At 37.9% G+C, this 57,671-nt stretch carries 9 protein-coding genes (2 of these 9 running past the window's edge); all 9 read left to right on the forward strand.

The annotated features are described in order from the left end of the window. A protein-coding gene (locus K350_RS0119325; RefSeq protein WP_028981298.1) for an SDR family NAD(P)-dependent oxidoreductase crosses the window boundary here: on the forward strand, positions 1-10,144 show its 3' portion. It extends 4,625 nt beyond the left edge of the window; only the last 10,144 of its 14,769 coding nucleotides appear in the window; its start codon lies beyond the left edge, outside the window; it ends in the stop codon at positions 10,142-10,144. Beyond that, complete coding sequence (locus K350_RS29575) at positions 10,141-11,451, forward strand: GMC family oxidoreductase N-terminal domain-containing protein (protein WP_051313366.1); 1,311 nt, start codon at positions 10,141-10,143, stop codon at positions 11,449-11,451. Before K350_RS0119325 ends, K350_RS29575 begins: the two co-directional genes overlap by 4 nt. Before the next feature lie 84 nt (positions 11,452-11,535). Beyond that, positions 11,536-12,252: an SRPBCC family protein gene (locus K350_RS0119335; RefSeq protein ID WP_028981299.1), complete on the forward strand. Its 717-nt coding sequence runs from the start codon at positions 11,536-11,538 to the stop codon at positions 12,250-12,252. A gap of 275 nt (positions 12,253-12,527) precedes the next feature. Continuing rightward, entirely contained in the window at positions 12,528-13,460 is a 933-nt protein-coding gene (locus tag K350_RS0119340; protein ID WP_028981300.1) for a chorismate transformation FkbO/Hyg5 family protein, read from the forward strand. Between the two features lie 39 nt (positions 13,461-13,499). Further along, positions 13,500-24,263 carry an SDR family NAD(P)-dependent oxidoreductase gene (locus K350_RS29580; protein WP_051313368.1) on the forward strand — a complete coding sequence of 3,588 codons (10,764 nt, stop codon included), beginning with the start codon at positions 13,500-13,502 and terminating at the stop codon, positions 24,261-24,263. A gap of 61 nt (positions 24,264-24,324) precedes the next feature. After that, positions 24,325-30,564, forward strand: coding sequence for a polyketide synthase (locus K350_RS32755; protein WP_028981301.1), 6,240 nt, complete (start codon positions 24,325-24,327; stop codon positions 30,562-30,564). Positions 30,565-30,571: 7 nt separating this feature from the next. Beyond that, a complete protein-coding gene (locus K350_RS32430) occupies positions 30,572-46,033 on the forward strand; it encodes an SDR family NAD(P)-dependent oxidoreductase (RefSeq protein ID WP_051313370.1) in 15,462 nt (5,153 codons plus the stop codon). 33 nt (positions 46,034-46,066) lie between these two features. Next, on the forward strand, positions 46,067-52,603 hold the full coding sequence (locus K350_RS29600; RefSeq protein ID WP_028981302.1) for an SDR family NAD(P)-dependent oxidoreductase: 6,537 nt from the start codon (positions 46,067-46,069) through the stop codon (positions 52,601-52,603). A gap of 97 nt (positions 52,604-52,700) precedes the next feature. Then, a protein-coding gene (locus K350_RS0119365) for an SDR family NAD(P)-dependent oxidoreductase (protein WP_037576442.1) crosses the window boundary here: on the forward strand, positions 52,701-57,671 show its 5' portion. Its footprint extends 2,277 nt past the window's final position; only the first 4,971 of its 7,248 coding nucleotides appear in the window; its start codon is at positions 52,701-52,703; the stop codon falls past the right edge of the window.

Consider the following 57,671-nt stretch of genomic DNA (forward strand, 5'->3'; position numbering starts at 1 on the left):
TCAAAGCCAGGATCCTCAAAAACTCGCACAAATATGGGTTGATGGATTATTAAATGATTGGCAAGGTTTTCAAGGCTCAAAGACGGGAAGAAGAATATCTTTACCAACATACCCTTTTGCTGACAAGCGTCATTGGATTGGGAAGTCCAAAATTACTGCTTTACCTGTCCTATCGCAGAGTGTGAACTCTCAATTAGCTCTACCTCAAACACCTCAGACTATTATTGAAGAGGAATTCTCAAAACTTTACTATTCACACGATTGGGAAAGATCCTCTTTTGATAAAGAAAAGATATCGCATAACAAGTTAGATTCTATTTTGATTTTTGATTTTGATGAAACACTTCGTAATCTTTATCATGATCGTTTAAATAAAGCAGATTCTAGGCATGTCATATTGGTGCAACCCGGTGATTCCTATCAAGAGTTAGAAAACTTTACATATAGAATTAATCCACGAAATCCGCAGGATTACACTCAGCTTTTCAAATCTATAACTCAAAATAATCAGTCCGTTGGAAAAATTTGTTTTGCCTGGCCAATGGCTTCATTCTACTGTGAGGAAAGTTTAGATAAAACAAGCCAATACAAAGAAAACTATATAAATGAATCATTAGAGAAAGGTGTTTATTCCTTCCTTTATCTCTGTCAATCTCTTATTGAACAAAAGCCTAAAGAAAAGATCCAGCTTCTTTATGTTTATCTGGGAGCTAAAGATGTTCCTCAACCTCATAATGAGGCCATCAATGGATTTACGAGGTCGCTTCAGATAGAAAATCCAAAGCTGTATTGTAAAACACTTGAAATCCAACAAGAGAAGAACGATTTAAACAGTGTTTTAGATGCTGTTCTAGCTGAGCTTCATCCAGAGACTCAAGAGACGATGACAGTTCGCTATGTAGAAGATGATCGTTATGTGAGAAAACTTAAACAGCTCAATATTGAAGAAATTGAATCTTCACAAAGTACGGTATTAAAAGAAAATGGAGTTTATATCATCACAGGAGGTGCAGGTGGGCTAGGCTTTATTTTCGCAGAGTTTTTAGCTAAACGATTTAAAGCAAAACTAGTACTTACAGGACGATCCAAGCCATCTTCAGAAATCGAATCAAAGATTGATGAACTAAGAAAGTCAGGAGCAGAAGTTTTATATGTGTCAGCAGATATATCAAAGAGAGAAGATGTTAAGAGCCTTGTTGAAGCTGCCAAATCTCAATTTGGAGAGATTAATGGAATAATTCACGCTGCAGGTGTTTTGAGAGATTCCTTCATCAGGAATAAAAAGCATGAGGAGATGGAAGCTGTTTTTGCTCCAAAAATATTTGGAACATTATTTCTGGATGAAGAAACTAAAAATGAAAAGCTGGATTTCTTTGTCATGTTCTCTTCTCTTGCTGCTATTGGAGGGAACGCAGGACAGTGTGACTATTCTTTTGCCAATCATTTCATGGATACCTATGCTATCAGACGAAAATCGCTTGAGATAGCTGGAGAAAGAAGTGGAAGATCATTGAGCTACAATTGGTCCCTATGGGCTGATGGTGGAATGAAGATTGATGAGCAAACGGAGATTTTCTTTAAAAAGAATTTAGGGATAAAGCCATTGAGCAAAGAAGTCGGAATAGATGCATTTGTGAAAGGGCTTTCAATGAATAAGTCTCATGTTGCGGCTTTAGATGGGGTTCAAGAAAAAATAGAGCTTGCATGGGGGTTAAGAAAGAAAGAATCTTCAGTACAGCCTTTAGGTGGAGTATCTGAACAATCTTCATCCGTATCGGAAGGTCCGCGAATGAATGATGAGGAAATCTCTTCTCTCGTTTTGAAAGAATTGTCGCAAATGGTGATGGGATTTCTTAAGCTTGATGCGGAAGATATTGGTCTGGATCAAATTTTATCTGATTTAGGATTTGATTCGATTGGTATGACTGCATTTGCCAATACAATAAATGAAAAGTATCAACTTGAAATCACTCCGGTACTTTTCTTTGAATATCCATCGATCAATGAGATTACAAGGTACCTGTGCAGTGAATGCAGAAATGAAGTGTTGAGAGTTTATCAGGTCTCAAATACACCGATCGTTGCAGTTAACAGATCAATACAGCCAGCATTGGCATCAACGGATAGCCAGATGACTGAGACTTTATCCAAATCTGATTCAGGACGAAACCTTTCTAAGGTTGACCATTCTCTTGAGAGCCTTTCAAACAGCAATACATTTTCTCCAACACGTCGTTTTGTTGACATGCCTATCGCCATTGTGGGAATGAGCGGTGTCATGCCTCAATCTGATGATATGGAGGAATTCTGGCAGAATTTGTTAGAAGGTCAGGATATGGTTACTGTAATACCGAGAGATCGTTGGAATTGGGAAGAATATGATGGGGATCCTTTTAAAGAAAGTCATAAAACTTACTCCAAATGGGGAGGCTTTATGAAAGAGGTTGATAAGTTTGATCCTCTTTTCTTTGGAATTTCACCTAAGGAAGCTGAAATGATGGATCCTCAGCAAAGGATCTTTTTGGAGACTGTCTGGAAAACCATTGAACATTCTGGTCACAAGGTTTCAGAATTATCAGGTACAAGAACCGGCTTGTTTGTTGGTGCGTCCTATAGAGATTATTTAGATCTGTTTATTACTTCTGATATCGAACTTGATGGATATTCCGCAACTGGAAACACCTTATCTATTCTGGTTAATAGAATTTCCTTCCTACTCAATCTCCGTGGCCCGAGTATCTCATTGGATACGGCTTGTTCAAGCAGCTTAATTGCTATACATCGCGCAGTTGAAGCAATTCATACGGGGAGCTGTGATATGGCAATTGCAGGAGGTATCCAGACAATGTTAACTCCAGCTGCACATATGTCTTTGGCAAGCGCAGGAATGCTAAGTAGAGATGGAAAATGTAAGACCTTTGATAAGCGTGCTGATGGATATGTGAGGGGAGAAGGCTCCGGAGCTATTTTCCTTAAACCTTTAGCAATGGCTCAGGCTGACGGAGATCATATATATGCTGTTATTAAGTCAACTGTGGAAAATCATGGTGGACGTGTAACAACTCTTACTGCACCTAATCCCAATGCGCAAGCAGAATTACTGGTCGAGGCTTATGAGAAAGCGCATATTGATCCAATGACTGTTGGATACATTGAATGTCACGGCACAGGGACAAGCCTGGGTGATCCAATTGAAATTCAAGGTTTGAAGAAAGCATTTTCAGAATTATATAGAAAATATCAAAAAGGCCCTGTCGAAAAGCCGCACTGTGGTTTAGGAACAGTGAAAAGTAATATCGGCCACTTGGAAATTGCGGCTGGAATTGCAGGGGTACTAAAGGTAGTATTAGCAATACAGCATAAACAAATTCCTGCCTCACTCCACCTTGAGGAAATCAACCCTTACATTAATCTTAAAGATAGTCCTTTTTATATAGTAAATAAAGCCATGCCTTGGGAGGCTATAAAGTGCGAAGGCGGCGTTCTCCTTCCTCGCAGGGCTGGTGTTAGTTCTTTTGGATTCGGAGGCGTGAATGGACATATTGTATTAGAAGAATATATACCATCCAATCATCAATCATCGAATCAGAATGACACGTTGCAATTGATTGTTCTTTCTGCAAAAAATGATGATAGGCTTAAAGCATATGTTAAGACAATGCTAGAGTATGTCGAGAAGCAGGAAGTAAATCTTGCAGACTTTGCTTATACCTTGCAGGTGGGAAGAGATGCAATGTCCGAAAGGTTGGCGTTGGTTGTTTCAAATTTTGAAAGTTTAAAAGATAAATTCAGGAATTTTCTTCAAGGTACAAAGGGTGTAGATGGTATATTCCATGATAGCACCAATGGAAAGAAGGTTGGAACAGGTGGAATTATTAATGAAAATTCTATTCAAACCGCAGTAGAGAAACAGGATCTTATTAAGTTGGCTGAGCTTTGGGTTTCTGGAGCTGAAATTGACTGGAACTTGTTAGATAGAAAAGGAAATAGCAAGAGAGTTGGTTTGCCAACTTATCCTTTTGCAAGAGAACAATATTGGCTATCGATCCCTCAAGGTAAAATTTCTGAGGAAGATCACGGTCATCATGATTCAGCTAAAACAGCAATCCTGCATTCCTTAGTACATAGTAATGTCTCCACTTTAAGAGAGCAGAAATTCTCCACGAAATTCACTGGTAAAGAATTTTATTTTGAAGACTACATTGCAAATGCTCAAAAAATCTTGCCATGGGTTGCTTGTTTAGAAATGGCGAAAGTTGCAGGTGAGCTATCAGGTGAAACACCAGTTAAGTTTATCAGGAATATAGTTTGGGAAAATTCACTTACTATTAGTAAGGACGATAAGGATGGAAGAGAAGTGACAGTATCGCTGATTCCTAAACATAATGATGTTGAGTTTGTATTGGCTAATATTGGCAATGAAGAGCCGATTATTCATTGCAAAGGTAAACTCTCTTATTCAGGTAATATATCTGATTCACAAGTTTTGGATATTGCTGAAATTCAAGAGCGTTGTCCAGAAGAGATTCTGAAAGGAAAGGAGCTTTATTCTTTTTTAAGCAGCTCTGGCCTGAAGTTAGGGAAAAGTTTTCAAATGGTTGAAAGAGTATATGCAAACCAATCTGAGTCACTTGCCATTATTGAGTTGGGTGAGAAGCAGCTATCTCAAGCTAATCTAAATTCAATTGTACTTGATGGAGCTCTTCAGTCTGCTATTGCAGGTTTCATAAAGAAAAGTCAAAAGCAAATACCAATTGGTGTTCCATTGTCAGCCAGCGAAGTGCAGTTTTTACATCCTTTAATTGATGTGGCTTATGGATATGCTACCTGGTCAGTTGATAGTTCTGAGAACGTTCAAAGTATTCCCAAAATGAACCTTTATCTTTTAAATAAAGATGGAAAAGTTTTGGTAAGAATAAAGAATTTATCAACTAAGCCTTTAGAAGTGAGAAGTGGGACTCTTGTAGAGAAAATGTTCTTGCATAACGTGTGGAAAGAGTTATCAATTCCATTTATAAATGCAGAACGATCTTTGGGACATATTCTGGTATTTGACCAATCTGATGAGATTCGTGATGCAATGGAGCAGCGATTTAAGAACCTTATTCCAAATGGTTCTCATATCAATCAGGTTAAAATAGGTTCTTCATATAAAGAATTGGACAATAAAGCTTATGAGATAAATCCTGAGGATCCAAATGATTATCAGAGATTGTTTTATTCTCTGGCAAAGAAGGATGTATTACCAGAAAATATTGTTTACCTGTGGGCTGAAAAAGACTTTGTTTCTGAAAAGGGAAGTTTAAAAAACAGCTTGAAGAAAGGGGTATTTTCTCTTCTGTTCCTAAGTCAAGCTTTAATGCAAGTACTAAAAGAACAGAGCAGGCAACAAAAAACAAAACTACTGTATTTTTATCCATGTAGTCAGACTGATCTGCAACCGCATCATGAGGCTATTAGCGGGTTTGCAAAATGTCTGCATGTTGAGAACCCTAATTATATATATAAAACCATTGAAATAGGAAAACAAAATTTATCCAAAGAACTACACTCAGTAGATGTTTTAGATTTTATTTTACCTGAATTGAAAGACGAATCAAGTATCGAAATTCGCTATCAGGAAGGGAAACGACTTGTGAAGAAAGTTGAAGAGTTTGTTCTTGATCCTTCAAAGGAAAAGAGTTTGAAAGATAGAGGTGTTTATATTATTACAGGAGGATTAGGAGCGCTTGGATTAATTTTCGCGAAATATATCGCTGAGCAAACAAAAGCTCGCTTAGTACTGACAGGCCGTTCTGCTCTTCGATCAGAACAGAAAGAGAAGATAATGGAACTGGAATCTCTGGGCTCTGAAGTTGTATACTTTGCAACAGACATTGCTGAATATGCATCTGTTGAGCGATTGGTAAAGGATGTCAAATCTCACTACGGAGAAATTAATGGAATCATTCATTGCGCTGGTGTTTTAAGAGATTCTTTAATTCTCAACAAAACTTCGGAAGATATGGAGGCGGTATATGCCTCTAAAGTTTATGGTACTTGTCATCTGGATGAAGCTACAAAAGATGAAAGCCTTGACTTCTTTGCACTATTTTCTTCTATCACAGCAGTAGGTGGTAATGCTGGTCAAAGTGATTATGGTTATGCAAATAGCTTCATGGATAATTTTGTTAATTATCGAAATCAGTTGGTTAAGACTCAAAAGCGATTGGGCAAAACGATTACCTTCAACTGGCCTTTATGGAAAGATGGAGCAATGCAGATTGATGAGCAGAAAGAGGCTTTCCTCGAAAAGGCTAAGGGAATTAAGGTAATGGGAATTGAAACGGGGCTGGATACATTTGAAAGAGCATTGGCAAATGATTGTAGCCAGGTTCTTGTACTTGAGGGAAACTTGCAAAAAATAAGAAAATCTGTAGGCGTTCAAGGTGAAGATGTAAATGAAGATAAAGGAAAGGTTAAGTCAGAAACCACTAAGGAAGTTATTATAGAAGATGTAGTGGTGAAGGATAAAGAGTTGCTTACTATTGTCAAAAGGGATCTGTTACAATTAGTGATAAAGATCTCTGGAATAAAGAAGGAACAATTTTCATATGATGTTGATATGAGTCAATATGGTTTTGACTCAATCAGTTTGATGAAATTTTTCCGTGAAATTAGCCAGCAATATTCAATAGACTTAAGTCCCGCTGTCTTCTATGAATACCCTACTTTTAATGCTTTAAGTCAATTCCTGAGTGAAACTTATAAGCATCAGCTAAGTGAGTATTACGTTGAAGATTTGAAAAAGGCGGTATCTCATATAAAAGCAGATCCAAATTCAACTATATCTCCAACGATTAAAAAAGAAATATCAAAATCTCAAAATAGATTTGCAAGAAGATCAGGCTTTTCAAAAATGTATGATTCTGATTCATCCATTGCTATAGTGGGTATGAGTGGTGTGATGCCTCAGTCTGCTGACTTAACCGAATTTTGGGATAATATAGTTGCTGAAAGAGATTTGATTACTGAAATACCTTCTGATCGTTGGGATTGGAAAGCATTTCAAGTCAATTCTCCAAATGGAAAAAATGAAACCAGTTCAAAATGGGGTGGCTTTATGAAAGAGGTTGATAAGTTTGATCCTGCCTTTTTCGGTATTTCCACAACCGAGGCTAAGTATATGGATCCCCAGCAAAGGATCTTTTTAGAAACAGTCTGGAAAACAATTGAAGATGCGGGTCATCGTCCTTCTGAATTAGCCGGAACTAAAACTGGAGTTTTTGTGGGGGTGGGGTCAATGGATTATGCAGATGTAGTAAAAGAAAGTGAATTGGAAGTTATTGGCTATACAGCTACGGGGGTCGCACACAGTATTCTGCCAAACAGAATTTCTTATTTGCTGGATTTGCATGGGCCTAGTGAACCAGTAGATACCGCATGTTCCAGCTCCTTAGTTGCGATTCAACGTGCAGTGGATGCAATTGCAAATGGAAGTTGTGAAATGGCAATTGTGGGTGGAGTTAATGCGTTGATAAATCCTTCCTTATATGTTTCATTAGGCAGCACAGGTGTACTTTCTAATTCAGGCAGATGTAAGACCTTTGATAAAATGGCAGATGGTTATGTACGAGGAGAAGGTTCTGGAGCCATATTCCTGAAAAAATTGGATGATGCAATCCGAGATGGCAATCATGTCTATGGGATTATTAAAAGTATTGGAGTGAATCATGGTGGCCATGCAGCTTCTCTTACTGCACCAAACCCAAATGCTCAGGCAGACCTGATTGCTAGTGTTTATGATAAAGCTCAGATTGATCCTAAAACCATCAGCTATGTAGAAGTACATGGAACAGGAACACTGTTAGGTGATTCTGTTGAAGTAAATGGTTTAAAGAAAGCGTTTACTGAATTGTATAAACGCAGCAATGAAGCCCTGCCTCAGGAAGCTTATTGCGGGATAGGTACTATAAAGACAAATATTGGCCACCTTGAGACTGCAGCAGGAATTGCAGGAGTCTTTAAAGTGCTTTTAGGTATGAAGTATAAGAAGATACCTGGAAATATTCATTTTAATGAAATGAATCCTCACATTAAATTAGAGGGAAGTCCATTTTATATCGTTCCAAAAACTCAGGATTGGAAACACTTGAAGGATGAGTATGGAAATGATATTCCATTAAGAGCAGGTATCAGTTCATTCGGCTTTGGTGGTGTTAATGCACATATTGTCCTTGAAGAATATGTTCCTTCTGAAGGATTTGTTAAACATGAAAGTGTTATCGACCCTAATAGAAAATTCATAATTCCACTTTCAGCAAAGAATAAAAAGCAGCTAAAGCAAATTGCAAGTGATCTCTTAGATTTTATAGAGCGAAAGAAAGAAACAATAAATCTTAAAGATTTTGCATATACTCTACAAATAGGTAGGGAACCAATGGAAGAACGTTTAGGATTTGTTGTAGGTTCTGTAGATCAATTAGCTGAAAAACTTCAGGATTATATTGCAGATAAGCAACACATTGAGGAGACTTATCAGGGACATGCTAAAGATAATAAATTTGTTTTAGCTTTATTTGATGAAGAGATGCCTGTACTGATTGATCATTGGCTTGCTAATAATAAGGTAGCTAAGCTTCTTGACATTTGGGTCAAGGGCCAGATCTTGGATTGGGAGAAGCTCTATGAGGATGAAAAACCTAAACGTATAAGCCTTCCTACATATCCATTTGCAAGAGAAAGGTACTGGATAAACGGAGCTAAAACTTCTCGTTCCAAAACCTTTGATCTAACTAATACTAATTCTAACACCACTTCGAATCAGATAGATAAAGAGATTTTTGAATCAGTTGATAGTAATGAATTTGTGGTGCCCCTGTCCAGTGAAGGGACTGGAAACAACAAACCACAAGGAGTAACGGAAATAGTAGAATTATTTTTAAAGCAGGAAATCGGACAACAGCTTAAAGTGCCAGCTGAAAAAATTGCTACCGACCAAACCTTTATTGAATTAGGTTTGGGTTCTCTTGCTTTAATTTCTTTGATTGAGAAAACCAGTCACCTTCTACAGGAAAGTTTATCTCCAAGTGTATTTTTTGAATATAGTGATATTCCAAAGTTCTCTAAATTTTTAATAGGAGCTTATCCGGAAAAGATCATTAACATAGTTGTAGCAGGAGGCATAGAGCCAACATATACCGAAGAAAAAGAAACGGATACAATATCAACTTCATTCAATGGGGAAGAAAATAATTTTTCAGATGTAGATTCAAATACAGCAGTTCTAAATGAAATAAAGATTACCAAGGAAAAGAAGATAGCTATCCCGGAAATCCTTGTTCCTATACAGACTAAGGGAAATAATAAGCCAATCTTTGCTTCGCCCGGATCGGATGGAAATGTACTATCACTCTTACAACTGAGTAAAGCCCTCGGAGATAAACAACCCTTTTATGGTTTTCAAGCCGTGGGCCTTGATGGTAAAAAATCTCCTTCAAAAAGTATCGAGGAAATTGCCAGTCTAAATATTTCCGTCTTGCAAAGTGTACAACCCAAAGGCCCATATACTTTACTTGGTTATTCTAATGGTGGTGTTGTTGCATATGAAATGACAAAAATATTATTAGAGAAAGGTGAAAAAATTGAGTCTTTGATATTACTTGATACACCTTGTCCATTGCAGTTGTCTAGTGAATTAATTGATCCTTTTGAATGCCTTGTTAATGTATGTGCAAACCTGACAAGCTCTTTAGGAAGAACTTTAGATATTAATGTTGAAGAATTGCGTCAAGTTTCGGAAAGCACAAGAGGAGAATATGTCTATCATCTTTTAAAACGTAATGGAGTTGACTTGGTTAAAGAGCAATTCCTTACAACTTTTGATAATACTTTTATCATGTTTATGGCGAGTGAAAATTGTTGCCGAGCTTATAAACCCTCTAAATTATCTCAAGATATTGATGTATTGTTATTCAGGGCTACCGAAGGTTACATGGATAAAGGAATGCCAGATGATTATGGCTGGAATGTGTTGCTGCAAAAGCCGATTAACATATGCGAAGTAAAATCAAACCATTTTACTATAATAGATAAAGGAGCCGTTGAGGAAATTTCTAAAGAGATTAACAAAAGAAAAAATAAAAATAAGGAGAAGCTGTCATGAATAATGCAACTAAACAAAACTCATTTGATGTAATCATTATTGGGTCAGGGACCTGCGGTGCTACACTTGCAAAAGAATTAACCAAACAGGGAAAAAAGGTTTTAATTCTGGAACAAGGAGGAAACCAGGTCTTGAAAGAAACTTTTTCTGGTATTGCTCCGATTGCTAATGAAGTTCCTGTGGCAAGTAATATGAAAGCGCTAAGAGCCATCACTACCGGAGGATCTACAGCACTTTATTTTGCTGTAAGCAAGATGCCTCCTTTAGATACGTTTATGTCATTAGGAATTGATCTTTATGATGAGTTGGAAGAAGTTAAAAGGGAATTACCTCTTATAGACTTTCCTGATGAGTTATTAACTCCTCAATCAATAAGATTAAGACAAAGTATGGGAGAGTTGGGATATAATTGTAAGAAGAATCTTATAATGCTTGATAGGTCAAAATGTACTTCTGGATACTCCTATGATGCAAAATGGAAAGCTAAAGTATTTGTGGAAGAAGCAGTAAGAGCTGGAGCAACATTAACAAATCAAGCTAAGGTTACCAAAATACTTGTGGAGAATAAAGAAGCAATTGGTGTTGAGTATAAGATTAAATCCAACGTATTCAAGGCATATGGTGCAAAAATTGTGCTAGCTGCAGGTTCAATAGCTTCCCCCAAAATTTTAAGAGATAGTGGTATTCAGGATGTTGTTAATCGAGGCTTTTATTGTAAGCCAGGCTTTTTAATGTTCGGAATTGTGCCTGGATTAAAAGGAAGAGAAAGCTTTGTAGGAAGTATGGGTGCTGAGTTTGAGGATGGTGCAGAGTTGGGAGATACAAATATGTCTAGTACCTTATTCAAGATGTTGATGTTGCAAAATTTCAAATTGTTGAATCTCAATGGTCATGCTAAAACGATCTGCATGGGTGTGATGTTACATGATAGTATGAGTGGTGAACTTAAAGAAAATGGGACCTTTAATAAGAGATTGACAGATGATGAAATTAAGAAGTTTAAAAAGGGTGAAGAGGCTGCAAAGAGAATATTAAAGAATGCTGGAGCAAAAAGCATTTTTAAAGGAGGGATCAGTGCAAGTGCTCCTGGTGGGGTTATAAGAATCAATGAACATGTGGACTCTACGCTTCAAACAAAATTTAGAAACCTATATGTTTGCGATGCTTCCTTGCTTTCAGAGGATATGAAAGTAACTCCTACACTTACTCTTGTTTGTTTATCAAAGTATCTAGCTAAGCATTTATTCTCCTCAATTAAAGGTGAAAAGTCACCAAGAGAAATAGTTGAAAAAGAATTCAATCAATAAGCGGTAGCTTACAAATGTTAGAGCATTCAGTGCTTTTGATAGTTAATCATTATTTCAAGAGTTAGGAAGATAAAAACTAGTACCATGACAGAAAATAAACCGAAGAGATTTAAAAAGGTATTAAGGATCTCATCTATAGTAATATTAAGTATCACCTTCATTTCAATCATAGCACATTTTGTTTGGTTGAACACCGGCTCCAATCAATGGAAGCTGGTGAAGGAAGAGGATGGTATTAAAATTTGGAGTATGAAGACTCCCGGGAACTGCCTGTTAAAGTGTAGAGCAAATTTCCGTGTTCAATGTACAATGGCTGGTTTAGTTAAGATAATTGAAGATACTAAGTCATGGTCGGATATTGGTATGGATAGTTCAAAAATAACAGTGCTGGACCCAATAACTGCTCCGGGCTATTACAGTGCTTTTGTAGGTTTCAAACAAGATATGCCATTCCCTTTTGCAGATAGAGAGATTTTTACTTTTATGCAACGCTTTCAAAATTCACAAAGCAAAAAGGTAGAAGTAAATGTAATGGCAGCTCCGAATAAGATCCCTCCAAGTGAAGGCTATATACGTATTGAGCACATGCATAACAATTATTCGTTTACTCCATTAGCAAACGGGGAGATCGAAGTTGATTTCAAAAATGAATTTGATCTCGGAGGGTCCGTACCTTACGTTCTCAAAAATATTGGAGCAGCACCTATGCTTTATCAGATGATGGCAGACTTGAAAAGAATAATGAAAATGGAGAAGTATAAAAATGCTAAGGTGGCGTATATAAAAGAATTTGATGAATAGATAATTCTTAGTTCTTGTTATTTTTTTCACTAACTATTTTCAGCGTATCCGGTGGTTATTAATAAAACCATTCAAGAACCTCTTTGAATCCTTCTGAAAACATCTTGATAAGCATATACAAGCTGCTATTCGGGGCAAAAACTTAAATGCATTTTGATAAAAAATTTCTCGAGCGAAACTTTCAATATGACTTGTTTCAATTGATCAGCATATATGAATATCAACTGTAATTCTTTACAAAAGTTTAAAATCTTTCAATAAAAAATATTTTTAAAATGGAAACAATTAATAAGAATTTGTTTGAATTAACTCACTGTGGTGACAGCATGGTTGATGCTTTGTTTTCAGATCGTCCAGAAGACGTTAAGGAATACAAAAAGGGTAGAATCACATTTCGTAAGTCTGAAGAAGGTATTTATGGGACACTGCAACCACAAATAATTCCTGAGACAGATGGAAGTCCTAATGGGCACCAACTTGAGATAATAACGTTTTCACTGTACAAAGAAATGTTTGATTTCCTTTCTCTTTATCCTGGATTCCAGTTTGTGAGAATCTGGAATTATGTGCCATTGATTGTACAGAATATGGATCAATCGGCTCCTGATATTGAAGTCTACAGATGCTTTAATGCTGGTAGGTATAAAGCATTTCAAGAACGATATGGTGAAGATATGGAGGATTGGCAAATCCCTGCTGCATCAGCTGTTGGAGCACTCGATAATTTTCTTTCTATTGAATTTTTCGCTTCTGATGCACCTAGTTTATTTTTTGAAAATAAACTTCAGATTCCTGCCTATCAGTATTCACTGAAGTATGGGAAACTTCCTCCTGTATTCTCCAGAGGAAGTGTATGTGAGTTGAAAAATGAAACATTGCTTTTCATCTCTGGAACTGCCAGCGTTGTTAATGAAGATACTGCCTTTGCTGATAATATTGTTGCTCAGATTAAGCAAACATTTAAAAACATTCACATGCTTATCAATGGCTCAAATCTTAAAGGCTATGGATTAGATTATGAATTCGGATTTGATGATCTGATTTTCTTAAGGGTTTACTATAAGTATGAAAAAGACAAAGCACTTATTGAATCTGAGGTTAACAAAGTAGCACCAGATACTTGCAGGATATCTTATGTAAATACTGATATATGCAGAAAAGAACTAGTTCTGGAGATTGAAGGAATTTGTAGCAAAAAAACAAAGTAAAATACCCGGTAATATAAACATCAAAAAGAGGAGTTGTCCATGAAAAGAGGTGAGCTGAAAAATATTCTTGATATTCCTACCGAATCATTTTTAGAACTCTGCGAAAATCATTTCCCAGAAAAGAAACTATTCATTTTTGAAAAAGGGAATGTTGCTGCTGATTTCCTTACTGGTAAAATGTTGGCTCATAAGGCGACAATCCTTGGGAATATTTTACAAATGAAATTAGCTTCGCAAGAGAAGGCACTTGTTATTATGCCTCAAGGACTGGAATATATTTATTCCTTGCTGGCATGCTTTTATGCAAATGTGGTGGCAGTACCTATTCCTGTTTCTGATGTTTTAAGAGCGGATGAGGTAATCGATAAGGTCACTTCTATTCTGAAAGACTCTCAGGCTAAATGCATTATTACCGATGCCAATTCTCAGGAATTTCTAAAAGGTCAAGCTGAGTTCAATTCAATTGAAATATTGAATGCTCATGATCTGGCCCCAATTGATGCGGCTGATTGTCAAGAGAGGTCTCAGCTACCCAGTGATACAGCGATTTTACTTTATACTTCCGGATCTACTTCCAAGCCTAAAGGAGTGATGATAAGCCACTACAACTTAAAGGTCCGAGCTTTGGTCTCTGCCAATCAATGGCAAATGAATCATGAAAGTTGCATAGTAACATGGCTGCCACAATACCATAGCTTTGCACAGGATTTGAATATCTTCTCTCCACTGCTAAAAGGCGCAACAAGTGTTATTCAAACCCCAGGCAATTTTGTCAAGAATCCACAGGATTGGTTAATGGCAATTAGTCGCTATAAAGCTTCACACACAGGAGCTCCAAACTTTGCCTTTGATTATTGCTGTAATTCAATTGATGGTAACACTCTTAAAGGTATTTCATTGGAATCACTGCAATTTATTCTAAGCGGTGGAGAACCGATTCACACACAATCTTGCGAAAATTTTTATAATAAGTTCCAATCGCTTGGACTTAAGAAGAATGTTTTCGCACCAATATATGGCTTATCCGAAATGGGTACAGTTGTGACAAAGACACCTGGAAAGCCAATGCAGATCATTTCTTTAGATGCCGCCAGTCTTCAGCATGGAAGGGTTAAAATTTCAGATTTTAAGGATAAAGCAAAATCATTTACAAGTTGTGGTGAGATTGGTACAGAGGTCGAAATACAAATTGTACATCCAGAAAATCATATACCTTGTTCAATAGAAGAAGTTGGTGAGATTTGGATTAAATCTCCAGCTATCGGACAAGGGTATTTTAATAGAAAGAAAGAAACGGAAGATACATTTGGCGCAAGTCTGAAGGGCAATCCCAATGAAAAATTTTTACGAACCGGAGACTTAGGATTTATTAAAAATAGGCAGCTTTATATTGTTGGTCGGGAAAAAGAGGTCATCATTATTCATGGAAAGAATTATCATCCTGTTGATATTGAATGGACAATTAAAATTAACCTTCCATATCTAATTTTGCCTATCGCTGTCTTCTCTTGTGAAATAGATCAGGAAGAACGTGTAATTGTAGTTCAAGAAATTGAAAGCGAGCAAAGTGAAGCAGATTATAAAAGAATTGCAAAAGAGATCTTGAGTGCCGTTTCACACTCCCATCAGTTGAAGGTTTACGATATTGCCCTGTTGCGGAAAGGTGGCATTCCCCGCACAGGCAGTGGAAAAATTCGAAGAAAAGAATGCTGCAACGACTATGTCAATCAGCATCTTGATCTTCTTTACAAGTACAGGAAACAAAATGCAGAAACATCAATAGGAGCTCAGGAGAAAGCTTCACCTGCTAATAAGGACTTTCTGGAAACATTGAAGAAAGAGGTCTTTGCAAAAGTACTTCACAATGATATTGATAGATTGGATGAAGCTAAGTCATTTAATGAACTCGGGCTGAACTCCATTCAATACATTCAGGTGGCAAAACGGATTGAGGAGTTTTTTAATATTGAGTTCAATCCTGTTATGTTATATGAATATAAAGATTTTACTGCTTTAAGTGACTACATATTCATTCAAAAAAGAGATTTGCAGGATCCCTATACACCTCAAATTAATACAGAAGAAAACACTGAAAACGATCCTTTAAATAATGGTGATAATGAAATTGCCATAATTGGTATAAGTTGTCATTTCCCCGGAGATGCAACTGATGTAGATTCTTTTTGGAATAACTTAATGCAACAAAAGGATTGCATTAGCCCAATTTCAAATAGACCGAGTATCATTAAGGATTATGAAAAATCCCGAGGGAATGGAGAAAATTCATTGCCTAAATGGGGTGGATTTATAAAGGATGTAGATGCATTTGATGCTCCGTTTTTCCATATTTCTACATTGGAAGCTGAAAGTATGGATCCTCAGCAAAGAAAAGTACTGGAGCTTACCTGGAGCGTTATTGAAGATGGAGGATATAATCCTCGTCAAATGTCTGATAAGCAAATAGGTTTGTTTGTCGGCGTTCATACCAATGATTATGCTGAGTTGGTTTCCCGTCAACCTGGACTTATGGAGACTTATGGGGCTTTTCTTGATTCAGGGCTTCATATAAGCATGATCGCAAATCGTGTCTCTCGTCTGTTAGATTTCCATGGTCCAAGTGAAGTAATTAATACAGCTTGTTCAAGTTCTCTAGTAGCCGTGCATCACGCAGTAGAAGCTATATCAAAAGGAGAATGCAATTTAGCTATAGCAGGAGGAGTTAATCTACTTCTTGCTTCACGAGTTTATTGTGCTACAAATAAAGGCGGCATGTTATCTGATGATGGTCGCTGCAAGACTTTTGATCAGAGTGCTAATGGATTTGTTCGGGCAGAAGGTTATGGAGCAATACTGTTGAAGCCAGTCAGTCAGGCAAAGGCTGACGGGGATACAATTTATGGTGTAATCAAAGCTGCTGAAATTAATCATGATGGACAATCCAACTCTTTGCGCGCTCCGAATCTTGCAGCTCAAAAACAACTTATTAAAACTGCTTACAAGAAGTCAAATATACCAACCTGGAGTGTGGGTTATATTGAAACCCATGGAACAGGCACTGCATTAGGCGATCCGATCGAAATACAAGCCCTTAAGGATGCCTTTCAGGAATTGGGAGATAAGGAAAGTGGGGAATATTGTGCTCTTGGATCTGTTAAAACAAACATTGGGCATTGCGAATCGGCAGCAGGAATAGCAGGACTAATCAAAGTATTGTTATCCATCAGACATAAAACGATTCCAGGAGTACTTCATTTTAAACAACTCAATCCATATATAACATTACAAAACAGTCCGTTTTATGTTGCTGATAAGCATTATGAGTGGAATCGATTTAAAAATTCAGACGGTGCAGAATTGCCATTAAGAGCAGGGGTCAGCTCATTTGGCTTTGGAGGATCGAATGCGCATGTGATTATTGAGGAGTATATATCTGAGAAAACAGATGCGGCAATACTTCCAATAAATACAAATGAGCCTGTTATGATCGTATTATCTGCCAGGAATAATGAACGTTTGAAAGATCAGGCCCAAAGCTTATTGAATTGGCTGGGTAAGCAGGAAACAAGTGGTGATTTAATAAATGTCGCATATACCTTACAGACAGGTAGAGAAGCGATGGATGAACGATTAGGGATTGTAGCTCAATCAGTTCAGGAGCTTAAAGAGAAACTGCTGGAATTTATTGAAGGGAAAGAAGAAATAAAAAACCTATATCGTGGACAGGTAGCTCGTGGAAAAAATGCACTGGCTGAATTTGTGGTGGATGAGGATATAGCTGACGCTATAGAATCTTGGGTTGAGAAGAAAAAATATGGAAAGCTTTTGGACTTATGGGTGAAGGGTTTTGTTTTTGACTGGAGCAAGCTATATAGTAATGTAAATCCTCGTCGTATATCATTACCAACTTATCCATTTGCCAAAGTACGTTATTGGATAACAGAATCAAATATTCAAGAGGCTTCTTATGAAGATAAAGTAACCAGGCTTCATCCGTTAGTACATGCCAATACTTCTAGCTTAGCCGAACAGTGCTTTAGTTCAGTATTCAGCGGGGATGAATTTTTCCTTAAAGACCATAAATTAAAAATTGATGGTCAGCCCGAACAGAAAGTCTTGCCGGGAGTGGCTTATCTTGAAATGGCGCGGGTTGCGATAGAGCAATCTATGCCAAGACAATCTGAATCAACTATTATAGAGTTACGAAATACAGTATGGATACAACCTGTTATAGTGACAGCGAATAGTCAGGTCAAAATAGCCTTGTATCCAAATGTTTCTGATAATGGCTTAAGTGAAGAGATAGAATATGAAATTTATACTCAGGATGATGAGCAAAGAATAGTTCATTGTCAAGGTCAAGCTGTATTTGTGAATAGACCAGCGATAACTGAAATAAACATAGAACTTCTCAAAGGCAAGATTGGATATGATTCATTAGATGTCTCCAGGTTGTATGCGGCCTTTACCCAAATGGGTATTCTCTATGGGCCATCTCATCGGGGAATAATATCTGTTAACAAAGGAGACAATCAAGTACTTGCCCTGCTTCGTTTACCGAGTGTAGTAGAAGCAACTCAAAAAAGTTATCTGCTGCATCCAAGTTTAATGGATAGTGCATTACAAGTTTCTGTTTGCTTAGCAGAAGATCTTAATAAATTGGGTAATAATCCCCCAATGCCATTCGCATTAGAATCTATACAGATCATGTCAGCATGTCCGGCAGAAGTATTAGTTTGGGTGCGATATGCGTCAGACAGCAAGCCTGAAGATTCTGTTCGTAAATACGATGTTGACCTTTGTGATCTGAATGGAAAAGTATGCGTCAGGATGAATGGATTTTCCACACGAATTGCAGAAAGCGGGCTTGGAGGTGTTAACAAGAAACCTTTGGTTCAGCAGCAAATGGTGATAAAAGATGGTTTACAGCATTTAATACCGGTTTGGAATCCATTGTTTATTGAGGCACTTACAAAGACTATTCTTCCTGAATCTTTAGAAATACTTCTGCTAGGAGGAAATGAAGGACAGCTGAGCTGGGTGAAGAAATCCTATCCAAAAGCTCGCCTTGTGCAATTGTCTACAGGGGCATCTATTGAAATGATTAAAGCAAAACTAAAGGGAATATCTTTTGACCATTTACTTTGGATTGCACCAGATGTTACTCCTGGAAATGATCAAATTAATGAGGCTGATGTAAATATAATAGATAAGCAAGAAGATGGTGTATTAGCAGTATTCAGAATTATAAAAGCCTTATTACAGCTAGGATATGCAGAAAAGGAGCTTTATTGGACAATCATTACTGGTAAAACGCAGAAAGTCAGAGATGATGATGCAATTAGACCTACTCATGCAGGGATATTTGGACTAGTGGGCAGTTTGGCGAAAGAGTATCTCCATTGGAATATACGGTTGCTTGATTTGAAATCACTTCAAGCTGTGTCTTCTGAAGAATGTCTGTCACTACCTTGGGATAAAGAAGGAAATGGTTTTGCACACAGAAATGGGGAATGGTTTACACAGGAGTTAGCGCATTCGGGAACTGTTCCGCTAGTAAATTCTGCATACAAGCAAAGAGGTATATATGTTGTTATTGGAGGTGCAGGTGGAGTAGGAGAAGTATGGAGCAAGTTTATGATCGAACGATACCAGGCTAGAATTATCTGGATTGGAAGGCAAGAATATAATTCTTCAATAGAAGATAAAATCAGGTCATTAAGCTTGTTGGGCGATGCGCCTCTTTATGTATCTGCTGATGCCACAAAGTTTGAAGCATTAGAGGAGGCATTGGAAATGATCCTTAAAGTTCATCCAAAGATTGATGGAGTTGTCCATTCTGCAATTGTGCTGCAAGATCAGAGCATCACCCAGATGGATGAGTCCAGATTCAGATCCAGTCTATCAGCCAAAGTTGACATAAGTGTAAACATGGAAAAGGTGTTTGGTCGTCAGGATCTCGACTTTATGGTTTTCTTTTCTTCTCTGATGTCCTTTAATAAATCTGCTGGCCAATCCAATTATGCTGCAGGCTGCACATTCAAGGACAGTTATGCACTTCACATGCAACATACTCATGCCTATCCGATAAAAATTGTGAACTGGGGATATTGGGGGATGACAGGTATAGTTACGGATGAGACCTATAGGAAGCGAATGATTCAAAAGGGAATTGGATCAATTGAATCTGAGGAAGGTATGGAAGCCTTGCAAAATATGGTTGGTTCTGAAGTGAGTCAGATGGTATTACATAAAACCCTCGACACACAGGCCCTTGAAGATCTCAAAGTTTCGGAATCAGTAATCTACTATACTACATCAACAACTCTTGACTTATCAGAAGCTAGAGTGATTATAGATAAACCATCCATAAATTCTAATGGCCTGAAGTCAGGGATGTTTACAGCAGAAATGGAAGCTTTGATATCAGAAATTTTGATATCTAGTTTGGTTTCGCTGGGACTATTCAAAGGTGGAATTTCTAAAATAAGTGAGTTACCTTCAGAAAAGCGGCCTGCTCCTTTTTATGATAAATGGCTGGTGTCCACCATAGATCATTTACAACAATTAGGCTTATTAAATGCGAATTTGACTGTTAATAAAATCAAAAAGCTTGAGGAGGTTTGGGTGGAGTGGGAAAGCAAAAAATCTGGATGGATTGCTAATCCAGATCTTAAGGCTCATATAGTCTTATTGGAAGCATGCCTAAAAGCACTACCAAATATCTTGAGTGGCAAACAACCTGCGACAGACGTTATGTTCCCGAATTCTTCCATGGAATTGGTAGAAGGGATTTACAAGAAGAACATAGTTGCAGATTATTACAATCAGGTGCTGGCAGAAACACTGAGGGCATGCATTAAACAAAAGTACCAAGTAGACAAAGGGAGCAAATTCCGTATTCTTGAAATCGGGGCTGGTACAGGAGGTACAACAGCAAGATTATTACCAATGTTAAAAGAGTTTGGTGATTTTGTTGAAGAGTATTGTTACACGGATCTATCAAAGGCTTTTTTACTTCATGCGGAAGAACATTATCAACCTCAGTTTCCAGCCTTGACTACTGCATTATTTGATATTTCCAAACCTTTATCACAACAGTCGCAAACAATTCAAGCGGATCATTATGATTTGGTAATTGCTACCAATGTGTTGCATGCAACAAATAATATCAGAAAGACTTTGCGAAATGCAAAGGCAGTATTAAAAAATCATGGTGTTATTTTGCTTAATGAAATAAGCACATGGTCGCTGTTTACCCACCTTACCTTTGGATTGCTTGACGGATGGTGGTTGTATGAGGATGCAGCATTACGCTTGCCAGGTAGCCCTGCGTTGACATCAGAGAAATGGCTGGAAGTTTTGTATGGAGAAGGATTTAAATCAACATTCTTTCCAGCTGCGGATGTTCATGGATTTGGTCAGCAGATCATAGCTGCAACCAGCGATGGTGTGGTAAGACAACAGATCAATATTCAACAACCAAAACCTGTAATTATTCATAATAAACCTACCTTAGCTAACATAACAGAGGTAGTAAAAATAAAGAAAGATTCTGGCAGCCATTCTGAATCATTGAGAGATAAGTGTATTCCTTATTTTCAAAAGTTGGTTGCGGAGACTTTGAGAATGAGTCCTGGACAGATAAAACCATATCAGCCACTCTCGGAATATGGCCTCGATTCCATTTTGGTTGTTCAGCTTACTAATAAACTTCGGAAAATATTCCCTGATATTACGAGCACTTTGTTTTTTGAAGTGCAGACTGTCGATGGGTTAGTAGATTATTTTATAGAAAACAAAAAAGATATATTACTTGAAATAACTTCCAGTGCAATTAATACTGTTGAATCTCTGAAGGTATCAAAACCTGCTGGGGAGATTAATGTGCAAGAACACAAGGTTGTTGTAGAAGCAAAATCAACACAGGTATTGAGGAGAGGTCGTCAGCATTCTTTCCCGATGGCTCAGACTACAAAATTCACGCCATCGATTTTTGATGTTGCAATTGTAGGTGTAAGCGGAAGATATCCTCAATCAAAGAACCTGAATGAATTCTGGTTGAATTTATCGAAGGGATTAAACTGTATTTCTGAAATCCCTAAAGACCGTTGGAATTGGGAAGATTATTTTGATCCGGAGAAAGGAAAGCCTGGGAAAATTTATACTAAGTGGGGTGGCTTCATAAATGACATAGACAAATTTGACCCATTGTTTTTTAAAATTTCTCCCAAAGAGGCGAAACGTATGGATCCTCAGGAAAGATTATTCCTGGAAGCCGCTTACCATGCAATAGAAGATGCTGGTTATACTCCTGAGAATTTAGGTGATATTGAGAAAATCGGTGTATTTGCAGGTGTCATGAATGCAAGGTATACAGCTCAACCTTTTCATTATTCTATCGCCAACAGAGTATCATATATTTTAAATTTCCAAGGTCCTTCTTTAGCAGTAGATACCGCATGCTCAGCCTCCCTAACAGCTATTCACATGGCCTTGGAAAGCATGTATAGTGGTTTGACCACTTGTGCAATTGCAGGAGGTGTCAATCTGATTATAGATCCAGTGCATTATACAGGTCTGTCAGAAATGACCATGTTATCGACAAGCAATCAATGCAAAGCATTTGGTGATCAGGCTGATGGGTTTGTCGACTCTGAAGGTGTTGGGGTTGTTATTCTAAAACCTTTACATCAGGCAGAAAAGGATGGAGATCATATATATGGAGTCATAAAAGGAAGTGCTATCAATGCAGGTGGAAGGACAAACGGATATACAGTTCCGAATCCTAAAGCTCAGGCTGCAGTGGTCTCCAAAGCTTTGGAACGCTCCAACATGGTTGCAGAAGAGATTAGTTACATTGAAGCACATGGGACAGGCACAGCGCTGGGAGATCCTATCGAGATTTCCAGCTTAACCCGTAGTTTTAAAGAGACCACAAATAAAAATCAGTTTTGTTCTATAGGATCTGTAAAATCAAACATTGGTCATGGTGAATCAGCTGCAGGTATTGCCGGATTAACCAAGGTATTACTTCAGTTTAAGTATCAGGAACTAGTTCCTTCACTTCATTCCAATGTCCCTAATCCGGAGATTGATTTCAGTCAGACTCCGTTTAAAGTGCAGAAGAGTTTGGAGAAATGGCAGCGCCCATTACAAAATAAAAACGGAATTATCAAGGAGATACCACGTACTGCTGGAATTTCATCATTCGGAGCAGGTGGAGCAAATGCTCACCTAATAGTTCAGGAGTATATCTCATCAAAAGGAACAAGTCATTCTAATGTTTCCAATGAAAAGAATGATAAGGTCTTCATTCCTCTGTCTGCGAGGACATCAGAACAATTAAAGCAAAAGGCTTATGATTTAGCAGAGTATATTCGTGATTCTAAAAAGAACCTTCAATTAGACTCAGTGGCATATACTTTACAAATTGGAAGGGTTGATATGGATGAGAGGGTTGGATTTATGGTCTCCACTGCAGATGAATTGTTGATCAAACTTCAGGCATATCTAAATGGCGAACAGGATATTGAAAATATGTATCATGGACAAGTTAAAGGTAACAAAGATACTTTGTCCTTATTTAGCACTGATTCTGATCTAAGAGATGCAATTGATAAATGGATAGCAGGTGGAAAGTATTCAAAATTATTTGATCTATGGGTTAAAGGATTGAATCTGGATTGGAGTAAGTTTTACGGAGAAAGCAAGCCGGAGCGTATCAGTCTTCCTACCTATCCGTTTGCAAGAGAACGTTACTGGATTGATACGGAAGATACACTGCAACAGGTTACCAAGGCTGTTGCATCTGCCGTTATTCATCCTTTGTTACAGGTGAATACTTCAGATTTATTGCAGCAAAGCTACCGCTCAACTTTTAATGGTAAAGAATTTTTCTTTGAGGATTGTAAAGCAAACACTGCTGAATGTGCAGCTCAAAAAAATCTTTTGCCCTCAGTATATTTGGAAATGGCGAGGGTGGCAATAGAAAAAGCAATGCCTCATGGATTGGAATCAAGGACTATGGAACTGCATAATATAGCTTGGGGAGAACCATTTGTTGCTGCAGATAACAAAGAAGTTACTATAACATTGTTTGCAAAAGAGATGCATCAGGTTGACTTTGAAATTTACAGTCATGATAATAAAGAAGAAATCATCCACTGTCAGGGCCAAGCTATTATCCTTGCAAAGCAGACAGCACATATCCTTGGTGTAAAGCAAAGAACTAACGGATCTTCGACAATGATTCAGTTGCCTAACAGATTGGAAAATAATCTTAGCGAATATGTTTTGCATCCAATCCTGATGAATAGTGCCTTAAAAGAAGCAAATGATTTCATAAGAAGTTCTTCTAAAAATATTAATCAGACATCATGCCTTTTTGCTTTAGATTCACTTTACATACTAGGCAATTGTGATAAAGAAATGTTTGTTTGCGTCGGATATTCTCAAGACAATGCTACTGATGATACAATGATCAAACTTGATATTGACCTTTGTGATCAACAAGGTGATATATGTGTAGCTATGCGAGGCCTCACATACCAAAGAGACTTACTTAATGGATTAGAAAATGTTCAGAAGCAGATAATGTCATCATTGAATCTTCCAACTCCTAAATCAATTCAGCTAGCGTCAAAGGAAATCTCTTTCAATATTCAACAAGAAAAATTGAACAAGCAGGTACAATTAAATGAACTAGCCAGTAATTTATTAGTTGCTTTGAACGAATTAGCACCAAAGGAAATTGAGCCTGCTTCCGCAAGCAAAGCGTCAGTTACTCTTTCAGATATTTTTTAGAAAATGCTCCATGCAGGAATGCAAATAGTTTAGCTTTTGAAACTTCTTTACGAGAAAGAATATGACTTTTGAACCATCAAACCAAGATAGCAATGTAAATACACCACCTTTAGTCGACTTATCTGATTTAGGAGATGGCGTATATTCAATTAGAATAAAAGCCCCTAATAACAATACACTTTCGCGGGATTTAATAGAGCAGTTGAAAGAGCTGATTGGTTCAGTGCAAAATAAACCATCGGTTAAAGCACTAATCCTTAATGGTACGCCTGCTGGCTTTTTGACAGGTGATAGAAGAGCATATAATCTTGCCATTGAGCACAAATTATTTCAATCGATTGTGTCAATTCCATTTCCAGTTATAGCAGCAATGCAAGGGGATGCGACAGGTACAGGTTTTCTGTTTGGAGCGTTGTGTGACTTTATGATCTGCAGTACAAATGGAAACTACTATTATACAAGTTGGCAAGACGGAATATTTCCAACATTAACAGAATATCAACTATTTGAGGAACGTTTCGGAAAGCTCTTAGCGGCAGATTTTTTATATGCCTCGGAATTTTCAAAAGGGAACCAACTCAAAGGAAAAGGATGGGCATGTCCAATTCTCCCGTCTGATCAGGTTGAGGCTTATGCTCAGCAATTGGCTGCAAATCTCGCTACAAAATCTGAAGAGTCTCTTCGTCTGTTGAAGCAACATTTGTCAAGATTCATTGTCAAGAAGACTGAGGGATTGACTCTTGTTGATCCATTAGTCAATAATAGTAAACAAAAGATGGCTCAGGAGAAGATTACCTCTCCTGCTAAATATATAGAATTGGAGTACCATGGAAATGTTTTGGTCATAACAATGTGCGCTGAAGGAAAAGAATATGGCGTTAAAGCATTAGTTGCAGATTTAAGGAATATATTTAATCAGGTTAATAAGACTTCGCATTATAAATCTATTGTTCTTACTAGTGGGCATACTGATTTTATACCAGGAACAGGATCGGAGGTTGCAGTTAATGAAGTTCTGGACTTACAAAATCTTATTTTGGAAAGCTCAATTCCAATCATTGCAATCTTGAATTCAAATGCAAATGGTGTTGCATGGTTTGTAAGTTTGTTTTGTGATGCCTGCATTTATAACACAAATGCTAATTACTCTGCCAAAGGAATCTTTCAGAACGCAGAGCTTTCCAAGCAAGCAGGAATTATCTTTTCAAAGCATTTTGGTAATTATTCTGGAAAAGAAATATTAATAACTGCTAAAGATTATTCTGGCTTAGAACTACAGAAGATTGCTGGAGTTACCAGGGCTTCCAATAATGACGATACCTTAAATGCGGCTTTGCAACTTGGAGAATATTGGAGTAAGTATCCATTGGAAACCTTGACGAGGTGGAAAAAGGAGAATGCAATTGATATTCGGGAGAAGATTAAAAAGCTACCTGCATGGTCTGAACCTAAAGAGGTGGACAGTGAATTGCTTCCAGCTTCACCTTCTATAATATCTCTTAAGTCAAAGGTTATAACTGCAACAGCTCATCCTGAAGGTATACTTGTTGTGAAAATGGAAGATCGTGAAGCGAAGAATATGTTTTCCGGAGCTTTCATAGAAGGGATGAACGAAGTGTTTGAACATTTAGAAAAATCCACAACCTATAAAGCCGTCGTTCTCATTGGCTATGATAATTATTTTGCTTCGGGGGGAACAAAGGAAAATTTACTTGATATTCATGAAGGAAAATCAAAATTTACCGATAATAGAATTTTTCAAATTGCATTGACATGCAGGATACCTGTAATTGCAGCTATGCAAGGCCATGGTATTGGAGGGGGGTGGAATCTTGGAATGTTTGCTGATTTGGTTCTCTTTAGTGAGGAAAGCAAATATTTTAGTCCGTATATGAATTACGGATTTACTCCGGGAGCAGGTGCTACTTTTATTTATCCTGAGAAAATCGGATATGATCTGACAAGAGAAACTTTGCTCACTGCTCAAGAATATTCTGGCAAAGAGTTAAAGGAAAGAGGCCTTGTAATGCCTGTAGTAATGAGAGAGCAGGTATATCAGGCGAGTATGGACATAGCAAGAAATATCGCAACTAGATCCAGAAGCAGCTTAATAGCATTGAAGCAACAGTTAAACAATCATCTTTTTGCTCCACTTGAGGAAACTTATAAACTTGAACTCTCGATGCATCAGAAAACCTTTGTTGGACATGTTGATACATTAAAGCAGATTGAAGAGAATTTTATTCAAGAACAGGCTTCTCAGAATTCTCCGATTAGTGTTGCTGAAAAGACTATACCGCAAGAAATAACTATCTTATCTTTAAATGCAAACACTGCTAATCTTCATGAGGTTAGGGCTAGCATTAAAAATATCCTTGCTAATGAATTGCACATGCAAGAGCATGATATTGACGATAATACTCAGTTTGTTGACCTTGGGTTGGATTCTATCACAGGAGTTACTTTCATTCGTAAAATCAATGAAAAATATAAAACAAGGATAGATGCAATTAAAGTTTATAGCTATCCGACTTTATCAAAATTAAGTCGCTTTGTAAAAGATGAGATAGCTAAAGTGGGTGCATTACCCGATAATCCTGAAGTTCATTCAACTGCTACTAAGGCCACTCAGACTAAACCACAAGTCTTCCTAGCAACTGATGGGCCCTCAACTTCAGCTAAGTTGACCGAAATTACCTCAACTGTTAAAAGACTGCTGGCGGAAGAATTGCATATGCAAGAGCATGGAATTGACGAAAATATGCAATTCGTTGATCTGGGTCTTGACTCTATTACAGGAGTGACTTTAGTACGCAAGATCAATGATAGATTTAAAACGAAGATAGATGCGATTAAAGTCTATAGCTATCCAACGCTGACTAAGCTATGTCGCTTTGTAAAGGAGGAGGTTGAAAAGAAAGGGGCATTGCCTGGAAAGACGGAGCAAACAGTGTCAGGTCCTAATGCTCAGAACTCCCGCAATCAACAGAAGGTTAAGTTAGTTAATGATGACATATCTCCAAGACAGGATAATTTACCTGAAGTTACAGCAAGTATAAAAAGGCTTTTGTCTGGAGAGTTGCACATGCAAGAGCATGAAATAGATGAGAATGTTCAGTTTGTTGATCTTGGTCTGGACTCTATTACAGGAGTTACCTTCATTCGCAAGATCAATGAAAAGTATAAAACGAAGATAGATGCAATTAAGGTTTATAGCTATCCAACCATCTCGAAACTTGGTCGATTTGTAAAAGAGGAAGCTGAACGCATAGGTACACTGTCTAATGAGCCTATCATTAGCAAAACGACTACACCAGTTAATATTTCCCCAATTGAGAAGAATATAGAGGCTCCAAAAGTTGCAACAAGAAAGCTTGTTTCCTGGAGAAGCAATAAGCCTGCATTAAGAATTAAAGCTGAAGGAACACGTCAGTCAAATCAATTGCAGCCAATAGCGGTGATTGGGATGGCGGGTCAATTTCCTATGGCAAACAATCTCGATGAGTTTTGGCAGAATATTTCTCAGGGTAGAAACTGTATCAGTGAAATTTCTCCAAAACGCTGGGATATTGATAACTATTATCAAAAGGGTGAAGCTAAGCCCGGGAAAACAAACAGTAAATGGACTGGAGCCCTGGAAGAGTATGATCTGTTTGATCCATTGTTTTTTAATATATCTCCAACAGAAGCGGAGAGTATGGATCCTCAGCAGCGTGTTTTTTTACAAACTTGCTGGCATACGATAGAAAATGCTGGATATAATCCTCAGAAGCTTTCAGGCTCAAAATGCGGAGTATTTGTGGGCTGTGGCCAGGGAGACTATCGCTTGTTGTCAAAAGACCTGCCAATCAGCGCTATGGGTTTTACAGGTAGTGATACTTCTATTTTAGCTGGAAGAGTCTCTTACTTTTTAAACTTACAAGGTCCGAGTTTATCCCTCGAAACTGCTTGCTCTTCTTCATTGGTTGCCATTGCCAATGCCTGTGATAGCTTGACTTCAGGAAATAGCGATCTTGCTCTTGCAGGAGGTGTTTATATCATGACAGGACCTGAGGTGCATATAAAATGCGCTCAAATGGGAATGTTATCGCAGGATGGAAAGTGTCATACATTTGATCAAAGTGCAAATGGATTTGTTCCAGGGGAAGGCGTAGGAGTGGTAATGTTAAAAAGACTTGCAGATGCTGAAAGGGATCAGGATATGATCCTGGGTGTCATTCAAGGTTGGGGTGTTAATCAGGATGGTAAAACTAATGGTATCACAGCGCCTAACTCAGAATCACAAACCCGTCTTGAGCAAGAAGTATATGATAAATTTCAGATTGATCCTGAACAAATACAATTGATAGAGGCGCATGGTACAGGTACCAAATTAGGAGACCCTATTGAGGTGGATGCTTTAAAGCAGGCCTTTAATAAATACACCCAGAAAAAAGAATACTGTGCTTTAGGCTCAGTGAAAAGTAACATTGGTCATTGTTTAACCGCAGCAGGAGTAGCAAGCTTTATTAAAGTAATTCAGTCATTGAATCATAAGAAACTTCCTCCAACAATTAATTATAATAATTTGAATGAGCATATTTCTTTAAGTGATAGCCCTTTTTATGTCAATGACAGGTTGCTCGATTGGAAGGTTGGAAATGCGGAGAAGCGTCAGGCTGCAATAAGTGCCTTCGGTTTTAGCGGAACAAATGCTCATATAGTGTTAGCGGAATATTTGTCTCCAGTAGGGAATTCATCTATTTCAGTTAGATCTCAGAATGGAAATGTTATTATCCCTTTGTCGGCGAGAAATGAAGAACAACTAAAGAAAAAGGCTATTGATCTCTTGGAATTTATTCAAAAAGAGCAGTCACTTGATCTGAACAGTTTAGCTTATACTTTGCAGGTTGGAAGAGAAGAGATGGATGAGCGTTTAGGTTATATTGTAGGTTCCTTATCTGAGCTAGCTCAAAAACTCAAAGCATATATTTATAATGAAAAAAATATAGCGGGTGCTTATTTAGGAAAAGTTACTGGAAATAAGTCTGGTTTAAAAGCCATCATTCAGGATGAATCAACGAAGGAAGTCATTGTTGAAAAGTATATCGCTCAAAAGAACTTACCAGATTTACTGAACTTATGGACTAAAGGTTTGGAGTTTGATTGGAATAAATTATATGGAAATAGAAAACCACAACGTATAGCAGCTCCAGTTTATCCATTTGCCAAGGAAAGATATTGGATTGATTCTTTAGAGCAGCCACCTTTATCAACAAAAGAAGTATTGAGATTTGCTCTACACCCTTTGCTGCATAGCAATACTTCAAATTTTCGAGAACAAAGCTATACTTCAGTATTTACTGGTAACGAGTCGTTCTTAAGAGATCATCAAGTGAATGGGCAAAAGGTCCTTCCTGGGGTGGCATATCTTGAAATGGCCAGAGCGGCCATAGAAGATGCAATGCCTGTTAAATCAACATCAAGTATGTTGGAGTTGCAAAATACAGTTTGGTTACAACCAATATTGGTCGATCATGAGAAGGAAGTAACCATAGCTTTGTTTGCAAGTGAAATGAAAAGTGGTCAGCAAGAGAGAATCGACTTTGAAGTCTATACTAAAGACGGAGATCAGGAGATACTTCATTGTCAGGGTCAGGCAGTTTTTATCAAAAAAACGATTTCTGGCAAACTTGATATAGGCCATCTAAAAAAGCAAATGCAACGTGAGGTTTTAGAGTCTACAAGTATATATGAAGTATTTACGAGAATGGGATTTACTTATGGACCGGCACATCAGGGTGTATCACATATTAACATAGGGGATAAACAATTACTTGCGTATTTAAATTTGCCAACAGTGGTTGAAGTGGATCAGAATGATTATCATTTGCATCCGAGCCTGATGGATAGTGCCTTGCAATCCTCAATTGGTCTAATGACTAATCTTAAAGAAGGACTTAATAAACCAATATTGCCATTTGCTTTAGATTCTTTACAGATTATTTCATCATGTGCAAATGAGATGATTGCCTGGGTTCGCTATTCATCGGGCAGCAGCCCTGAAGATAAAATAATGAAACTTGATATAGATCTATGTGATCTGCAAGGGAATATTTGCGCCCAGTTAAAAGGATTCAAATCAAGGGTTTTAGAAAATGATAACAAATCCGACAAGAATTACAGAACAGAAAGTATAATCAACAATCAAGGGAGTTCAATTACAACTAGCAGTACTTTTGATGACTCCTATTATCAGAAGGTTATGGAAGGTATTTTAAATAATGAAGTTTCTATTGATGAAGCAGTCAATTTAGGATAGAGGTACAATGAAACAAAGACTAAAAGAGATATATGAAGACTTGTCAAAGGGCAAGCTTACACAAAAAGATGCTTTAGAGAAAATTAAAGCATTAAAGCAGGATAGTAGGAATGTGGGTGTTCTGCTTTCTACTCAAGTGTGGGAACAATGTCAGGTTATAGCAACATCTGCTTCTGATAAATCAGAATATGTTGAAAAGCATATTATTTTGTGTGAGTTAGCAAATGTTGATGTTAAGCAATTAGGAACTCTTATTCCTGATAGCAGCTTTATTTCATGGAAAGCAGCAGCTGATAAAAATATAGCCGAGAGTTATTGTGATTTTGCATTGACTTGTTTTGAGAAACTTCAGTCAATAATAAAAAGCAAACCTCAGGGCAAGGCTCTTGTCCAGATATGTATTGCTAACTCAGCTGATCAAGAATTATTTATTGGAATATCCGGATTGCTCAAAACGGCAGCTCTAGAAAATCCACAATTGTTGGGTCAGGTTATTCTTAGTGGACCTCAGACAAGTACAGAAGAACTTGCTGAACAGCTAGTCGCTTCCCAAAGCAAACCTAATGATAAGATAATTAAATATCATCAAGGTGCTAGAAGTGTTTTGAGTTGGAAGGAAATAGAGGAATTTAATGAAACTGAATCATCTGCAATTTCTTTCAAAGATCAGGGTGTCTATTTGATCACCGGTGGTTTAGGGGGATTAGGTATTCTGTTTGCAAAAGAAATCATTAAGCAAACCAGCAATGCCAAGATCATTTTAGCGGGCCGCTCAAAATTGACTTCTGATAAGAAGAAGACTTTAGAATCTTTGAAGGCAAAGAGAAAGACTGTCGAATACCGTCAATTAGATATTGCAGATATTGATCAGGTCAAGCAATTGGTTGCTATAATCAAGAATGAGTTTAAGCAACTTAATGGCATTATTCATAGTGCGGGAGTGATTGTAGATAACTTCATTCTAAAAAAGAACTCAAGAGAATTTAAGGAAGTACTTACGCCTAAAGTGCTAGGTACATACAACCTTGATCAGGCTACTAAGGAAGTTGATTTGGATTTCCTGGTTTTGTTTTCTTCAATGGCATCTGCAATAGGCAACATAGGTCAGGCAGATTATGCAACTGGTAATGGATTTATGGACCAGTTTGCGTCCTATCGGAATCAATTAACAGAATCAAAGCAGAGAATAGGGAAAACACTTTCTGTGAACTGGCCATTATGGCAAGAAGGTGGAATGGTGTTGGATCAAGCCACTCAGGATATGCTAAAGCAGACTATGGGGTTGCAGTCAATACCAAGTGAAACAGGCATGACTGCATTTTATAAATCCCTGAAATTACAATATGCTCAGACATTGATTCTAAAAGGTGATATATCAAAAATTCGGAATTCATTGTTTAATGATGTGGCAATCCATACAGAGACTTCAAAGAATATTATAGAAGAATCATCAGTTGAACCAAGTATTAATAACGGAAATCTTTTAGAAAAGACTCAGGATTTAATTAAGAAACAACTTTCAGAGTTGTTGAAAGTACCATCTCATAAGATTGATCCTACGGCTCCGCTGGAGAGATATGGTATTGATTCCATATTAGCAGTAAGCCTGACAAATCAGTTAGAAAAGACTTTTGGTGCCTTATCTAAAACGCTCTTTTTTGAGTATCAAACTATTGGTGAGCTTGCTGAATATTTCATAAATGCTCATTCGCCAAAATTATATTCCATCTTTAATACAATTGAATCAAGTCCGAAAAAAGTAATTGCTCCTTTACCAACGCCTAAGTCACAAACTCAGACAAGAGCTATATCTGGCAGACGGTTTAGTTCTCAAGCACAAGTTTCTGCTTCAGCAAATTCAATAGGCTCGGTGAATATGGAGCCTATTGCAATTATAGGTTTAAGTGGTCGTTTCCCTGAATCAATAAATATAAATGAGTATTGGAACAATCTTCGTAATGGAAAAGACTGCATCATTGAAGTCCCACAGGATCGTTGGGATTGGCGAGAATACTACAGTGAGGATCGTAACAAAAGCGGACATCACTATAGTAAGTGGGGTGGTTTTATATCAGGTGTTGATGAATTTGATCCAAGGTTTTTCAACATATCACCAAAGGAGGCAGCTACTATTGATCCGCAGGAGCGTTTGTTTTTACAGCATTGCTGGATGGCAATTGAAGACGCAGGATATACTCGTGCAAGTCTACAGATTCCTTGTGATCAGGACTTGGCCGGACAGGTGGGAGTATATGTGGGCGTGATGTATGGGGAATATCAGCTTTTTGGAGCTGAAGTCAGTGCGAAGGGGAAGCGAATGGGAATTCCGGGTAGCTATGCAAGTATTTCCAATAGAGTTTCCTATGTATTGAATTTGCATGGCCCTAGCATGACTGTCGATACCATGTGTTCTTCCTCTTTGACAGCTATTCATTTGGCCTGTCAGGATCTTAAGCTTGGAAGAACAAGTTTAGCAATTGCAGGTGGAGTAAACGTTACAGTTCATCCGAATAAATATTTGGTGCTCAGTGGAGGGCAGTTTATTTCCAGTGACGGTCATTGCCAAAGCTTTGGTGAAGGAGGAGACGGATATATTCCAGGTGAAGGAGTTGGAGCAGTTATATTAAAAAGATTATCTGAAGCTGAAAGAGACGGGGATCATATCTATGGTATCCTTAAAGGAAGTATTCTTAATCATGGTGGTAAAACAAACGGATATAGCGTTCCTAATCCTCAAGCTCAGGCAAGTGTTATAAGCAAGGCTCTAGCTGAATCAAACATCAATCCTCGTCATATAAGTTATATTGAGGCTCACGGAACCGGAACCAAATTAGGTGATCCTATTGAAATTGCTGCCTTAAGCAAATCATTTCAACAATATACCAAAGACACAGGATTTTGTTTAATCGGTTCTGCTAAATCAAATATCGGCCATTGTGAATCAGCTGCTGGCATAGCGGGCCTTGCAAAGGTTTTATTGCAAATGCAAAACAGGGAAATCGTACCTTCTTTGCATTCTGCAAAATTAAACCCTCGTATAGATTTTGAAAAGACACCTTTCGTTGTCAATCAAACATTAAAACCATGGAATCAACCTGTCATTGATGGTGTTGAGATTCCGAGAATTGCAGGAATATCTTCTTTTGGCGCTGGAGGATCAAATGCGCATATTATTATTCAGGAATATGCTTCATCTACAGAAGCAAATTATTCTACAGGCTCTGACGAAATAGGAAATGTTCTCATTGCTTTATCAGCCAGAACAGAAGAGCAGCTAAAGCAAAAAGCCAGTGACCTTTTATCTTTTGTTCAAACAACGCGACCTGAACTAGCTGCTATGGCTTATACCCTACAAGTGGGCAGAGAAGCTATGGAAGAACGTCTTGGCTTTTTAGTAAGCTCAGTTGATCAACTGATTGATAAGCTTAAGTCTTATATTAACGGTGTTCAGAATATTGAGGATACTTATCAGGGACAAGTTAAACGGAATAAAGAAGCTTTGTCTTTATTCAGCACAGATACTGATCTTCAGCAAACTGTTGGTAAATGGATATCCGAGAAAAAGCTTTCCAAACTTCTGGATTTATGGGTTAAGGGTCTTGAATTGGACTGGAACAAGCTATATGATGGCAATAAACCTAATCGCATTAGCTTACCTACCTATCCATTTGCAAAAGAGAAGTATTGGGTGGATGCTAAAGTTGATAGCCAATCTGTATCGTATATATCTAAAGCGGCTGTCCTTCATCCATTGCTGCATATAAATACTTCAAACCTCATTGAGCAGAGTTATAGTACAACATTCAATGGTAAAGAATTTTTCCTTACTGAAAATGAGTTGAATGATGGTACACTACAGAAGGTTCTTTCGCCAGCAGCATATTTTGAAATGGCAAGAGTTGCAGTAGAAAAATCTATACCTGCACTACAAGAGTCAAATGTCTTGGAAATGAAGAATGTTGTTTGGGGAGAATCCTTTGTATATGAAGAGTACAAACAAATTTCCATAGCACTTTTTGCAAAAGAGAATAATCGTGTAGATTTTGAAATCTATAGTTTGGATAAAGAGGAAGTAACTGTTCATTGCCAGGGGCAAGCAGTCTTTGTTCCAAACCAAGTAAGGCACAAACTTGATTTAGCTCAACTTAAATATCAGGATGGACAGGGAGCTAATCAATTGCTGACTGAGATCAAATTGCCAGTCAATTTGGAGGGTATCAGCAAGGAATACGTGCTGCATCCAAGTCAGATGCATAGTGCATTGCAATTGGCGGGTCGGGTAATAGGAAACGGTCAATCAGCACTTCCATTTTCATTGGAAGGTTTATCTATATTGTCTGCTTGTACGAAAGAGATGTTCGTCTGGGTTCATTACTCCCAAGCTAATCTGGCAGAAGATAAAAACACAAAACTGAATATTGATTTGTGTGATATGCAAGGAAACATATGCGTGCAGATGCGTGGGATTTCATATCAAGCAGAATCCAATAATGGAAAAGCTGAGGCTTCCAGTCAAACTGTTTCCTATTCCTCATCAAATGAGCCTAAACAAGTTCCCATTAACTATAAGGTAACAGAACCGAGAAAAATTTTCATCGGTGAGGCATTGTCTCAAACCTATGAAGAAAAGGATCTTAAAAAACCATCAGGAATTTCGATTGTAGCTTTAGATGATTTTTCTTTGGAAAAGAGTGAATCAATTTCAATAGCTAAAGCTTCAGTTTCGCTTCTGAATACTGGTTTCGATTTCTTTGAAGATGCAAAATCTCCAACTTCAATTAGCTTATTTGACTTGGGAAATGGAATCTTTTCCATTCAAATCGCAGGAGCAAACAACAATACACTTTCACCGGATTTAATAAAAGAATTAATCCAAGCACTTACTGCTGTACAAAAAGAACCTTTGGTTAAGGTTTTAATTCTGAAAGGAACGGAGCATAGTTTCTTAAGAGGCGGTAGAGCAGAATACAATTATGCCATTGAGCAAAAGTTGTTCCACGAGATAGCTTCCTTCCCATATCCTGTTATTGCAGTAATGCAGGGAGATGCGATAGGCGCTGGTTTTTTGGTTGGTGCTTTGTGCGACTTTATGATTTGTGGCACAGACAGTAACTATTATTATACAAGTACACAAGATCATATTTATCCAACAGTTGCTGAATATCGGCTTTTTGAAGAACGTTTCGGTAAGGCCAGAGCAAAGGACTTCTTGTACATTTCAAATGTTTCTACCGGAAATCAGCTTAAAGATAAAAGTTGGACATGCGCAATCCTTCCATCAGGTCAAGTAGAAGCTAATGCACAAAAATTAGCAGAAAGTTTGGCAAAGAAATCAGAAGCCTCTCTGCGACTGTTGAAGCAACACTTGTCGAGTTCTGTTCTTAAGAAGGCAGAGGTTTTAGCAATGGTTGATCCTTTAGCTGATGAGAACCAATCTGATAATTTTAATTCAAATATTACTACACCGGCTAAATATATTGAGCTGGAAAGCCATAATGGCAATGTTTTGATCATTAAAATGTGTGTTGCTGGAAATGAATATGGCTTAAAGGCGTTGGTTGCAGATTTGAGAGTTATTTTTAATCAGGTAAATAATTCTCATTACAAATCCATCGTTCTGGTGAGCGAGCATGCTGATTTTCTTCCAGGTACAGCACAAGAAGCGGCAGTTAATGATGTATTGGATTTTGAGAATCTTGTTTTGGAAAGCCAGATTCCGGTCATTGCTGTTTTAGATTCAAAGACAAACGGTGTCGCATGGTTGGTGAGTTTATTTTGTGATACATGTATATACAATTCAAATACGGTTTATTCAGCTAGCAATATATGGCAAAACAATGATCTTGCCAGACAAGCAGGAGTCCTATTCTCAGAACAATTCGAAAGTTATTCCGCGAAACAAATACTGCTAACCGGAAAAGAATACTCAGGAGTAGAATTAAAGCAGCTTTCTGGGACGATATATATATCAGAAAATGGGAATATTCTTTCGGATGCTTTGCGAATCGCTGAGCACTTGGCTGCTTTACCATTGAATACATTGTTGTCATGGAAGAAGGAAAGGGTATTAAGTATTGGGAAAAAAATTAAAAACTTGCCTGCATGGTCTGTATCTACAGACAATAAGTCTGAAGCATTATCAATTGAGCCAACTTCAATAATACTTAAGTCAAAAGTCATTTCTGCAACAGCTCATCCTGAAGGCATACTGGTAGTCAAAATGGAAGATAGGGAAGCTAAGAATATGTTTTCTGAAGCTTTCATTGAGGGCATGAATGAAGTGTTTGAGCATATTGAAAAGACTTCAACATATAAAGCAATAGTGCTCACTGGTTATGATAATTATTTTGCTTCCGGTGGTACTAAGGAAACTTTATTAGCGATTCAGGAAGGAAAAACGAAATTCACAGATAATAGAATTTATCAAATCGCAATGACCTGCAAGGTTCCTGTAATTGCAGCAATGCAAGGTCATGGCATCGGCGCTGGTTGGGCTTTGGGAATGTTTGCTGATTTTGTGCTGTTTAGTGAGGAGAGCAGGTATTTCAGTCCTTACATGAATTACGGTTTTACACCTGGAGCCGGTGCTACTTTTATATTCCCGGAAAAAATCGGTCACGATCTCGCAAGAGAAACCTTAATGACTGCTCAGGAATATGCTGGAAAAGAGTTGAAGGAGAGAAGCCCTTTTATATCTGTTTTACCAAAAGAGCAAATCGCTTCTGCTGCAATGGAGTTAGCCAGACAAATAACACATCGTTCCAGAAGCAGCTTAGTGGCTTTCAAGCAACAACAAACCCAACACCTGTATGCGTCGCTAGAGGAGGCATACAAGCGTGAGCTGGAAATGCATGAAAAAACTTTTGTTGGTCAGTTCGATACTTTAAAGCAGATAAACGATAATTTTTATCAAGGCAACGATTCTAAAATTGAAGTATCTCAAAAGGCATTGCCAACTTCAATTCAGGATAAGGTACATTCAGCATTTGCTGTTCCATCTCTGGGTAAAGATAATCTCACATCTGTTGCGACCAGCTTAAGACAGCTTCTTGCTCAGGAGTTACATCTGGATGAGCATGAGATTGATGAGAATATGCAGTTTGTTGATCTTGGGTTAGACTCTATTACAGGAGTGACATGGATAAGAAAGATCAATGAAAAATATAATACTTCAATTGAGGCTACAAAAATTTATAGCTATCCTACACTGGCACAACTAAGTCAGTATGTGAAAGAGGAAGCTGAAAATGCAGGTACTATATTTTCTGGCTCAGAAGTGGGTTTATCTGGTATTTCACTTTCTAACGTTGAACCACAAGGCAATATCTTAATTGAGGAAATTACTCATAGTTCTGATAATCTTCCTTTGGTTATAGCCAGTTTAAGAAAACTTCTTGCTCAGGAATTGCATCTTCAAGAAAATGAAATAGATGAAAATACTCAGTTTATTGATCTTGGATTGGACTCTATCACAGGTGTGACCTGGATTCGTAAGGTCAATGAGAAATATCAAACTGAAATTGAAGCAACCAAAATTTATAGTTTTCCAACGCTTAATCAACTTAGTACTTTTGTAAAGGAAGAAGCAGAAAAGCTTGGAACATTAACTAAGAAATCGGAATTAGGTATTCCTTTAAATACAATTACAAAACCTCAGTATAAACCAGCTCTTCCATCTTTTATTAAGAAGCTTGTCTCCTGGCGCAAGCATTCAGGTTCACGTCAAGCCTCATCTGTAAATTCTGTCAATTTATCACAACCTATTGCTGTAATAGGTATGTCGGGACAGTTTCCTCAGGCCAGGAATGTAGAAGAGTTCTGGCAAAATTTAGCAAATGGTAAAAACTGTATAAGTGAGATACCTCAAAAAAGATGGGATATTAACAAATATTATCAGGAAGGAAATGCTTTGCCTGGAAAGACCAATTCTAAATGGATGGGGCTTCTTGACGAATATGACTTGTTTGATCCTTTATTCTTTAACATATCTCCAACTGAAACAGAAAGCATGGATCCGCAGCAACGCTTGTTTCTGCAGGAGTGCTGGCATGCAATAGAAAACGCAGGATATAATCCTAAAAGTCTTTCAGGTACAAAATGCGGAGTCTTTGTCGGGTGTGCCAATGGTGATTATCTTCAATTATCAAAGAAGCAGCAATTGAGTGCTCAGGGTTTTACGGGCGGAGCTACTTCAATCTTAGGAGCACGTATTTCTTACTTCTTAAATCTTCAAGGTCCTTGCTTGTCTATCGATACAGCTTGCTCCTCGTCTTTGGTTGCTATTGCTTCTGCGTGCGATAGTCTGAATTCAGGGAATAGTGATCTAGCTCTTGCAGGAGGCGTTGTCGTAATGGCTACACCGGCAATGCATATCATGTGTTCTCAGACGGGGATGCTTTCTACAGACGGTAAATGTTTTTCTTTCGATCAAAGAGCAAATGGCTTTGTTCCAGGTGAAGGGGTTGGTGTTGTGATGTTAAAAAGACTGGCGGATGCAGAAAGAGACCAGGATACAATTCTTGGTGTTATAAAAGGTTGGGGAGTAAATCAGGATGGTAAAACAAATGGTATTACTGCGCCTAATTCGGAGTCGCAAACTCGCCTGGAGCAGGACGTTTATGATAAGTTTCAGATAGACCCTTCCCACATTCAGCTTATTGAGGCGCATGGGACTGGGACAAAATTAGGAGATCCTATAGAAGTTGATGCGTTAAAGGCAGCTTTTAAAAAATATACAACTAAAAAAGAATATTGTGCCATTGGTTCGGTGAAGAGCAATATTGGTCACTGTTTAACGGCAGCAGGGGTAGCAAGTTTTATAAAAGTACTTTTGTCAATAAAGAATAGACAATTGCCCCCAACAATAAATTATAATAAATTAAATGAACATATTGGATTAGATAACACGCCTTTCTATGTAAATGATCAGTTGCAGGATTGGAAGGTTTCGGATTCAGAAAGACGTCAAGCTGCAATCAGCGCATTTGGTTTTAGTGGTACCAATGCTCATATCGTTTTATCTGAATACATTTCGCAAAATACGTTTGAAACACCGGTTTCTGCTATCACTGAAAATGGAAAAATTATTATTCCTCTATCAGCCAGAACTGTTGAACAGCTTAAACAAAAGGCCATTGAACTTTTAGAGTTTATAAATAAAGGAGCTGCTATTGATCTCCTTGAAATAGCATATACTTTACAGACAGGTAGAGAAGAGATGGGTGAGCGTCTAGGCGTGATGGTAAGTTCAATAGGACAACTGGCTGAAAAACTTCAAGCTTACTTAGATGGTAAGGAGGATATTGAAGAAGTCTATCAAGGTCAGGTAAAACGAAATAAAGAAGGTCTTAGTATCATCAGCCGTGATGATGATATGAAAAGGACTATTGTTGAGCAATGGATAAATCAAAAGAAGTTATCTAAACTTCTGGATTTATGGGTCAAGGGTCTAGATATAGATTGGCAAAAACTATATGGAGATGCTAAACCAAAGCGTATTAACCTGCCTGCTTATCCTTTTGCGAAAGAAAGATATTGGATTGAGGAAATAGATTCCACGCAGGTAACAGAAAAGGTTAATTATATTACTGTCCTTCACCCCTTATTGCACAGAAACACTTCAGATCTTAGTCAGCAGTGTTACAGTTCTACATTTAATGGTGAAGAATTTTTCCTTAAAGATCATCAGGTCAATGGAGAAAATGTTCTGCCGGTAATGGCTTATGTAGAGATGGTTCGTGAGGCAATAACACTGGCTACTACAAATCAAATCGAATCTGCAGATATTGAGTTACACAACATTGTTTGGCATGAACCAATATTTGTGTTAGGAAATACGGAAGTCTCAATTGCCCTGTTTACTAGTGATAATGGGGAAATTGATTATGAGATTTATAGTACTGAAGAGGGAGAGAGAAAGATTCATTGTGAGGGAGTGGCAGTCATTATCAATAAATCATCTTCGCATAAGATTGATATAGAAGAACTAAAAAGACAAGTAGGACAGGGTAAGTTGGAAATTGATGCTCTGTATCAAACCTTTACTAATTCAGGTATTAAGTATGGTGGTACTTTTAAAGGTCTAACCGAAGTATACCAGGGAGTTGATCAGTTGTTGGTTAAGCTTATGCTACCAGACACTGCTGAAAATAATAAATTCTTTTTACATCCAGGTATAATGGAAAGTGTAGTTCAGGCTTGCATGATTCTAACTGGAGATTCTAATTGTATCGGTATGGCTCAGCCAAGTGGAACTTTATTTTCCATATCAGCAGCCACTGCGAGCGAAATGTATGCATGGATAAGATACTCCCAGGATGGTATGTTGGATGTTGACCTTATGGACTTACAAGGTAATTGTGCTGTGTTAATGCGTGGATTGGCACTGAGAAATGACACATATGATTATTCAAGGAGTTCAGGAAAATCCTCAGCCGCAATGACTGAAGACACACCAGAGGTAGTTATGATGACTCCTAAATGGGAACTTGTTACCAATTTTGCAGAAATTACTACTGCAAATCAAAACGGAGTGATTCTCGTGATTGGTGCAGATACTGGTCAGATGACCTTGATTGAAAAGATATATAGTAAATCAAAAATAGTCAACATAGAAATTGCCTCGAAAGATTCTATAGATGTCATTACAGAAAAAATAAAAGGTCAAGCCTTTAATAGGATTGTATGGATCGGTTCAAACAACCCTGTTCTAACTCTCACGGAGGAATCCATCATTGAAGATCAAAACCTTGGTGTTCTTCAGGTCTTTAGGATTGTTAAATCTTTAATGACTTTAGGCTATCAGGAAAAGAATCTGGAGTGGGATCTTATCGTATTTAACAGTCAGCTTGTGAAGCAGAACGATGTTGTGAATCCTACACACGCAGGTCTTCAAGGATTCTCAGGAAGTTTGGCTAAAGAATTCCCTCGTTGGAAAATACGTCTGATTGACTTGCAGGAATTTTCTGAAAATCCTCTTTCAGAGATGTCGACTTTGCCACAGGATACTCAAGGCGCATCTTATGCTTACAGAAACAAAGAGTGGTTCTATCAAAAACTAATGCTGATCAAAGACCTTCCACAAGAGAAGCTTAATTACCGTTCCAATGGAGTTTATGTGGTAATTGGAGGTAGCGGAGGCTTGGGTGAAGTTTGGTCGCAACATGTTATTGAAAAATGTCAAGCTCAGGTTGTCTGGATTGGCAGAAGGGAATTGAATAATGAAATTCAGGAAAAGCTGGATAGATTATCTGCATATGGGAAAAGGCCTGTCTACATTCAAGCCAATGCCAGCAATTTAAATGAACTACAGCAGGCATATAAAACAATTAAAGAGAAGTATCTTAATATAAACGGAGTTGTTCACACTGCAGTTGGGGCTTATGATGATAGTCTGAAAAAAGTAACAGAAGAAGTTTTTCAGAATATACTATCGGTTAAGGTCGATTTGACTGTAAGAATAGCACAGGTTTTCCAAAATGAACCTTTGGATTTTGTTCTGTTTTTCTCTTCTAATGCAGCATTCAAGAGAGCAGGAGGAACAAGCGGGTATTCTGCAGGATGCACTTTTAAGGACACATTCGCTCTTCAGCTTGGCAAAATATGGCCTACGGCAGTTAAGGTTATGAACTGGGGTTACTGGTCTATTGGTGCAGGAGATACTGTTTCCGATTCTTTCAAGAAAAGGTTCTTTGAAAGTGGTCAGAGACCGATAGAGCCCAATGAAGGAATGAAATCTTTGGATCAGCTTCTTTCAGGTAATTTCAATCAAATATCTATAGCCAAAATTATCCAATCAAGAAGATCAGAAATAGTAGCTGGTGATGAATGGATCTCATCTTATGAAAATACAATGCCTGATGATAATCTTCGTAGTGCTCTCATAAGGACAGAGGCGATTGAACCGCCTGCTCTATTTAAGGAGGTAAAAGTCAGGGGTGACGAAGAGATGGAGCTTCTGCTTTCGGAATTCCTGAATAGCATCATCAGCAGTACGCCGGGTATTATTCCATTTTATGATAGATGGTTGGATGCAGCTAAAAATATTCTTACGGCAAAAGGATATGTAAATGCTGGTCAAAAGAACGTGGAGCTGGATTATACAACTTACATTGGAGATTTGTGGAATAGATGGGAAAGCGCCAAGGACCAATGGAATCAGGACGAAAGTAAAAAAGCTTTATACATTCTGGTTGAAAAATGCGTGCACGCCTTACCTGAAATACTGGCTGGCAAGACAAAAGCAACTGATATCATGTTCCCGAAATCATCCCTGGAGATGGTTGAAAATGTTTACAAAAATGATAAAGTTTCTAAAGCATATAACGAGTGTCTGGCAAATGCTTTCATTGCGTCACTTCATGCTCGCTTAATTGATGATCCTAATGCAAAGATCAGGATTCTTGAAATTGGTGCAGGTACAGGTGCTACTACGGTTGGGATCCTTGAAAAACTTCGTCCATATCAGAGTCAAATTGCTGAATACTGCTACACTGACCTTTCTAAGGCCTTTTTATTCCATGCAGAAAATAATTATGCTCCTCAGGCACCTTATCTGCGCACCGCAATATTTAATGTTGAAGAGCCGATCGGAGATCAGAATATCAGCTTGGATGAATATGATTTTGTAATTGCTGCCAACGTATTACATGCTACAAAAAATATCCGAAATACATTAAGAAATACCAAAGCGGTCTTGCGCAATAATGGTATCCTTCTATTGAATGAACTTATTGAAAGGTCTCTGTATAGTCATTTAACTTTCGGTCTGCTGGAAGGCTGGTGGTTGAATGAGGATGATGCAATCCGTATTCCTGGAGCTCCCGGTCTATATGCTGAATCATGGAAAGAGGTTCTTGAAGAGGAAGGATTTGATTTAGTCGCATTTCCATCAAAAGAAGTAAACAGGTTAGGACAACAGATCATTCTTGGAGTGAGCAATGGAGTGGTAAGACAAAAACAAAAAGCTGGCTTTAATAAAGTTGTAATGAAGAAAGAGGTGAATGTTCCCAAAGCACCATCTTTTGCTAAGACAGAAATTAAACCGGTAATTAATACTATAAAATTGAATGAAGATCTGTTGCTGGAAAAAACTATTGTGTATTTAAAACAATTGATAGGGACAGTTTTAAAGATAAGCAGCAATCAAATTGATGCTTCGGAACCGCTCGAAAGTTATGGTATTGATTCAATTATAATTGGTCTGGTTAATGAGCAGCTAAAGAAAAATTTTAGTGACATAAGTAGTACATTACTATTTGAATATCAAACGATCAATGCTTTGGCAAAACATCTGATAGAAACTCAGAAGCCAACCTTGCAGAAGCAGTTTGAATTGGATCTGCAGCAACCAATCCAGGAAGCATCGATTAATGTTCAGTCATCTGTTCAATCCATTATTCAACCTTCTAAGATTAATAGCGGATCGGTATCTGGCAGATCAAGAAGTCTTCTGTCGCGAAATGCTGCGCAAACCTTTTCGAGTCTGGTGCAAGATAAAGGGCCAATCGCAGTTATAGGAATCAGCGGTCTATATCCTCAGGCTCCAACCTTGGAAAAATATTGGGAAAACCTTAAATCTGGTAAAAATAGTATAAGCGAAATTCCAAATGAACGTTGGTCTCTGGATGGGTTCTTTGAGCAGGATGAAAAGCTTGCCATAGAACAAGGAAAGAGTTATTCTAAGTGGGGTGGTTTTATAAATGAATTTTCAGAATTTGATCCTTTGTTCTTTGGTATCTCACCTAGAGATGCATTGAACATGGACCCTCAGGAAAGACTATTTTTACAAGCAGCATGGCATGCACTTGAAAATTCAGGTTATACTCGTAGTGCATTACAGAATAAATTCAAACGTAAAGTAGGTGTATTTGCAGGTGTGACAAGACCTGGATATAATCTTTATGGATCAACTCAAGCCATTAGAGAAGAGAAGTTTTATCCGCACACATCATTTGGATCAGTAGCCAATCGTTTGTCTTACTTCTTGGATATCAACGGTCCGAGTATGCCAATTGATACTATGTGTTCTTCGTCTCTGACTGCTATTCATGAAGCATGTGAACATATACACCGTGGAGATTGTGATCTTGCATTTGTTGGAGGAGTCAATGTTTATGTACATCCTTCCAGTTATGTTGATATGTCTGCACAGCATATGTTCTCTAAAGATGGTCTTTGCAAAAGCTTTGGTGAAGGTGGGAATGGCTTTGTTCCTGGTGAAGGAGTTGGAGTTGTTCTGTTAAGGCCTTTGGCAGACGCAATCAGAGATAGTGATAATATTCAAGGAGTAATTCTGGCAACAAATGTAAACCATGGAGGAAAAACAAATGGTTACACCGTTCCGAATCCTACTGCTCAGGCTGAATTAATTCGTCGTGCTATAGATAAAGCGGGAATTAATGCACGCGACATCAGTTACATTGAAGCACACGGAACCGGTACAGAACTTGGTGATCCAATAGAGATAACAGGATTAAAGCAGGCGTTTTCCAAGGATACCCAGGATACAGGTTATTGTAAGATAGGCTCTGTCAAATCCAATATAGGTCACCTGGAGGCAGCTGCTGGTATATCAGGATTCACAAAAGTTCTGCTGCAAATGAAACATCAGCAGATTGTTCCATCCTTGCATGCAGAGAAGTTGAATCCACATATTGACTTCCAGAAAACACCATTTGACGTCAATCGAAAATTGAGCGACTGGGACAGACCAGTAATTGATGGGAAGGAAAAGCCAAGAATTGCAGGTATATCTTCTTTTGGTGCCGGAGGTGCTAATGCGCATCTTATTGTTCAGGAATATATACAACCAGCAGAAACCATATCTTCTTATTTTGTGGATCAAAAGATAAATGTGATTGTCCCGTTATCCGCCAGAAATGAGGAACAACTGAAGCAAAAGGCTCATGATCTGTTGAATTTTATCCGCACATCTACTTTAGATAATATGCCTAAAAATGACCTTGTTTCAGTAGCATATACCCTTCAGGTTGCAAGGGAAGCAATGGAGCATCGACTTGGATTTGTAGTAAATTCTTTAAGTCAGTTAGCTGAAAAGCTTGAAGCTTATATTCATGGTGAACAACATGTGGAAAATATGTTACATGGTGTAGTGAAGAGAAAAAGCGAAGCAATAAATATTATCAGCGAGGATGATGATATGAAAGAAGCTGTTGATAAATGGATAAGCAGAAATAAGCTTTCCAAGCTTTTGGATCTATGGGTCAAAGGACTGGAATTGGAGTGGGATAAATTATACAGCGATGTGAAACCAAAACGTATCAGTTTGCCTGGATATCCTTTCTCCAAAGAAAGATACTGGATCGACAGCCTGGATCTGAATCCGTCGTCAGACAATAAATTGATGACAAATGCTAATTTGAAATCTATAGAGGATATCATTAACAGAATTGATAATGACTCAATAGACACCGAACAGGCTATTAAATTATTAACTAGTCTAGCTTAATTCATTAGGAACAACCATAAAAAGAGAAAGAGGATGGCTAATTTTATAGAATATGTGGTTTCGGAATTAAAGAGCAAGCGATTGTCAAAGGCAAACGCCGTAGCTCTTATTAAACAATATTCTCTTCATTCATCAACTTCAATAAAGGCACATATCCATCCTTTATTGCACGATAATACTTCTGATCTGACTCAGCAAAGCTATACTTCTGTTTTTACCGGAGAAGAATCTTTCCTGAAAGATCATGTGGTAAACGGACAAAAGGTCTTGCCAGGTGCTGCTTATCTGGAAATGATAAGAGCTGCAGTTGAGAAGGCAATGCCAGCTAAGCAAGAATCTATTCTTGAATTGCACGATGTGGTTTGGTTACAACCACTTGTGGTTAAACATCAGAAGCAGGTTACTATAGGCCTGTTCGCAAGTGATGAAGGGATCAGTAACGGTGAAGTGGATTTTGAGATCTATAGTGTAGAAAAAGATGGAGAAGGAAACCAGCAAGAAACGATCCATTGTCAGGGACAAGCCAGATTTGTCAGTATGCCCGAATCTAATAAGCTTGATAGAGAGCAGTTGAAAGAGCAAATGCTGGAAGGTAGAATAGAAGCGTCCAGTATATATTCGGTCTATAAAAAATTGGGTCTTGCGTTTGGCCCTTCACATCAGTCATTAACATTCATCTATAAAGGTGACAGGCAATTGGTTGCTGGTTTAAGTTTGCCTGCTTCAGTTAATAATACTCTTAACGATTACCAGCTCCATCCAAGCTTAATAGATGGAGCCTTGCAAACGGCGATTGGCCTAATAGCAGACTTTAACAACCTTCCAAGTGAACGCACTCAATCATTGCCTTTCGCCTTGGAATCTATTCGTGTCCATTCAGCATGTACAAAAGACATGTTTGCCTGGGTTCGTTATTCACAAGGGGGTAAGCATGATGATAAAATTACCAAAATGGATATTGATCTGTGCGATCAGGAAGGAAATGTATGCGTGCAATTGCGTGGTTTTTCCTCACGAGTGATCAGCGCGGAATCCAATAACGTTGAGCAGGGAAGTGAAAGTGAGAGTATAGGAACTATGCTTGCTGTACCGGTTTGGGATTTAGCTCAGATTCCTGGAGCGCCAATGAAAATAAATCAATTGGTGGATATTTCTCAGCACATCGTTTTTATTAACCTTGATTATATTGATGAAAAGAAAGTGGAAGCTTTGGCTCCACAAAGCAGCTGTCATAAATTCCAGGTTACTCAAGAAAATATTTCAGAAAGTTATAGTGAAATATCTCTGGCTTGTTTTGAACTGATTCAGAATGTCCTTAAGGATAAATCTTTAGATAAGGCGATGGTTCAAATCGTTATTGCAGAAAAGAAAGAAAGCCTGGATGGGAAAGTTTTCATGGGTCTTTCTGGGTTACTTAAATCTGCAGCTCAGGAGAATCCCAGGTTTACCGGTCAAATAATTCTTTCTGATTCAAAATTTACAGAAGAAGAATTAGTAAAGCAACTGCAAGAAAACAAGGCAAGGCCTCAGGACAGTATAATCAAGTATACACAAGGTTCACGTTATGTTTTAAGGCTAAAGGAAATACAAGGGACTCAGGAAGATCCATCTATTGGATTTAAAGATCACGGTGTTTACCTTATCACAGGTGGGCTAGGTGGATTGGGAGTTTTATTTACAAAAGAAATACTCAGACAGTCAAAGAATGCGAAAGTAATATTAACTGGACGTTCAGAGTTAAGTACTGAAAAGCTAGCTCTATTGGATAAGTTACCTTGTGATAAAGGTCAAGTCGTATACAAACAGCTTGATATCTCCAATCTTGATCAGGTAAGTCAACTTATTTCTTCTGTCAAAAAGGATTATAATCAACTCAATGGCATTATTCATAGTGCCGGGATGATTTCTGATAATTTTATCATAAAAAAGACAGCTAAAGAATTTAATGAAGTACTCAGTCCAAAAGTGATCGGTACATACAATTTAGATCTGGCTACAAAGGATACTGATCTGGATTTTATGGTATTGTTTTCTTCAGGTGCCTCAATTACCGGTAACAGTGGTCAGTCCGATTATGCAGTTGCGAATGGATTCATGGATCAGTTTGCAATCCTTCGTAATGAGTTGGCTGCTCAGAATAAAAGATTTGGCAGGACAATCTCCTTTAATTGGGCTCTATGGCAGGAAGGTGGAATGGGAGCTGATCAGGAAAGCCAGAAATGGATGCAAAAAAGAGGAATGTATCCAATGTCTACTGAAGCAGGAATGTGTGTATTTTATCAAGGCCTTAATTTGCAGTACAATCAGATGCTTGTTGCTCAAGGTGATCTCGAACAGCTACGCAAAAATTTAATTGCAGAAAAAACACAGCCCGAGCAGGAGTCGTCTTCAATCGTGCGTTCGGTACCGAATGTGATAGCAGCTAATAAGGATATTAAACCTCTTAAAGAACAAACAGAAGAATATCTAAAAAAGCAATTTTCAGGTTTGTTAAAGTTGCAATCGCATAAAATTGATACACAAGCTCCATTAGAGAAATACGGTATCGATTCAATTCTAGCGATGAACCTGACCAACCAGTTGGAAAAAACTTTTGGTACATTATCTAAAACTCTGTTTTTCGAATACCAGACAGTTCGTGAGTTAGCTGAATACTTTATCAAATCTCATTCAGATGTATTGAACCAACTCTTTAGATCTGATAATGTAACTATCGAGAGAATTGCTAGTGTTGTATCTGAGCAAAAAACGCAGGTTAAAGCTAAAGTTAATTCAGACAGACGTATTAACAGACAAAGTGGTGTTAATCCTCCAACAAATTCAAAGCATTCAAAGAAGACAGAACCAATTGCTATTGTTGGTTTAAGTGGCCGTTATCCGGAAGCATATAATATAGAAGAATATTGGCAAAATCTAAGCAATGGTAAAGATTGTATTATTGAGGTGCCAAAAGAGCGCTGGGACTGGAAAGAATACTATACTGAAGACAGATCAAAAGGTGGACATCATTATAGTAAGTGGGGCGGTTTCATTGAAGGAGTTGATGAATTTGATCCTCGCTTTTTTAATATTTCTCCTCGTGAAGCAGCATTAATAGATCCTCAGGAGCGCTTATTCTTGCAGCATTCATGGATGGCAATGGAAGATGCTGGTTATACCCGCGCAAGTTTGCAAATTTCTGAGGAACAGGATTTGCCAGGACAAGTTGGTGTTTATGTTGGTGTAATGTATGGTGAATACCAATTGTTCGGCGCACAGGCCAGCGCATTGGGTAATCGCATGGGAATTGGCACCAGCTATGCAAGTATTGCCAATAGGGTATCATATATTCTGAATCTGCACGGCCCAAGTATGACGGTGGATACCATGTGCTCTTCTTCTTTAACAGCAATTCATCTTGCATGTCAGGATTTGAACCAGGGACGAACTAATTTAGCAATTGCAGGTGGAGTCAATGTTAGTATTCATCCAAACAAATATCTGGTGATAAGTGCCGGACAATTCATATCCAGTGATGGCCACTGCCAAAGCTTTGGTGAAGGCGGAGATGGATACATTCCTGGAGAAGGTGTAGGTGTAGTTGTATTAAAGCGTCTATCTGAAGCGATTAAGGATGGTAATCATATTTACGGAGTTATCAAAGGCAGTACACTCAATCATGGAGGGAAGACCAATGGTTATAGCGTTCCTAATCCGCAGGCTCAGGCCAGTATGATTAGCAGGGCAATGACAGACGCTAATGTAAATGCGCGTCAGATCAGTTATATTGAAGCTCATGGTACTGGTACCAAGTTAGGAGACCCAATCGAAATTGCTGCTTTGAGCCAGGCATTTCAGAAACAGACGAATGATACAGGTTTTTGTTTGATAGGGTCAGCAAAGTCAAATATTGGTCATTGTGAATCCGCTGCTGGTATTGCAGGGCTAACTAAAGTCCTATTGCAAATGAAGCATAAACAAATAGTCCCTTCATTGCATTCCAAAGTCCTGAATCCATATATAGATTTTGCAAAAACACCTTTTATAGTTAATCAGAAATTAAAAAACTGGGAGCAACCTGTGATAGATGGTAAGCTGCAACCAAGAATTGCAGGTTTATCATCTTTTGGAGCAGGAGGATCGAATGCTCACCTTATTATTGAAGAATATGTACCTACAGCTGAAATAGTACATCAACAAATGGCAGAAGTCCTCATTCTTCTTTCAGCGAGAACTGAGGAACAGTTAAAACAAAAGATCAAAGATCTGTTGAAATTTATTATCTCGAAAGAAAATTCAGCAAATCAAATTGACCTTGTTGCTCTGGCATATACGCTGCAGATTGGAAGGGAAGCTATGGTGGAAAGGGTAGGTTTTATTGTCAACTCGATCGAGAAGCTGGCGGAAAAGCTTACAGCTTGCGTAAATGGTGTTCCTGAAATTGATGGCTTCTATCATGGACAAGCTAATCACAAGAAAGGACCTATTGCCTTACTAAGTGAGGATCCTGACTTTCAGGAAACGATAGATAAATGGGTCGCACATAAGAAACTAGCTAAATTGCTTGACTTATGGGTGAATGGTCTGGACTTGGACTGGAGTAAACTTTATAATGAAGTAAAACCACAGTTCATTAGCCTCCCTGTATATCCTTTTGCTAGAGAAAGATATTGGGTTGATTTATTGAATAATGGAAAAAAATCTTCAACAGTAAATAAGTCATCAGTTCTTCATCCTTTGGTTCATACAAACACTTCTGATTTGAGCCAGGTGAGCTTTAGTTCTGCTTTTACAGGTGAGGAGTTTTTCATAGCAGATCATCAAATGAATACCGATGATGGCTCTAAACAAAAGGTTCTGTCAGCTGCGGTATATCTGGAAATGATTCGAACAGCAGTAGAACAAGCATCACCTAATAATCAACAATCTTCTGTTTTGGAACTAAGTAATTTGATTTGGGGACAACCTTTTATTGCTAATGAGAATAAGAAAGTTACAGTGGCTTTGTTTGGAGATGAAAAAGGACAGGTTAGTTATGATGTCTTCAGCCATGAAAATGATCAGGAGGTTGTTCATTGCCAGGGAGAGGCTGTTTATTACCAAGAACAGGCCCCTGCCAGAATTGATATAATGAACCTTGTTCAGAATAGGGGATTTTCCAGATTAGAACCTGCGGGCCTTTATACATTCTTTTCTTCACTAGGCCTTCATTATGGCGCTGCATATCAAGGGATATCTTCTGTCTATAAGGGGGATAAACAACTTCTTGCACATCTGTCTTTACCGGCCTCGGTTGAAAAAAACCAGAAAGATTTTGTTTTGAATCCTAGCATAATGGAAGGTGTTTTGCAAGTATCTATTTGTTTAATTGCTGATTTTCAACAGCAGTTGAGATTCCCTCTTTTGCCATTTTCTCTAGATGCATTATGCATAACAACAGCTTGTAAGAATGAGATGTATGCTTGGGTACGTTATAATGAAGGTAACAATCCGAATGATCAGATCATCAAGTTAGATGTTGACCTCTGCGATAAACATGGTAATGTATGTGTTCAGATGAAGGGATTGTCTTTACAACAAATTAAGATTAGTGCTCCCCTGAAAGTCAATAAAGAAGTTGTTTTACCAGTAAACGTTAGTAGTTCTTCAGAAAGAGTAAAAAGTAAGCCACAGGCAATACAATTGAATGGCTCGGATGAAATAAATACGATCACATTAAAGTCTATTGTTGAAAAGCCTCAGGAAATAAAGTTAATAGATTCTCTACAAGTAAATGACAATATTGCTGATGCTTTCCTTTCCAAGCCACAAGGAATACAATTAAATAATTCTCTTGGAGCGAATAACCTCGAAGACAGTATTTCAGGCAACTCAAAATTATCACCAATTGAATTGACATTGCAACCCTTAGCTCCCTCAAAAAGAAGTGATACGGAATATACAAAAGATCAAATTCAGGAAATATTAATTTCAAGTCTGGCTGAAGCACTTTATTTAAAGCCTTCAGAAATTGATGTAGATAAATCCTTTATAGATCTTGGTCTTGATTCAATAGTAGGAGTAGAATGGATAAAGTTTATTAATAAAACTCTTGGTTTGGAAATATCTTCTACAAAGATCTATGATTATGCAACCATTAAGGAATTAGCATTATTCCTTTCTAAAGAATTAGAAAATGTACAGACTCCTGAGCAAGCAGAAGTGCTGTTACCTTTAGTGGCTGAACCTCAAAGTGAATATGTTCTTGAGGGTGTTGAGAATCTTTCACCGGGGAATGTTTCTTTGGAACAACTCACTCCGATAAATGAGCAAGGCTTAGTTTATAATAAAGAGCATATTCAGCATGTATTAATTGCAAGTTTAGCGGAAGCACTTTATTTGAAGCCCTCAGAAATAGATATCGACAAATCGTTTATTGATATGGGACTTGATTCTATAGTTGGAGTAGAATGGGTTAAGTTTATCAACAAAAAGCTTGGCCTGGATATATCCTCTACTAGGATATATGATTATGCAACTATTAAAGAGCTTGCAATATTTTTAACAAAAGAATTGAAAAGCGTTTCGGTTTCTACTCTTTCTGAAATGTAATAAACTTCAGCAGGCAGATTTTGCAGTGAACTACCAAGCATATGATTGCTGGTGAAACCAAAACAGAGTATTCCATCTTATATCGTATTCCACAACCATGTTAAATTCCATAAAAGAAAAAGAACTTTTTTATACTAAAGAGCAAATTCAGCAAGCGTTGGTTACCAGCTTGGCTGAGGCGCTTTATTTGAGTCCATCAGAAATAGATATTGATAAATCTTTTATAGATCTTGGTCTTGATTCCATAGTAGGAGTAGAATGGATAAAGTTTATTAATAAGACCTTTGGCCTTGAAATATCTTCCACAAAGATTTACGATTATGCTACTATCAAGGAACTATCCTTGTATGTATCGAAAGAACTAGAAAATGTAATAGTTGCTCCTGTTAGTACATTATCTTCTTTACCGGCCAATAGTATTTCAGATTTGAAGACATTAGCCGCTTCAGCAAATTTATATTCAAACCCCTCAAGTGACTCAATCGGACAAGGCCTTGTATATACTAATGACCATATCCAGGAAGTCTTGGTTAAAAGTTTGGCTGATGCACTGTATTTAAAACCATCAGAAGTGGATGTTAATAAGTCATTTATTGATATGGGTCTTGATTCCATAGTAGGAGTTGAATGGATTAAGTTTATTAATAAAACCTTGGGGTTGGAAGTATCTTCTACAAAGATTTATGACTATTCAACCATAAAGGAGCTTACGTTGTTTTTAGCAAAAGAGTTGGGAAATGTTTCGGTTACTTCTATAAAAGAAATTACTCTTAGCCAACCAGTAATTCAGACTCCTGTTTCTAAGGTGTCTGTCCCATTGACAAGTTCATTTCCTAATCTGACCAGGAAAGCTCGTCCTACACAAGTTGTTGAAAGTACCAATGTGGTTACTAATGATAAAATAGCTATTATAGGTATGTCAGGTAGGTATCCGCAGGCAAAGAACTTAGATCAGTATTGGGAAAATCTGGCTCAGGGTAAAAACTCTATTATTGAAGTTCCTTCCTCACGTTGGGATATCAAACAATATTATGACGCGGATCCAAAGCAAAAGGGTAAAATGTATTGCAAGTGGATGGGGATGCTGGATGATGTTGAGTGTTTTGATCCATTATTTTTCCAGATTTCACCTTCAGAGGCTGAAGCCATGGACCCACAACATCGTTTGTTTTTGGAGGAAGGTTATAAGGCATTTGAAGATGCAGGTTATTCAGGTGCAACATTAAGTAATAAAAAGTGCGGAGTTTACTTGGGGATAATGAGTAATGAGTATAGTTACCTCATTGCGAAAAATAATTCCTCATCCGTAAATATAACCGGAAACAGCTTTGCAATAGGTGCTGCACGTCTTGCTTACTTTTTAAATTTGAAAGGCCCGGCTGTTCCGATTGATACTGCGTGCTCTTCTTCATTGGTTGGAATGCACGTTGCTTGCCAGGCATTGTTAAATGGTGAAATAGATATGGCGCTTGCCGGAGGCGTAAGCTTATACTTAATTCCTGAAGCTTATATTGGAATGTGTCAGGCTGGCATGCTCTCCCCTGAAGGTCAATGCAAGACTTTCGATGACTCTGCCAATGGATTTGTGCCAGGAGAAGGTGTTGGAGCTGTTGTGCTTAAAAGATTAGAGGATGCTCAGAGAGATAATGATCATATATATGGTGTTATTCTGGGATCGGGCATTAATCAGGATGGCAAAACAAATGGTATTACAGCTCCAAGTGTTAACAGCCAAACTGAGTTAGAGAGAGAAATTTATTCTAAGTATAAAATTAATCCTGAAACCATTAGTTATATAGAGACTCATGGTACTGGAACTAAGTTAGGCGATCCGATTGAACTGGAAGCACTTTCTACTGTATTTAAGGAGAAAACCTCGAAGAAGAATTTCTGTGCTTTAGGATCAGTAAAAAGCAATGTTGGACACACATCAGGTGCGGCTGGAGTTGCAAGTGTGCAGAAAGTATTGCTGTCGCTGAAGCATAGAACATTGGTGCCTAGCTTAAATGTTGTAAAAGAGAATACCATATTTGATTTTAAGAATTCTCCATTCTTCATTTCCAGAGAAAAACAGGACTGGAAAGTGAATTCTGCTTATCCCTTGCGCAGAGCTAGTGTAAGCTCTTTCGGATTTAGTGGAACCAATTCGCACTTAGTTATCGAAGAGTATCTTCAAAAGCCAAAGAAAAAGGGAACTCTTTCTGGTATTATTAGCAATGGGGGAGTCATCATTCCTTTATCTGCAAGAACTTCTACACAACTAAAACAACGAGCTCAAGATCTAGCAGATTATATTCTTAAAAATAAAGAATCTATCGATCTTGTAGACATGGCCTATACTTTGCAAGTGGGCAGAGACGAGATGAAGGAGCGTTTAGGGTTTGTTGTCAGTTCACTGGATCAGTTATCTGAGAAGCTTCACAATTATATTTCGGATAAGCCTAATTTTGAAAATATTTACAAAGGACAGGTAACACGTGATAAGGATCACTTGACTATATATGGTACTGATGCAGATTTACAAAAGATAGTTGATAAATGGATAAGTGATAAAAACCTTTCTAAGCTTGTTGATTTATGGGTAAAAGGTCTGGAGCTTGACTGGAGTAAGCTTTATGGGAATAATAAACCTCAGCGTGTCAGTCTGCCTACCTATCCTTTTGCAAAGGAAAAGTATTGGGTTGAAGTATCTGTAAATGCTTCTCCTGTAAGCCAGGAGAAAGTCAATGAGATGAAACCTAAAAACAAGGCTTTGCAGGAAGTTGAGGAAAAAATTCAGAAAATGTATTTTTATCCTGAATGGAAGAAAAGTCCGATATCACTTCAATCAGAGACAAATAAATCATTTGCAGAAGGTCCGACCCTGGTTATTGACACTTCAGATGACTTATACAATGCAGCAATAGGAAAGCTGAAGGGAAGCATTGCGGATAAATCCTTCATACTGGTAAAATTGGGAGATGAATATCAGGAACATGAATCTAATGTTTTTACCATTAACCAAGACAATGAAGGTCAATACAATCAACTAGTTGATACTCTAAAAGAGAGGAATCAGCTTCCTCGGCAAATTGTATACCATGGATTAACAATTGAGCATCTTGAGAAAGATAGTCAGGTGAATGATAGTTTTTATACGCTCTTTTATCTCTGCAAAGCTCTGCTTAATCAGAAAAATCAACAGTCCGTTAAAATTTTATCAATCTTCTCGACAAACGGAAGTATAACAGTTCCACAAAGTGCGGCAATTGCTGCTTTCTTCAAAACACTCACTTTAGAGAATCCAAAGTATCTTACCAAGGTAGTTGAAGTTCAGAGTAATTCCGCAAATCCTGAGATCTCAATTGAAAGCAAAATCAATATTATTCTGGATGAGTTTAGCGAAGAACTTTGGAATAAAAATGAAGTCAGATATAAACATGATAGCGGAAAATATATCAGAAATGTCAGAGAATTGACGAGCTATACCCCAGTTTCAAATAAATTAGCAACATTGCCTTTCAAGCAAGGTGGCGTCTACATCATATCAGGAGCTTTAGGAGGCTTAGGGTATATTATCAGCGAATACTTAGCTAAAAACTATCAGTGTAAATTGGTCCTTTTCGGAAGATCTGCGCTAAAAGCAGAACAGGAAGCAAAGGTAAATCAATTAAAGGCCTATAATGCAGAAGTTATTTATTTGCAAGCTGATGCCTCTAAGTTGGAAGATATGGAAGCCGTTGTTCATAAAGCAAAGCTTCAGTTTTCTCAGATAAATGGTGTGATCCATTCGGCAGGCGTCAATAAAGATTCTTTTATACTAAAGAAAACAAAAGAAGAAATTGAAAAGGTGTTAGCACCTAAAATTTATGGAACACTTAATTTAGATCAGGCGACGACAGATGAAAATTTAGATGTGTTTATTTTGTTTTCTTCAATTGCAGGAGTGATGGGTAATTTAGGGCAATGTGAATATGCTTATGGAAATCACTTTTTAGATTCATTTGCTGAATTGAGAGAAAGCAAGAAGAAGCAACAAAAGCGTTTTGGCAAGACCCTTTCAATTAACTGGCCTTTTTGGGAAGAGGGAGGAATGGTTCTTTCTCTGGATGAACTTGCCATAGCAAAGAAAGTAACGGGAGTTTGTCCGATCCCTACCAATGTTGGTATTCAATATTTGGAGGAATTCTTACAATCACATCTGACCCAAGGCATAGCTTTTTACGGATATCCATCAAGGGTTAATGTTTATTCAGGTCAGGAATCAAAGCAGCAAGGTCAAAGCACCAAAATCTTGACTAGCACTATTGATCCAGCAATTCTTTTGGAAAAAACGGAAGCATATCTGAAAGCTTTAGTAGGTGCTGAAATTAAGCTTTCTCCCGAGAAGATTGATTCCCAGGAACGGTTTGAATCTTTTGGTATTGATTCGATTATCGTTAGTCGCTTTAATGTAACATTAGAAAAAGATTTAGGTGCCTTGTCCAAGACATTGTTCTATGAATATTCAACAATAGAAGAATTAGCAGGATACCTGACACGAGAAGCAGGTAAGGCTTTAGTTCAGTTTTTTAATCTAGGGTATTCAGAAGAAGAGATTCAAACTGTTGAGGATAGTGAAGTTGATTTTGAAGGAGAAAAGGACATTCAGATAAAGCACGAGTATGGAAGTAATGAGCAGATTGCAATTATTGGAATTCATGGTTATTACCCTCAATCGGAAGATTTAAATAGGTACTGGGAAAATCTGAAACAGGGAAAAGATTTGATCGATCTTGTTCCTGCCAGTCGTTGGGATTATGAACAGTTCTATCATCAGGATCCTGAGAAGGCTGCTGAGGGAAAGATATATTGTAAATGGGGAGGCTTCGTAAATGATGTCGACAAATTCGATCCTCAATTCTTCAATATTTCTCCTGAAGAAGCGAGGATAATGGATCCTCAGGAGCGTCTTTTCTTACAGTCAGTTTGGGGGGCAATTGAAGACGCAGGATACAGCAAGGATAGTTTGAAAAAACGCCATCCTAAAGCAAAGAGTGCTGATGTGGGAGTTTTTGTGGGTGTTACTACCAATTCCTATAGTTTACTG

This window comes from Sporocytophaga myxococcoides DSM 11118, from assembly GCF_000426725.1.
Classification (GTDB): domain Bacteria; phylum Bacteroidota; class Bacteroidia; order Cytophagales; family Cytophagaceae; genus Sporocytophaga; species Sporocytophaga myxococcoides.

Excerpts from the sequence above, each read along its gene's own strand:
- K350_RS29575 (WP_051313366.1), top strand. The coding sequence starts at position 10,141 with ATGAATAATGCAACTAAACAAAACTCATTTGATGTAATCATTATTGGG.
- K350_RS0119335 (WP_028981299.1), top strand. The coding sequence starts at position 11,536 with ATGACAGAAAATAAACCGAAGAGATTTAAAAAGGTATTAAGGATCTCA.
- K350_RS0119340 (WP_028981300.1), top strand. The coding sequence starts at position 12,528 with ATGGAAACAATTAATAAGAATTTGTTTGAATTAACTCACTGTGGTGAC.
- K350_RS29580 (WP_051313368.1), top strand. The coding sequence starts at position 13,500 with ATGAAAAGAGGTGAGCTGAAAAATATTCTTGATATTCCTACCGAATCA.
- K350_RS32755 (WP_028981301.1), top strand. The coding sequence starts at position 24,325 with ATGACTTTTGAACCATCAAACCAAGATAGCAATGTAAATACACCACCT.
- K350_RS32430 (WP_051313370.1), top strand. The coding sequence starts at position 30,572 with ATGAAACAAAGACTAAAAGAGATATATGAAGACTTGTCAAAGGGCAAG.
- K350_RS29600 (WP_028981302.1), top strand. The coding sequence starts at position 46,067 with ATGGCTAATTTTATAGAATATGTGGTTTCGGAATTAAAGAGCAAGCGA.